General features: G+C 37.1%; 49 protein-coding genes, 1 rRNA gene and 2 riboswitches. Of the genes, 37 read left to right on the top strand and 13 right to left on the bottom strand.

Going from position 1 to position 51444, the window contains the following annotated elements; translation table 11 throughout:
- Positions 1-264 precede the first annotated feature (264 nt).
- The 5 genes from rrf to RCJ93_RS16005 all read left to right on the top strand — a co-directional run bounded on the left by rrf (position 265) and on the right by RCJ93_RS16005 (position 5229).
- Positions 265-380 (top strand): 5S ribosomal RNA (rrf, locus tag RCJ93_RS16025).
- 204 nt (positions 381-584) lie between these two features.
- The gene (locus tag RCJ93_RS16020; protein WP_446739562.1) at positions 585-1262 is read left to right on the top strand and encodes a response regulator transcription factor; all 678 of its coding nucleotides are present in this window, start codon (positions 585-587) and stop codon (positions 1260-1262) included.
- The gene (locus RCJ93_RS16015; RefSeq protein WP_446739561.1) at positions 1259-2632 is read left to right on the top strand and encodes a sensor histidine kinase; all 1374 of its coding nucleotides are present in this window, start codon (positions 1259-1261) and stop codon (positions 2630-2632) included. The genes RCJ93_RS16020 and RCJ93_RS16015 overlap by 4 nt, the downstream gene beginning before the upstream one ends.
- Before the next feature lie 70 nt (positions 2633-2702).
- Positions 2703-3104, top strand: coding sequence for a hypothetical protein (locus RCJ93_RS16010; protein WP_150285653.1), 402 nt, complete (start codon positions 2703-2705; stop codon positions 3102-3104).
- Positions 3105-3108: 4 nt separating this feature from the next.
- Entirely contained in the window at positions 3109-5229 is a 2121-nt protein-coding gene (locus RCJ93_RS16005) for an MMPL family transporter (RefSeq protein WP_446739560.1), read from the top strand.
- 66 nt (positions 5230-5295) lie between these two features.
- Here RCJ93_RS16005 and RCJ93_RS16000 read toward each other — a convergent pair whose 3' ends face one another.
- Both RCJ93_RS16000 and RCJ93_RS15995 read right to left on the bottom strand, forming a co-directional pair.
- Positions 5296-6084: a FixH family protein gene (locus RCJ93_RS16000; protein ID WP_150285651.1), complete on the bottom strand. Its 789-nt coding sequence runs from the start codon at positions 6082-6084 to the stop codon at positions 5296-5298.
- A gap of 64 nt (positions 6085-6148) precedes the next feature.
- Positions 6149-7048, bottom strand: a complete 900-nt coding sequence (locus RCJ93_RS15995) for an EamA family transporter (protein WP_446739559.1) — start codon at positions 7046-7048, stop codon at positions 6149-6151.
- A 122-nt stretch (positions 7049-7170) separates the two neighbouring features.
- On the opposite strand from RCJ93_RS15995, the gene RCJ93_RS15990 reads away from it, so the two are divergent.
- The gene (locus RCJ93_RS15990) at positions 7171-7863 is read left to right on the top strand and encodes a Crp/Fnr family transcriptional regulator (protein ID WP_066791344.1); all 693 of its coding nucleotides are present in this window, start codon (positions 7171-7173) and stop codon (positions 7861-7863) included.
- Positions 7864-7918: 55 nt separating this feature from the next.
- On the opposite strand, the gene RCJ93_RS15985 is transcribed toward RCJ93_RS15990, so the two are convergent.
- The gene (locus RCJ93_RS15985) at positions 7919-8476 is read right to left on the bottom strand and encodes a GNAT family N-acetyltransferase (protein WP_066791348.1); all 558 of its coding nucleotides are present in this window, start codon (positions 8474-8476) and stop codon (positions 7919-7921) included.
- 183 nt (positions 8477-8659) lie between these two features.
- On the opposite strand from RCJ93_RS15985, the gene RCJ93_RS15980 reads away from it, so the two are divergent.
- Together RCJ93_RS15980 and RCJ93_RS15975 are read left to right on the top strand one after the other, a co-directional pair.
- Positions 8660-9619, top strand: a complete 960-nt coding sequence (locus RCJ93_RS15980; RefSeq protein WP_249775152.1) for a carbohydrate kinase family protein — start codon at positions 8660-8662, stop codon at positions 9617-9619.
- Complete coding sequence (locus tag RCJ93_RS15975; protein WP_446739558.1) at positions 9616-10044, top strand: protein-tyrosine phosphatase family protein; 429 nt, start codon at positions 9616-9618, stop codon at positions 10042-10044. Before RCJ93_RS15980 ends, RCJ93_RS15975 begins: the two co-directional genes overlap by 4 nt.
- A gap of 64 nt (positions 10045-10108) precedes the next feature.
- On the opposite strand, the gene RCJ93_RS15970 is transcribed toward RCJ93_RS15975, so the two are convergent.
- Positions 10109-10870: a DUF421 domain-containing protein gene (locus RCJ93_RS15970; RefSeq protein ID WP_223823636.1), complete on the bottom strand. Its 762-nt coding sequence runs from the start codon at positions 10868-10870 to the stop codon at positions 10109-10111.
- Between the two features lie 206 nt (positions 10871-11076).
- Here RCJ93_RS15970 and RCJ93_RS15965 point away from each other — a divergent pair, with 206 nt between their 5' ends.
- The 7 genes from RCJ93_RS15965 (at position 11077) to RCJ93_RS15935 (ending at position 18068) form a co-directional block, all read left to right on the top strand.
- Positions 11077-12285: an MFS transporter gene (locus tag RCJ93_RS15965; protein ID WP_446739557.1), complete on the top strand. Its 1209-nt coding sequence runs from the start codon at positions 11077-11079 to the stop codon at positions 12283-12285.
- Positions 12286-12458: 173 nt separating this feature from the next.
- Positions 12459-13103 carry an SIMPL domain-containing protein gene (locus RCJ93_RS15960; protein ID WP_150285645.1) on the top strand — a complete coding sequence of 215 codons (645 nt, stop codon included), beginning with the start codon at positions 12459-12461 and terminating at the stop codon, positions 13101-13103.
- Between the two features lie 111 nt (positions 13104-13214).
- Positions 13215-14495, top strand: a complete 1281-nt coding sequence (locus tag RCJ93_RS15955; protein ID WP_446739556.1) for a M48 family metallopeptidase — start codon at positions 13215-13217, stop codon at positions 14493-14495.
- 120 nt (positions 14496-14615) lie between these two features.
- The gene (locus tag RCJ93_RS15950; RefSeq protein ID WP_446739555.1) at positions 14616-15236 is read left to right on the top strand and encodes an NAD(P)-dependent oxidoreductase; all 621 of its coding nucleotides are present in this window, start codon (positions 14616-14618) and stop codon (positions 15234-15236) included.
- Positions 15237-15258: 22 nt separating this feature from the next.
- On the top strand, positions 15259-15993 hold the full coding sequence (locus RCJ93_RS15945; RefSeq protein ID WP_446739554.1) for a hypothetical protein: 735 nt from the start codon (positions 15259-15261) through the stop codon (positions 15991-15993).
- Positions 15993-16688 (top strand): hypothetical protein, encoded by a 696-nt coding sequence (locus RCJ93_RS15940; RefSeq protein ID WP_446739553.1) that lies wholly within the window; start codon positions 15993-15995, stop codon positions 16686-16688. The genes RCJ93_RS15945 and RCJ93_RS15940 overlap by 1 nt, the downstream gene beginning before the upstream one ends.
- Before the next feature lie 93 nt (positions 16689-16781).
- Positions 16782-18068, top strand: coding sequence for a hypothetical protein (locus RCJ93_RS15935; protein ID WP_446739552.1), 1287 nt, complete (start codon positions 16782-16784; stop codon positions 18066-18068).
- Positions 18069-18094: 26 nt separating this feature from the next.
- Here the strand turns inward: RCJ93_RS15935 and RCJ93_RS15930 are convergent, their stop codons facing one another.
- Positions 18095-19291, bottom strand: coding sequence for an alanyl-tRNA editing protein (locus RCJ93_RS15930; protein ID WP_446739551.1), 1197 nt, complete (start codon positions 19289-19291; stop codon positions 18095-18097).
- A gap of 80 nt (positions 19292-19371) precedes the next feature.
- On the opposite strand from RCJ93_RS15930, the gene RCJ93_RS15925 reads away from it, so the two are divergent.
- The 3 genes from RCJ93_RS15925 to RCJ93_RS15915 all read left to right on the top strand — a co-directional run bounded on the left by RCJ93_RS15925 (position 19372) and on the right by RCJ93_RS15915 (position 21231).
- The gene (locus RCJ93_RS15925) at positions 19372-19662 is read left to right on the top strand and encodes a DUF6509 family protein (protein ID WP_173668495.1); all 291 of its coding nucleotides are present in this window, start codon (positions 19372-19374) and stop codon (positions 19660-19662) included.
- Between the two features lie 270 nt (positions 19663-19932).
- The gene (locus RCJ93_RS15920; protein WP_150285638.1) at positions 19933-20580 is read left to right on the top strand and encodes a FusB/FusC family EF-G-binding protein; all 648 of its coding nucleotides are present in this window, start codon (positions 19933-19935) and stop codon (positions 20578-20580) included.
- Positions 20581-20616: 36 nt separating this feature from the next.
- Positions 20617-21231, top strand: coding sequence for a PH domain-containing protein (locus RCJ93_RS15915; RefSeq protein ID WP_446739550.1), 615 nt, complete (start codon positions 20617-20619; stop codon positions 21229-21231).
- A 189-nt stretch (positions 21232-21420) separates the two neighbouring features.
- Here RCJ93_RS15915 and RCJ93_RS15910 read toward each other — a convergent pair whose 3' ends face one another.
- Complete coding sequence (locus RCJ93_RS15910) at positions 21421-21903, bottom strand: SepA family multidrug efflux transporter (RefSeq protein ID WP_150285636.1); 483 nt, start codon at positions 21901-21903, stop codon at positions 21421-21423.
- A 414-nt stretch (positions 21904-22317) separates the two neighbouring features.
- Between RCJ93_RS15910 and RCJ93_RS15905 the strand changes: the two genes are divergently transcribed.
- On the top strand, positions 22318-22587 hold the full coding sequence (locus RCJ93_RS15905; RefSeq protein ID WP_446739549.1) for a hypothetical protein: 270 nt from the start codon (positions 22318-22320) through the stop codon (positions 22585-22587).
- 93 nt (positions 22588-22680) lie between these two features.
- Complete coding sequence (locus RCJ93_RS15900) at positions 22681-23259, top strand: biotin transporter BioY (protein ID WP_147198190.1); 579 nt, start codon at positions 22681-22683, stop codon at positions 23257-23259.
- A gap of 42 nt (positions 23260-23301) precedes the next feature.
- On the opposite strand, the gene RCJ93_RS15895 is transcribed toward RCJ93_RS15900, so the two are convergent.
- Positions 23302-24501 carry a class I SAM-dependent rRNA methyltransferase gene (locus RCJ93_RS15895; RefSeq protein WP_150285634.1) on the bottom strand — a complete coding sequence of 400 codons (1200 nt, stop codon included), beginning with the start codon at positions 24499-24501 and terminating at the stop codon, positions 23302-23304.
- 371 nt (positions 24502-24872) lie between these two features.
- Between RCJ93_RS15895 and RCJ93_RS15890 the strand changes: the two genes are divergently transcribed.
- Together RCJ93_RS15890 and RCJ93_RS15885 are read left to right on the top strand one after the other, a co-directional pair.
- Positions 24873-25628 carry a C40 family peptidase gene (locus RCJ93_RS15890; protein WP_190323516.1) on the top strand — a complete coding sequence of 252 codons (756 nt, stop codon included), beginning with the start codon at positions 24873-24875 and terminating at the stop codon, positions 25626-25628.
- A 148-nt stretch (positions 25629-25776) separates the two neighbouring features.
- The gene (locus RCJ93_RS15885; RefSeq protein ID WP_066791383.1) at positions 25777-26643 is read left to right on the top strand and encodes an SDR family oxidoreductase; all 867 of its coding nucleotides are present in this window, start codon (positions 25777-25779) and stop codon (positions 26641-26643) included.
- Positions 26644-26699: 56 nt separating this feature from the next.
- Here the strand turns inward: RCJ93_RS15885 and RCJ93_RS15880 are convergent, their stop codons facing one another.
- Positions 26700-27038 carry a heme oxygenase gene (locus tag RCJ93_RS15880; protein WP_066791385.1) on the bottom strand — a complete coding sequence of 113 codons (339 nt, stop codon included), beginning with the start codon at positions 27036-27038 and terminating at the stop codon, positions 26700-26702.
- Between the two features lie 313 nt (positions 27039-27351).
- On the opposite strand from RCJ93_RS15880, the gene RCJ93_RS15875 reads away from it, so the two are divergent.
- The 7 genes from RCJ93_RS15875 to RCJ93_RS15845 all read left to right on the top strand — a co-directional run bounded on the left by RCJ93_RS15875 (position 27352) and on the right by RCJ93_RS15845 (position 34607).
- Positions 27352-28914 carry a sensor domain-containing diguanylate cyclase gene (locus RCJ93_RS15875; protein WP_446739547.1) on the top strand — a complete coding sequence of 521 codons (1563 nt, stop codon included), beginning with the start codon at positions 27352-27354 and terminating at the stop codon, positions 28912-28914.
- A gap of 179 nt (positions 28915-29093) precedes the next feature.
- Entirely contained in the window at positions 29094-29264 is a 171-nt protein-coding gene (locus RCJ93_RS15870; RefSeq protein WP_066792051.1) for an asparagine synthase, read from the top strand.
- Between the two features lie 69 nt (positions 29265-29333).
- Positions 29334-29657 (top strand): DUF378 domain-containing protein, encoded by a 324-nt coding sequence (locus RCJ93_RS15865; protein WP_251648788.1) that lies wholly within the window; start codon positions 29334-29336, stop codon positions 29655-29657.
- Positions 29658-29801: 144 nt separating this feature from the next.
- Positions 29802-30497, top strand: a complete 696-nt coding sequence (locus RCJ93_RS15860) for an ABC transporter ATP-binding protein (protein WP_147198202.1) — start codon at positions 29802-29804, stop codon at positions 30495-30497.
- A complete protein-coding gene (locus RCJ93_RS15855; RefSeq protein ID WP_150285629.1) occupies positions 30487-31791 on the top strand; it encodes an ABC transporter permease in 1305 nt (434 codons plus the stop codon). The genes RCJ93_RS15860 and RCJ93_RS15855 overlap by 11 nt, the downstream gene beginning before the upstream one ends.
- A 211-nt stretch (positions 31792-32002) precedes the next feature.
- Positions 32003-33421, top strand: coding sequence for a spore germination protein (locus RCJ93_RS15850; RefSeq protein ID WP_446739546.1), 1419 nt, complete (start codon positions 32003-32005; stop codon positions 33419-33421).
- Positions 33422-33515: 94 nt separating this feature from the next.
- Entirely contained in the window at positions 33516-34607 is a 1092-nt protein-coding gene (locus tag RCJ93_RS15845; RefSeq protein ID WP_446739545.1) for a Ger(x)C family spore germination protein, read from the top strand.
- 45 nt (positions 34608-34652) lie between these two features.
- Here the strand turns inward: RCJ93_RS15845 and RCJ93_RS15840 are convergent, their stop codons facing one another.
- Entirely contained in the window at positions 34653-35684 is a 1032-nt protein-coding gene (locus tag RCJ93_RS15840) for an NAD(P)/FAD-dependent oxidoreductase (protein ID WP_446739544.1), read from the bottom strand.
- A 221-nt stretch (positions 35685-35905) separates the two neighbouring features.
- Here RCJ93_RS15840 and RCJ93_RS15835 point away from each other — a divergent pair, with 221 nt between their 5' ends.
- The 4 genes from RCJ93_RS15835 to RCJ93_RS15820 are packed head-to-tail and all read left to right on the top strand — an operon-like array spanning position 35906 to position 39808.
- Positions 35906-36949, top strand: a complete 1044-nt coding sequence (locus RCJ93_RS15835; RefSeq protein ID WP_446739543.1) for an iron-siderophore ABC transporter substrate-binding protein — start codon at positions 35906-35908, stop codon at positions 36947-36949.
- Positions 36950-36951: 2 nt separating this feature from the next.
- Complete coding sequence (locus tag RCJ93_RS15830; protein ID WP_446739542.1) at positions 36952-37986, top strand: FecCD family ABC transporter permease; 1035 nt, start codon at positions 36952-36954, stop codon at positions 37984-37986.
- Complete coding sequence (locus tag RCJ93_RS15825; RefSeq protein WP_150285623.1) at positions 37983-39014, top strand: FecCD family ABC transporter permease; 1032 nt, start codon at positions 37983-37985, stop codon at positions 39012-39014. Before RCJ93_RS15830 ends, RCJ93_RS15825 begins: the two co-directional genes overlap by 4 nt.
- Positions 39014-39808: an ABC transporter ATP-binding protein gene (locus RCJ93_RS15820; protein ID WP_446739541.1), complete on the top strand. Its 795-nt coding sequence runs from the start codon at positions 39014-39016 to the stop codon at positions 39806-39808. The genes RCJ93_RS15825 and RCJ93_RS15820 overlap by 1 nt, the downstream gene beginning before the upstream one ends.
- Before the next feature lie 129 nt (positions 39809-39937).
- On the opposite strand, the gene RCJ93_RS15815 is transcribed toward RCJ93_RS15820, so the two are convergent.
- Together RCJ93_RS15815 and RCJ93_RS15810 are read right to left on the bottom strand one after the other, a co-directional pair.
- Positions 39938-40804 carry an Rgg family transcriptional regulator gene (locus tag RCJ93_RS15815; RefSeq protein ID WP_446739540.1) on the bottom strand — a complete coding sequence of 289 codons (867 nt, stop codon included), beginning with the start codon at positions 40802-40804 and terminating at the stop codon, positions 39938-39940.
- 601 nt (positions 40805-41405) lie between these two features.
- Positions 41406-42890, bottom strand: a complete 1485-nt coding sequence (locus tag RCJ93_RS15810) for a catalase (RefSeq protein WP_150285620.1) — start codon at positions 42888-42890, stop codon at positions 41406-41408.
- A 513-nt stretch (positions 42891-43403) separates the two neighbouring features.
- On the opposite strand from RCJ93_RS15810, the gene RCJ93_RS15805 reads away from it, so the two are divergent.
- The gene (locus tag RCJ93_RS15805; RefSeq protein WP_251648798.1) at positions 43404-44483 is read left to right on the top strand and encodes a nitric oxide synthase oxygenase; all 1080 of its coding nucleotides are present in this window, start codon (positions 43404-43406) and stop codon (positions 44481-44483) included.
- Positions 44484-44533: 50 nt separating this feature from the next.
- On the opposite strand, the gene RCJ93_RS15800 is transcribed toward RCJ93_RS15805, so the two are convergent.
- A complete protein-coding gene (locus RCJ93_RS15800) occupies positions 44534-45748 on the bottom strand; it encodes a CynX/NimT family MFS transporter (protein ID WP_150285618.1) in 1215 nt (404 codons plus the stop codon).
- A gap of 194 nt (positions 45749-45942) precedes the next feature.
- Positions 45943-46122: riboswitch (Lysine riboswitch) on the top strand.
- Between the two features lie 140 nt (positions 46123-46262).
- Here RCJ93_RS15800 and RCJ93_RS15795 point away from each other — a divergent pair.
- The 3 genes from RCJ93_RS15795 to RCJ93_RS15785 all read left to right on the top strand — a co-directional run bounded on the left by RCJ93_RS15795 (position 46263) and on the right by RCJ93_RS15785 (position 50183).
- On the top strand, positions 46263-47774 hold the full coding sequence (locus tag RCJ93_RS15795; protein ID WP_150285617.1) for an amino acid permease: 1512 nt from the start codon (positions 46263-46265) through the stop codon (positions 47772-47774).
- Positions 47775-47978: 204 nt separating this feature from the next.
- A riboswitch (purine riboswitch) is annotated at positions 47979-48080 on the top strand.
- A 149-nt stretch (positions 48081-48229) separates the two neighbouring features.
- Complete coding sequence (locus tag RCJ93_RS15790) at positions 48230-48799, top strand: xanthine phosphoribosyltransferase (protein WP_066791422.1); 570 nt, start codon at positions 48230-48232, stop codon at positions 48797-48799.
- A gap of 13 nt (positions 48800-48812) precedes the next feature.
- Positions 48813-50183, top strand: a complete 1371-nt coding sequence (locus tag RCJ93_RS15785; RefSeq protein ID WP_150285616.1) for a nucleobase:cation symporter-2 family protein — start codon at positions 48813-48815, stop codon at positions 50181-50183.
- A gap of 92 nt (positions 50184-50275) precedes the next feature.
- Here the strand turns inward: RCJ93_RS15785 and RCJ93_RS15780 are convergent, their stop codons facing one another.
- The gene (locus tag RCJ93_RS15780; protein ID WP_147198227.1) at positions 50276-50836 is read right to left on the bottom strand and encodes an SLOG family protein; all 561 of its coding nucleotides are present in this window, start codon (positions 50834-50836) and stop codon (positions 50276-50278) included.
- Positions 50837-51444: the final 608 nt, after the last annotated feature.

Below are 51444 nucleotides of genomic sequence, written 5' to 3'. Positions count from 1 at the left end.
CGATGAGGTAGATAGGTTCGAGGTGGAAGTGTGGCGACACATGGAGCTGACGAATACTAATCGATCGAGGACTTAACCAAATTCTTAAGAACCTTCAATTCACGTTTATCCAGTTTTGAAAGAACAATTGTCTTTCAATAGAGGATTTCAAGACACGAGCAATACAAGGAAATGAACGAATGAACACCGGAGTGTACTTATGTACATGAGGATGTGAATGAGTGAAATTGACGCAGTAGTGCGATGTGTATTGGAAACCGTAAGTCTAGTAATGATGGCAAAGAGGTCACACCCGTTCCCATGCCGAACACGGAAGTTAAGCTCTTTAGCGCCGATGGTAGTTGGGGGCTTCCCCCTGTGAGAGTAGGACGTTGCTAGGCAATCTAAACACAGCTGATTAATCAGTTGTGTTTTTTTGTGTTTGAATAGATTTGAATAGAATAGAGAAATACCCATACTTAGAGATAATACATACATTATATAAATTCTATTAACTTTTCAATGGACAATAAATGAATCAACAGGGTACATCTTTCGATAATTCGCTATAATGGAAGAAAAATGATGAAATGGAGCACGCGAAGTTGGCAAAAATATTAGTTGTAGATGATGATCCATTTATTTTAGATCTTGTAAGCATTCATTTAGCCCAGGCCCACTATACAACTTTAAAAGCGAGCGATGGTGTACAAGCGCTTTCTATATTAGAAAAGGAGGCGCCAGATCTAGTTGTAGCTGATGTCATGATGCCTCAAATGGACGGTTACGAACTGACCAGAATCATAAGAGAACAATGGGATATCCCTGTTCTTTTGCTTACAGCAAAGGGAGAATTGAATGATAAAGAAAATGGCTTTAATGCGGGCTCTGATGATTACTTGGTAAAGCCATTCGAACCAAGAGAATTATTATTTCGGATTGCGGCTATATTGCGCCGTTATGATAAGCCTAATAATTCCATCAATCAATTAGGTTCGTTAATGATTAACCGAAAGAGTTATGAGGTAACAGCAAACCATACCACGCTCCTATTACCATTAAAGGAATTTGAAGTACTTGCGTTACTAGGTTCTCGGCAAAATCAAGTCTTTCAACGCTCAAAGATTATGGAGAAGGTATGGGGGTTTGATTATGAAGGAGATGAACAAACGTTAAATACGCATATTAAGCGCATACGGGAGCGATTAGCCAATATTGCACCAGATGTTCAAATTAAGACGGTGCGGGGGATTGGCTATAAGCTAGAGGTGATTAAAGGATGAAGTCTTTATACAGCAAGTTTTTGCTCGTCACTATACTTACTATGATTGCTAGTTCATTAATTGCCTTTTTGCTTACGAACACATATTATCATCAAGTCACTAAGCCTAAAAATGATACTAAGAATGTTATGATTGCGAAATCTATTGTGAAACCTATTAATGAATCTACTTCCTTTAAGTTAAAGCAATACCTTCAAACAATGGGGAACGTAGGCTATCAAATCTATTTAGTGGATGAAGACTATAAGGAGTCTTTTTTTGGTGGCGAATATCGATTAAAAAACTTATCACACAAACAAGTCGATCAAGTCTTAAATGGAGAAGTGTATCACGGCATGCGGAATCTTCCGCAAGAAACCTTTGTCACTGGCTTCTTTGCGAACGAATTATCAAATACGGTAGGTGTTCCGTTCCATTATCAAGGCAAAGCGTATGCGCTGTTTTTACGGCCAGACATTAAATTGCTATTTAGTGAAGTACATACGATTATGGGTGGCTGGTTTTTATTTATGGTTATCATCAGCTTAATGGCTATGCTATTTTTTGCAAAATTACTCATTAAGCCCATTACTGAATTAACTTTTGCTACAGGCCGTATTGCGGACGAACGATTTGATACTCCTTTATCAATTGAACGGCGTGACGAAATTGGTCAGCTTGCGGCAAGTTTTAATACCATGATGCAGCGTTTAGAAGAAAATAATCAGATGAGGAAAGAGTTTATCAGCAATGTTTCACATGATTTTCAATCACCATTGCTGAATATTCAAGGTTATACAGGATTATTAGAGAATAAGAGCCTATCTCCCGAAGATCAGCAGAAGTATGTTGAAATAATTCAATCTGAAACACATCGTTTATCGAATTTAACAAGGCAGTTACTATTACTTACTTCTTTAGATCAAACAAGCCAAAGGGCCAAGCGCGAAAATTATTTACTTGATCAGCAATTGAAGCGAGTGATTCAGAAATACAGATGGTTGCTTGATGAAAGACAGATTAACCTGTCCATGGCGTTAGAACCTGTTTCTTATAGAGGAGATGAAAGTCTGCTTGAAAATGTATGGGAAAACTTGCTGACAAATGCAATTAAATATAATCAGCCCAGTGGAGAAATTGAGATTTCATTGGATTCTTCTGAAAAAGGAACCACTATTATGATAAAAGATACAGGTATTGGAATGGATACTCAAACAATAAAGAAAGCATTTGACCGTTTTTATCGCGGGAATGAATCTCGCGGAAAGGATGGAACAGGGTTAGGGTTATCTATTGTTGAAAAGATAGTTCATCTTCATAGCGGTCAGATTGAAATAGAGAGCAAATTAGCTAAAGGGACAGCCTTTACGATATTTCTTCCCCATTTGTAATATGGAGTTCATATCCCGTTCATTTACCTCCTTTATAGTAAAGGTAACAAAAAAGTTGGAGGTTATTGGAATGGAAAGAAAATGGGGCATGCGGCTTATACGGATTGCTGCTATATTCGGTTTAATCGGTGCTATCCTAGGTTCGCATATGGCTGGCTCTATGAGCTATCAATTTAAACCAATTCACGCTCATATACTTGTTGTAGGCTGGTTGTCAGTGTTTGCGTGGGGAATATTTTATAGTATATTTACGCTGAAAAAGAAAGCACTAGTCGCAATTCACGGGTGGACAGCAATGATTGGTTCAATCGGACTGACAATTGGAATGTGGTTGAATACATTAAAACCTTTTAATATAAACAGTACGGTTGCTTTACTTATATATATAATCGGTGGTACTGTCCTTTTAGTTAGCTTTGGGTTATTTATTCTCTCTACCTTTATGGTAGAAACAAAAAAGGAGAGAGAATAAAAATATGCATGTTTTAAAAGAGAAAAAAAGATGGTTTACTATTCTGTTGGTGTGGGTGATTGCGGCCGCTCTTTTTACGTCATTCGCGCCTCATGCAAAAGAAGTCACGTCACCTGGAAAAAACTCAGGGCTTCCGGAGACAGACGCATCGATCCAAGCAGAAAAGACGTTGAAAAAGTACTTTCCCTCCTCAAAAGGGGTTCCACTTTTTGTCGTTGTTCACGATAAAAGCGGTTTGAAGGAAAAGGATGTTAACAAAGCCATGAAGAGTATCGAGAATGGCGTCCCAAAAGTCGATAAAGAGTTTACCGTCGTTCCTTTATCTAAGATGCCAAAAAAAGCGAGAGCTTCTTTCTTCTCTGAAGATGAAAAGACATTCTTTATGCCTGTTCTTTTACCGAATGGAATGGAAATTAAAGAAGTTAAGATGGCAATGGATAAATTAAAGAAAGAAATATTAAAAGAACAGCCAAGTAACTTGAAAATACATTTCACTGGCCCTGCTGGTATTGAAGCAGATACCTATGAAATGTTCTCGCGAGCAGATGTAGTATTAATTTTAGGTACGGTTAGTTTAATCTTTGTGCTACTCATCATTATTTACAGATCACCCTTACTAGCGTTTATACCGCTTATTGGCGCAGGTATTGCCTACACGGTGGTAGATGGCTTGCTTGGACTAATGGGCGATGCCAAGTGGTTTGCAATTGACAGCCAATCATTGTCGATTATGATGATTTTACTGTTTGCTGTTATTACAGATTATTCTTTACTTCTTTTCTCTCGTTTCCGCGAAGAGCTTGAGAAGGGACTGGACATAAATGAGGCGATGAGGAATGCTTTACGCTATGTACGGGAACCTATAATATTTAGTGGTGGTACGGTGCTATTAAGTATGCTTACATTATTTGCGGCGGTATTTGAGACATATCGTGCGTTTGCACCTGTCTTTGCAGTGGCAGTAGCAGTGATGTTAATAGCAGGGCTAACCTTAATGCCCGCCTTATTTGCCATTGCTGGTAAAAAATCTTTTTGGCCTTCCAATCCGAGAAAACGAGCTGAAAAAAGGGTAGGCAAAGAAGGCTTTTGGCATAGACTAGGGCGATTTGTTACAGAGAAGCCATGGATTGCGTTGGCACCTATTGTCCTAGTGCTTGTATTCTTTGCATCTATGGTACAAAGAGTGCATTATACGTTTAACTTGCTGGATTCTTTTCCTAAAGAGATGTCATCTATCCAAGGCTATAATGTACTTAATAAGTCTTTTTCTGCTGGGGAAATTGCACCGAGCACAGTGATGGTCAAATCAAAGGATTCACTTACCTATAAGCAATTAACAGATCTGACACAAAAATTGAATCAAAAAAGTAGCATTGACCAAGCAGAAATCCAAGGGAATCCTTTCTCTGAAGGGCATCAAAATGTCGCTAAAATTAATCTAATATTAAAAGAAAATCCATATTCGGAAAAAGCATTTGATGATATTGAAAAGCTACGTGATAATTCTTCTAAGCTTTTAGAGAAAAGCCAAATAAAAGGACAGCTACTAATTGCAGGCGAGTCGGCAAAAAATGCAGATATTCGAAGTGCCAGCAAGGGTGATGAAATCCGGATTATATCGATTATGACCATACTCATAATGATTATGCTAGGCATACAAACGCGTTCATTACTTGCTCCAGTCTATATGATGGCGACTATTTTGTTATCATTCGGAGCAGCATTAGGATTTACGGTGTTCTTCTTCCAAGATGTATTAGGCTACAAGGGAATCAGTTATCGTATACCACTGTACACTTTTGTTTTTCTCGTAGCATTGGGTATTGATTATTCCATTATGTTGATTTCCCGCATTAGGGAAGAGAAAGAGCATATGCCAATAAAAGAGGCCGTCCTCGAAGGAGTAGCTAAAACAGGCGGTGTTATTTCTTCTGCTGGATTAATCCTAGCAGCTACATTTGCTGTACTTATAACTCAGCCAGTTATGGAATTGCGTGTCTTTGGTTTTGCTGTAGCTATTGGTGTATTGATTGATACATTTATCGTAAGGCCAATTGTCATTCCAGCACTTATTGTTATTTTAGGCAAATACAGCTTCTGGCCTAAAAAGTTGAAACATAATTAATTGGTCTCTTATAAGTAACATGTATAAAGAAAACCTGTATGGTCATCGCCGTACAGGTTTTTTGTTTTATTTTACAATAAATCTTTTTGCATCATTAATATGAAGGTCTTCACCATTTCCATTTTCAGCATGAAGCTTTAATAAATAGGGACCAGCTTGTGTGAATGTATGCTTCGCTTCATATGTCCCTGATGATGTTTCCTGTAAATTTATCCAAATCGGTTTACCGCCATTAAACTGGGTAATTACCTGATAACGGACAGAGGCATTTGACAGTGCTTCACCTTTATATTTTAAAGAAACACTTAAATTCACCTTATCATCTTTTTTAAAAGAATTAGGGTTGTTATATATAATTGTTACGTTACCGTGTGTACGCTCATCGTGTTTTGTTACCTGTTTAGCTGATTTGGTAGCTGTGGTATCAGTCGTTTTTTCTTTCTTTTGAGAGTTGTTACCTGTTACAACCATCTCTCTGTTCGGCATCACATGGCTTCCGTCTTCTGCGGTTACATGTGCTTTGATCACATATACTCCTAAATCTTTTATTTTAAGCTTTGCCACATAAACATTATCTTTTAAAGTGGCAATCATCATTTGGTCCGTATTAGCTTCTTCATTCTCTATTTCAAAAGCTACATCCTTTGCCTTTGTATAATTTTTACCGTCTTTAGTGACAGCAACTTTCAGTTCTACCTCATCGCCGATTATTGCTTGTTTAGGAACAGTGAGGGCCGCACTTAAATCGGTAGTTTTCTTTTTTGTTTCTGTTTTTTCCCCTTCTTTGCTATTATTGCAGGCAGCTAGAACGGCTATGGAAACCAAAGCAATAATAAGTAGTCCAAATCTTTTCATATAAAAAACTCCCTTCCATTTGCATTGTAGCAAATCGAGTAAGGGAGTTTCAAAGTATGCATAGCTATTTAGTTTGTAGTCGCGCCTTTTTTTGTAAAAGGGTTGGAATCATCATGCCTGCGAGTACTAATAAAATGCCGCCGACCTGTAAGATAGAAAGTTTTTCATGGATGACTACTACAGAGGCAAGGATTGCTACGGGCAATTCCATCGCACTCAAAATAGATGCTAAACCGCCACCAACTTTTGGCACTGCTATAGTGAAGAGTAAGATCGGCAGAATAATACCAAAGAAACCTAGCAATAAACCGAAGATAAATAATTCACTACCGAAAAGTTTGCCATTTACAAGAACTTCTGGTGCTTGGAAAAGAAGAACAATAATCATAGCAAACAATGACATGATAGTCATACGGCCAATAGTGGAAATTCCTTCAACTGGGCGAGAGTTGAACTGCATAAAGCAAGCAAAGCTAAATGCCGCAGCAAAGCCAAATGCCCAACCACGCCAATCAAGGCCGCTTAAATCCACGTCTAAAATACCAGCTGCCAAAATGGTACCGATCACTAAAAATATGAGTGAGAATAATTCAATACGTGATGGGCGTCTTCGATGGATAATACAATCTAAAAATAAACCAATCCACGTGAATTGGAATAACATAACGACCGCTAAAGAAGCAGGTAAATAATGAACGGCTTTTCCGTAAACTATACCTGTAGTGCCTGTCAGTAAGCCAGAAATCATAATGATTAAGAAACCCTTACCTGTAATCTTTGGCAATGAGCGCTGAGTAGCGACAAAAAGAATGAGGGCAAGCAAAAAGCCGACAACATATTGGCTAGTTACAGCTTCAGACGTCTCAAAACCATGTTGCATTGCAACTTTGATCATGGTTGATAAAATCCCGTAGCAGCTAGAGCCAATAACAATCATTAATGGAAATATTAAATTTTTGTTCATTTTCGACACTCCTGTATATATTCAAACCTATATAGTATAAAGACATTAACTGTTTTTGCTTATAATATCTTATCAAAACAGCTTATAATGAAATAGGACATATGTCTATAAAGGAGGCTTTTATGAAAGTAATACATGATTCCTGTAAGCTTCATGAAAAGATACATCAATATAAGCTTCAAGAAATCTTTCCTACTTTTTCTAGCAAGCCCTTTGCCCTTTACCATTATGCTGCTGGCGAAATATTACTTCATGAGGGAGAAGAAATGACAATGCTCCTTTATTTAGTAGAGGGAAAGATTAAAACGACATCAAGCGTAGGAACAGGAAAGTCATTGCTTTTACGCTTTAGCCAACCGCTATCAATTATTGGAGATTTAGAATTGGTACGTCATGTACCCGTACAATCTCAAATCACATCTGTCACCGAGTGTTTATGTATCGCCCTGCCTTTTGATTATATTAACCAATATGAAAAAGATAATCCGTTATTTTTACAGCATCTCATCAAACATCTTAGTTATAAGCTTCAAACCTGCACGACTGCAGCACGAGTCAATTTGCTGGCTTCTGTAGAGAATCGTTTTGCAAGTTATTTATTAAGCATTACAACACCTGATAATGAATTTGGCGTGGAACTACAAACCCAGAATATAGGTGAAATTGCTGATTTATTAGGTACGACAAGACGCCATTTGGATAGAGTTATTCATAAGTTAAGCGAGCAGGGGATCATCGAGAGAGGAAATAAATTCTTTCGAATATTATCGCATGAATCGCTAGAGGATTTATCGCAAGGCATACGTTATGAATAAGTAATTTTGAAATATAGAAAAACCGGCGAAGCGTAGGTTTCGCCGGTCGTATGCATTAAACTTTTTTAACCATGTGATCAAATTCTTCACCAATGATTATCCAAGGCTCTGCATATACATAGCCCATTTTTTCATACAGTTTTCGAGCGCGCTCTTTTTCCTTTTCAACGCTTAGAGAAAGTTTACTGTAGCCTTTTTCTTTCGCTAGAGTATCCACGTATTCTAAAAGTGCTGTACCAATGCCTTTTCCTCTAAACTTTGGCGAAGTACAAATGGTGTCAATGTAAAACTCATCAGGCCTTGCCTCTACCTCAATAGTCTGGATTTCAGCTCCTTTATCAGATAGCCACTTTTCGAGGTTATGATCTAGCTCCTGTGCTTGATCGCCCCCATAGACCACCATCATCCCCGCAACATTCCCATCAATCTCTGCAACATATGTATTTAGATAGGAATGGCGGTTGTCTTTACGTTTAAATAAAGCCTGCAATTCATTCAAAACAGTTTGAGGTTCTGTTTCTCCTGTTAGCCTATTGGCAATATCACCTATAGCATCTACAATAAGTGGTGCAATATAAGGTGCGTCTGCAATTTGTGCATGTCGTATATTCATTCTATCCCTCCTCTATTTAGTATACCAAAAATGACTAAACTTAATTTTAATAATTCTGTACCTTTAGGATACAATTGTGTTGAAAATAGAATGAGATTTTACCTAATTTTTTTTGTCAAATGCTTTTGTAGTATAAGTCTTCATGGTAGGATAGAAGGAAGATATGTGTGAAGGAGTTTCGAAATGATTGATTCAAAAAAAGAATTAATCCTCGTCTATGGGGATGCATTCGTTGATTTTATAGCAAACGATACGACAAATACATCTTTTACAAAGTATTTAGGTGGTGCAACTGTCAATGTAGCGGCAGGCATAAGCCGAATTGGAGCACCAGCAGCATTAATTACCGTTACAGGCGATGATGAGACATCTCAGTTTGTACGCCAAGAACTAGATCTAGAAGGCGTAATTATGAATTATGCAAAAGTTATTCCAGAAAAACGAGTAAGTGGAGTGCATGTTCATTTAACAGAAGAACATGAACGCATTTTTACAAATTATATAGATGATACACCAGATCTACAAGTGGAGGTACAGCATTTACGTGAGGAAGCATTTGAACGTGCCTCTATATTCAATCTTTGCTCGAATACAATGTTCCACCCTATAGCCCTTGAAACTACGAAGGCTGCTGTAGCATTAGCAAAGAAACATCGTGCACTTGTCGCAATGGACGCGAATATACGTCCACTTCGCTGGGAAAGTCCACAAGTTTGCCAAGAAACGATCTCCGCCTTTTTACAGGAAGCTGATTTATTAAAGCTAGCAGAAGAAGAACTGTTCTTTTTAACTCAAACAAAAACACTTCATGAGGGTGTTGAGGCGCTTAAGGAATATGAAATTCCATTAGTGATGGTTACAGCAGGAGAAAATGGTGCTTATGTAGTGTTTGAAGGTGAAATAAAACACGTCCCATCGATTTCTGTTGAATGTGTAGATACGACTGGTGCAGGTGATGCCTTTATGGCGGGAATTCTCAGACAAGTCCATGTATATGGAATGCCTAAAAGTATAGAAGAAGCTTACCAGTTTGTATACTTTGCGAACCAGTTAGGTGCATACGCAGCTACAAAGCCTGGCGCTATTACTGCATTACCTCATTATGAAGAAATCAAAGAATTACTTGATGAGGATTCTAAATGAAAAAGGAATACAACGAATTAATCGAAAATCAACTCTTTTTTGGTGGAGCAAGGGATGTAGAGGATGCTATTACGAATGAGGGCATTGACTTAGTAGTAGATTTGCGGCAAGAGGAAACCAAAGAAGTGGGTTATACACGAATCCATACACCGATCTCAGATGAACCAAATGAATTAAAGCTATCTATTAGGAATGCAGTAGATAAAGTATTGAACGCTTATCATGATGGGAAAAAGGTTTATTTTCATTGTGGAAGCGGCAGCGGAAAAGCTGGAACGGTAGCGTCAGCTGTCCTACTTGAATTAAATAAAGTGAAGACGATCGACGAAGCAATGCAAAAGACGAAAGAAATCCGTCATCAGGTAGTCATCCAGCCATCACGTCAAAAAGCCTTGCAAGAAATGTTTAATGAGTCAAAAGAGTAGCACATGTGCTACTCTTTTATATTTCCCGGGAAATCTCTTTATTTCTTATACATTCGCCATTATTCTACCCAGTCTTGTCGTTTTTTTGGGCTTTGTCGGGTTTTCGTGTACAAATATATAACGAGCCATTTGGCTGTAGTTGTGCGTAAAATACTTCATTTAAATCAGTTATATTCTTTTTCTTTAGTTTCTTCCTTAAACTTTCTTCGGTTAAATTCAGCTCTTCCATTGTATTCCATACTATTTTTCCATCTACTACAACTTCAGTTGGTATATGTTCAGGAATAGAGACGTCTGCATTTACATCTTGTTTTGTAGCGGATTGTTCTGCTGGTTTTTTAAGGACACTCAGCTGCCCATTGGTTTCTAGAATTGCATAATGAACATCTTGGATAGAATAAACCGATTGTTCCCTGAGCATCATCATTAAATCACTCATATGAAGCTTCACGGACTTTAAGGCTTGCACTGAGATTTCGCCGTTCTTAATAATTACGGTTGGGCTGCCGTCTATTATATTTCGCCACTTTGGAGATTTCATGGCAATGTAACTAGCGAGTAAAGTGAGTACTGACCACCATACAAGCGAGACTAGACCATCTGGAAAGGATGTTTCTTTCTGAGCCGCTATTTCTGCTGCTGTAGAGCCGATGGTAATACCGGTTATATAATGGAAAAACGTCAGTTGGCTAAGCTGTTTTTTTCCAAGCAATCTTGCTAATATGAGCAAAACGACAAAAGAAATAGTCGTTCGAAATAGCATTTCCCATAAATTTGTTTCCCAAAATTTTGATTCCAAGAAATTAGAATCCCAGAAATTCTCCATATATAGTCACTCCTCTATTCATTCGCGCTTAGTATGAACGTAAAAAAATAGGTTATTCTCTTAATAGAAAGAAAAATGGAATTAAATAATTGCTATAATAAGGTGTAACTTCACTCGTACTCAATTGTTGAAAAGAGCAATACTGTTCTTTTAAGTGAAATTAAAAGTGATAAATAAAATGAAGATAGAAAGAAGTGAATAAGTATATGGCTACAACAATGGCGAAATCCGCTTTAGGGAATCCTATCTATCCTATTATGGTTGTGATTGGGATTTGCCATTTGTTTAATGATACATTGCAGGCAGTCATTCCTGCTATGTTCCCTGTATTAGAAAAGGAGATTGGACTGACCTTTACACAATTAGGGTTCATTACTTTTGTGTTGAATATGGTTTCCTCTGTATTACAGCCTGTAGTAGGCTTTTTCAGTGATAAAAAACCGAAGCCGTATGCATTGCCTTTAGGTATGGGATGCACAATGCTTGGTTTAGCCGGCATCGCGTTTTCACCGAATTATTGGATGATTCTGCTCTCTGTTATTTTCTTAGGTCTAGGCTCCGCAGTCTTCCATCCAGAAGGATCGCGCGTTAGCTTCATGGCTGCTGGTTTTAAAAGAGGCCTTTCTCAATCGATTTATCAGGTGGGCGGCAATACTGGACAAGCGCTTGCACCATTAATTAGCGCTTTTGTGCTTGTACCTTTTGGACAAATAGGGGCTGCTTGGTTTTTAATCATTGCTGCTATCGGCATTTTTCTTCTTTCACGTATTTCTGTATGGTATAAAGAGCAGCTTGAGAAAGAACAAAGCCAAAAGAAGAAAAAAACAATCATATCAAATCTGCCTGTATTGACTAAAAAGCAAATTGGTATTGCGTTAGGCTTGCTGATGGCAGTCATTTTTGTTCGCTCATTTTATGTTACAAACATGACTAATTTTTATGTCTTTTATTTGATGGACCGTTATCATCTTACTATTCAAAAAGGCCAGTTATTTATTTTTATTTTCTTAGCAGTAGGGGCAATCGGCACATTTTTTGGAGGACCAATGGCAGACAAGATGGGTCGAAAAAAAGTCATTCTGCTGTCCTTCCTTGTTCCAATACCACTTGCGCTTTTACTTCCATATATACCGTTATGGCTAGTCGTGATTTTTCTTTCATTGATTGGTTTCTTCATTATGCTAAGCTTTTCAGTGACCGTCTTGTATGCACAAGAATTAGTGCCAACCAAAGTGGGGACTATGTCAGGCTTAACAGTCGGGCTTGCATTTGGTATGGGAGCAATCGGCTCAGTTGTTATTGGTATAATGATGGACCATTATGGCGTCTTTGATACGATGATATTTATCTCTATATTGCCTGTTTTAGCACTTGTCGCTTTCTGGTTGCCATCAGACCACAAAATGGCTGAATAGTATGGAGAAGGATTATATAACTATAAAGGCAACTTATCGATACATCGAAGGATAAGTTGCCTTTTTGGTCTTTCAAAATTAATTGAAATATCTAGACATGCAGTGACAAGTTAGCGAAGAAAAAAGCATAAGATGAATTATAATCGGATAAACATGATGAAAGGTGGAATCTCTTGTATTATCAAAATATGTATCATATGCCTACTTCACCACGCTTGATTACAGTAACTGGGTTTGGCGAGGTAGCAGCAGCGCCTAATTATGTGAAACTGCAGGTGGAAGTGATTACAAAAGCGCAGGAAGCAAGAAAAGCCCAAAAAGAAAATGCAGTGCTGATGAATCAAGTGATTCAATCATTGCTGTCTTTAGGCATCCAGCAAGAAGATATGCAAACAGCTTCTTATCGTATCTCTCCCAATTATGATTTTATTGATGGAAATCAGCTATTTAGAGGCTTTGAGGTTTCCAATGCGTTATCTGTAAATGTAAGAGAGATGGAAAAAGTAGCGCTTGTCATTGATACTGCAGTAAAAAATGGAGCAAATAGTGTTTCTGGCATTGTTTTTAAACTAGATGATGCAGAGAAATACAATCATCAAGCCCTACAACTGGCTCTTCTGAATGCTCGGCGAAAGGCAAAAGCCATTGCGGCGACGATGAATGTACATATATCTTCTGAACCTATAGAAATAGAAGAAATACAAGCGTTTGAGCAGCCTCTATATAGTAGAGCAACCTTAGCTAATGAGACAAACACACCGATAGAAGCAGGCCTTATTTCTGTTAGTGCAGCATTGAAAGTCACATTTCATTATTAACATCAGTGGAGGCCAATTCTGATGAATTTCTCCAATTATCTTCAAGATTTTATATGATCAAATCCCGCTTAGGGCGGGGAAACTAACCAAGGTGAGATTGGCGGCGATTAAATGAGGAAGAAATTTTTGTTTTTCACCCTTTTGTTTTATGGCATATATGCAGCTTGTATGTATGTTTATATTTTTCAAATGGGCACTGGCCAAATTCCCGCAAGTTTAAAGGGTTCTGTAGCGGATCCTGCAGTATTTATGTCGAAGCATGAACTTTTACTAAGCGAAGAGTACTCAAAGATTCGAAATTACCTCTTCTTTGTCGTAACACCATTTGAGTGGATTATCTATTTATTTATTTTGATTGCAGGATTATCTCGACTATTCGAAAAGTGGGCTATTTCCAAGGCAAAATCAACTGTTTTTCGAACAGCTATTTATGTATTCTGGCTAAATTTCATTTCGTATGTATTACTTCTGCCTATCCGGTATTATAGCTATCATCTAAGCATGGAATACGGCATTAGCAATCAAAAATTGTTTTCATGGCTTAAAGAAGGTTGGATTGATTTTGGGGTCAACTATATTATGTCTGCGATAGTGATGGCAACCATTTATTGGCTCATGCAAAAAAGCTTAAAAAACTGGTGGCTGTATGCATGGCTGCTCTCTATTCCTTTCACCATTTTCGTTATGTTCGTTCAGCCGGTTGTCATTGATCCGCTATACAATGACTTTTACCCACTTCAAAATAAAGAGCTAGAAACCAAAATATTAACATTAGCCGAGAAAGCAAACATTCCAGCGGACCATGTGTATGAAGTGAACATGGCAGAAAAAACAAATGCGATGAATGCGTATGTGACTGGTATAGGTAATAACTCTCGAATTGTTTTATGGGACACGACATTAAATAATTTAACGGACCGTGAGATCCTCTTCATTATGGCGCATGAAATGGGACATTATGTAGAGAAGCATATCTACTATGGTGTGGCAGGCTATATTCTTTTGATGCTGATTGGGCTCTTTTTAACTGCCAAAATAATGAACTGGTCAGTTAGACATTACGGCTCTGTTTTACGAGTGAAAAAAGTTAGCAATATCAGCTCTATGCCTCTGTTTTTATTGATTACATCCTTCTTGTTATTTGTTTCGAGTCCAGTATCGAATATTGTATCGAGGTATCAAGAAGAAAGAGCAGACCAATATGCGATTGCCTTAACGGGTGACCATGAAGCAGCTGTATCGTCATTCCAGAAACTGACGAAAGCAGGCTTAAGTGAAGTAAATCCTCCTCGCTTAATCAAGTGGTTCCGTTATACGCATCCGCCTATGCTTGAACGAATTTATACTGTATACGACAAAAGCCAAAATTCAAATGAAGGAAATAATAAATAATTCAATGATAAGCTGCAAATTGAGCAAAAACTTCATGCTCATTTGCAGCTTATTTTTGGAAGAATATATAAAAAATCATGTTAGAATAGTGGGAGAATAGAGGAAGGAGAATTCCCCGATATGAAATTAGCAATTTTTGGAGCTACCGGCCGAGTGGGCAGTGAAGTAACAAGGCTTGCACTAAAAGATGGACATGAAGTCATTGCTCTTGTTCGCGAACCGGAGAATATAAAAGAAACAAAGGGTCTAACTGTTATAAAAGGAAATGTATTTGAAAAAGAAGATGTAGAAAAAGTTTTTACACATAAAGTTGATGGAGTTATCAGTGCTCTTGGGACAGACCGTACGACTACCCTTACAGAAGGAATAGCCAATATCATATTGGCGTTGGAAAAGGCGGCTGTAAAAAGGATTGTTACCATCGGGACAGCAGGTATTTTAGATAGCCGGGTGAAGCCTGGACAGTTCCGCTTTCAAACAGGTGAGTCGAGACAAAAAGCCACCTTTGCAGCAGAAGAACATCTGAAGGTGTATCAAATGTTAAAAGAGACATCTCTTGCTTGGACAATCGCTTGTCCCACTTATTTACCAGACGGTATTGCAGCAGCGCATTATCGTGTAGCAAAAAATGTATTGCCGATAGATGGTATGAAGATATCTGTGGGAGATACAGCCCAATTCGCATATGAAGAATGTTTGAACGGACAGTTTATTCAAGCTCGGGTAGGACTTGCTTATTAATTGTATAGAAACGGGGGATTGGATGTTAACTGATGATATAGCACATCGCGGGAAAGTAAAAGAGCTATTTACTATAAAAGTAGAATCACATATCCGTGCTTTCTTTCACCTTATTTTAATTGAGTTGGTATTTATATGTTTAACAATAGGTAATGGAACAATTGCGGATAGCGACTCAGTAGGCAATCTAAATATCACATTTATTTTTTCTATGCCAGTTATTGCTTATGCTTTCAGCTTGTTTTGGATTTTTGCTATTTCTTTAAAGATGCCTACCAATGAAGGAATAAATACATCAGCGAATAGATTTAGTGTTCGTGCCCATTTATTGGCTGACTTTTTATTGCTGTTGGTGATCAGCCTGACAATCGGTCTTACCATGCTGTTGTCCAATTATCTAGAGATCATGCTAGTAGATTTACTTAAACAAGATTCTATTGTTATGGGCTATACCATTTGGAACGCGCCGTCAGTATTTCTTGCTAATTTTCTTACTATGTCAATTGTGGCCTTTTCTGTAGGATGCTTGGGTTACGCTCTTCATGCACTCTATCACGCATCTCTCCCGTTATTCATTCTTTTGGTGGCTGTAGTTCTTTTACCAATCAATTATTATATAGACTCACTTTATGGATTTCTTAGAAACGGCATTTTTTCACAGGAAGCATCCTTATTTAATCTACCCTTTTTAGGCTTATCGCTTCTTTGTATAGGGCTTGTTTATTTGTTGAGAGATAAGCGGGAGGTGAAAGGATAATGGGGCTAATTGTCGCTTGTATCTTCATTCTAATAGGAATTCTGCTTATTATTTTGATGCGTAGGCTAATTAATATTGAAAGCATTCGGAAGATTAAACTGATTATAGCTATATACGCTATTTTATTGCTGGTTGCTACAATTTATGTTGGTGTGTTTAAGCCAGATGTAGTGCCAATGACTAAACAAGAAAAAAATGCAATTGTGAAAGAAAATACTGATTTTCTAGAGCGTGCGGAGAATGGACAATTGAAAGGTAAAGAAGAACCTTTCTTTGTAAAGACATTTACAACTGATGTGCCCAATAATAAACTGTTTATCACATCTAATACAGTTAGTGATATAGGTCAAATCATTATTTATATGAATAAAGTTAATACAGAAAAACGTGTAGTAGAAGGCACAGTCTATCATACAAATGCGTATTATTTATCATTACAATTAAATGAAAGTCAGCCATTTGTAAAAGTGGATGGGAAAACACCAAGTACAATTAAGATTCACGGGGCGAGAGAAATAGATAAGAGATTTAGAGTTGCAACAGATACTATGCCACTCTTCCCATTTAACCCGCCTTATTTCAAAGGTTACAGCAAGAGTTATAGTTTGATTCTTCCAGGGTATACAATAATAGATTTAAAGGTACCTAAAGGAGTAAAAGTAAAAGATTTCAATAAATTAATTGTTCAAAAATGAGTGCTAATCGTAAAAGTACATTTTCCGAAAGCCTATGATAGAATAGGTGTAACATTATTGGCTATTATATGGCTTAAAGGAGTTTGATCGGCAATGAGAGAACTAGATGATAGGCCTTTACCGCTCAACATCTCTCAAGAAGAGATCACAACTGAGAGGATCGAAAATTTAAGAAAACAGTATATAGATGAAGGATACAAGCGTTGGCCGAACCATTTCTCAGCAAATAAGCGCATGCATTTGCAAGCACTTACAAAGGAAGAAATTGAATCAGTTGGATTACCAAAAGAGATCTTTTGGAAAATGGTAGAGTTCAATGTCAGTGCTAAAGGTGGCTTAAGCTTTGAGAGAATTGCAGCTATTGGCGAGCGTATAGACTTTTTGGCATCTGAATATTGTACATATAGAGAACGCATTGCAAGAGATTTTTCGGGTGAGGAAGAAATAAAGCAGTTAGAGAAGCTTGAAGATATTTGGAGCAGGGGATTAGAGCGGCTTATTAATGCTTATACAGAAACAGTGGGAGATTTCTTCGAACGAAATGGAGCAGTGGGCGAAAAAGAATATATGCGCCATTCCATCCTGGTTATCTACCAGCAGAAAGTGGATCAGTATAAGGAGTTTCTAGAACAAAATCCTGATTATGCTCAGCTGAAAGGCTCGCAGGATGCATGGCTTGAAAGAGATTCCTATTTTATGGGAGATTTGCTGCGTCTTCTTTTCACGGGGGTTAAAATGCAAGCGCAATTGACTAATTCAGATGATGGTTACCAAATAATCGACTTAGCTGCGGCAGGAGCCTTTTATCAATCTGCAAAGAAATGGCTGATTAATCAAAAATCCACTGCTGTCAGTGAAGAGCAATTAGGGGTAGAGCTAGGTTTCTTAGCGATGAAGCTAGTGGTGTTGCTTCAAACAGAAGAGCTATCTGCATCCTTAAAGGAGAAACTAAAAGGGGTGTATGATTCATTTGTAGATTATAAAATTGAAGATCTCAATAAGCGGCAAGAAGAGGCAAAACACGACCCTTATTCTATACAAGCGCATAGCTATAGTAAATTAGATGCGGAGAGTGTTCATTATTGGCTAAGGCAAATGCGCACCTCTATTCAACAGGGGAACGTGGAAAAGATTTTTCTAGAAATTATACCGCTTGCATACGAGGAATTCCAAAAGAAAACAGTGGAAAAGAGTGAGCTTGAACGGTACCAGCAGCCAAATGATTGGGACGATTTCTTTTCTGATGCGGAGCATATCACTTATCCAGCAGGTAAGCCGGATGACTTCCATTACAATACTATGATGATAGATTGGAATATATTTATTGAAAAAATCGCCAATCAGCCATCTTTCATGGTGATGAATGACAAAAGACTGTAGAAGATTGTTCTACAGTCTTTTTTGTCTTATTTATTTAAAGCCTCTACCATTTTACTTAGTAACTCATTAGGAGAAAGACCTGTTTTGCCCCCGCCTTGCACAAATGTATCATTGCCTCCGCCATTGCCATCGATTACAGAGAAAACGGCATTGGATACATCTTTCATACTGACTTGTTCCGTATCTTTTCCCTTTGCTGCAACGAATTGGACTTGCTCTCTATCCTTTGAAACAAATAGAATGGTGTTTTCTGGAGCCAGTTTTACAATTGCTCGCGCTAGTTGCTGCAATTCTTGTATAGAACGGTTAACGAATGCCTTAGTGATTATTGGTACTGTAGGATTTTCCATAGCCAATTCTTTTGCTTCGTATGAAAGAAGCTGTTTCTCCGCCTGGGTACACTTTTTCTCTAAAGATTTTTGAGTATCAAGCAACTTCTGTACAGCACCAGCTGTTTCCTTTTCGGGAGCATTGGCCAGTATGGCTGTCTTCGCCAATTCCTTTTTTCTCCATCCTAATTCGTGCACGATGCGCATCCCGCAAACAAAATGGACGCGGGTCTTATTCTTTTGTTTCTCTGTTGAGAGAATTTTGATCGCTTGTACACCGCCAGTTGTGACAGGGTGAGTACCACCGCAGCCATTATAATCAAACTCCGGTATGATGACGAGTCGGATTTCGCCCGTTACCTGAATTGCTTTACGTAAAGGATATTTAGAAAGCTCTTCTTCTGTGATCCACTTTGTCTCAATGGGACGATTATCTAGGATTATGTCATTTGCCCTTTTTTCAACGGCTTGGAGCTCTTCTTCTGTTAATTCTGAGGTATCAAGGTCAATCGTTACAGTCTCTTGTCCAAGATGGAAGCTGACTGTTTGATAATTAAATAACTCTACAAAGGATGCCGTGAGAATGTGTTGGCCCGCATGCTGCTGCATATGATCGAATCGGCGTTCCCAATCTATCTTGCCGTGTACTGTTTTTGTATCTTCCGGCAAGAAAGAAAGAACATAATGCCGAATATCTCCATCTTCTTTTTCTACATCCACCACTTCTACATCATTTAAATAACCTGTATCATGCGGCTGCCCGCCACCTGTAGGGTAGAAAGCAGTATTGTCTAAGACAATATATTTCCTCCCGTCTTCAGCAATTGCTTGTTTAAGTATACTTGCTTCAAATTCCTTCATCATCACATCTTGATAATAAAATAGCTCTTTCATGATGTACGCGCCCCTTTGCTTTACATATTTTCGATTTCCTATATTATAAAATAATGAAAGCTTTAAAAGGAGCGATATGATTGGACATATTAGCATACACAATGGAAGAAATCGTGGACCCTACACACATTATTGAAGGTGAGCGATACGAGTTTTTGCTGGATATAGAGATAGATGAAGAAGACGAACTCTATAGAGAGGGCGGGCTTGAGATACGAGCAATTATCTCCAAAAAAAATGATGAAATCGCCATTGCCAATTACTTCTTAATTGCAAAAGCAGATGCTTCAGTATTAGACTTTGCTTTAGAAGAAGATGAAGAAGCGATGATCCTAGCATTTTGTAAAGAGCGTATTCTTTTAGGTGAATAAGGGATAAACATTCACTCTTCATTACACCAGATTAGCACTCAAGGAATTCTGAGTGCTTTTTTTGTTTGCGTTTGATAGCAAATTGTTTTTCCAAAATGTAGATGTTAGTATAGAGATAACTTGATTTTTAGGAGGCATCCAAAATGTCTGCATTCAACTGTAATGCATGCTCTATACTATTCTTTTGCTAAAGAAATGGAGCACTGTTAATGCAATGAATCATTTCTTTAGGTAGCTCATTTAAAAACCTATTTAATGGAGTGATTTCGAATGGAAAAAACAATAAAATCTTTCTTATCCGTAGCAAATTATCATCTAATTGAGCAGCAACTGAATAAACTATTAAACGCCTATACAACAACAAAAGATAAAAATGTACTTCAAGCTGTAAAAGGACTCGTGGAAAATGAAATTTTCAATGCAATTGATCCATCTGAAGAACAAACAAAGCTGATTGAACCACTATACACAATTACAGAACGCCAACAAGGCGATTCGTTTTTGCAAAGCCTAAAGCCTTATGTCATTCCTTTTTACCAAATCTCAACAGCAGAGCTAAAAAAACTTTTTAGAAAAGAAAAGAAACTAAAGCTACCAAACCTAGAAGATTTGGACTTTCAGCATATTTGCTATTTGAATTGGGATGATACCCAAACGCATCGCAAATATATTGTTATAGAAGATGAAGGTAATCTGAAAGCTTTAAAAGGGACGATGAGCACCAAAGTAATAAAAGGTGTTTGTTCTATCTGCAACCATCATGGCGATGTGAGTCTGTTTACTACCAAAACGAAAGGGCAGACAGCTGAGACGTTCACTAAATATAGCAATTATATTTGTATAAATGGGGAGCAGTGCAACCACAATATATCGGATCACGCTAAATTGATTGAATTTTTTACACGCATTTCAGAGTAGTCTATCTAACGGAATAGAGAATAGGAGGGGTTCATGATGTTCAAAAAACTAGCATCAGATGCATTAGGATTATCAGATATTGGCATGGTGATAGCGAAAGAAGATTTTGATAAAACGGAATCTGATGATTTTGTCATGCATGAAGCTGGAGAAGTTATCTATTATTTAATCAAAACGAAGGCAGATGAGTACTGCTTCACTAATTATAGTTTGATCCATGTAGATGGCGATTCAGCAATCAGCAAAAAACGGCTGTTAAAGAGATATGATTATGAACACTCACATATCTCAAATGTAATGTTAGAAACAGCAGGAACAATAGATTTAGATATAGAGATTAAATTTACTATGAACAACGAGCCATTTTCGATTGATATACACAAGAAGTTCGATACAGAGATTAAAGATCTTTATAAGGCATTACATGCTATTTCCCAAGAAATGATTCATAATCAAAAAAAATATGAAATAGCAGAAAGTAGCTTATCACTGGCAGCACAGGCAATAGGTAAGGTGAACACGCAAGAAGGTACGGCTGCACAGGCCTTTGAACAAATCACACAATTCGCTAATGACTGGATGCTTAAAAGCAAGAAACAATTCGTCAAAAAGGATTATAGCGAAGTCTTTGAAATGTATATAAACAATTAATAAAACAAGCCCTTTTCTTTTGAAAAGGGCTTGTTTTTTGAGAAATAAAAAAAGGGTCAAGGTTTTCACCAAGACCCAAAATTAGGTTTATACTCACATGAAAGTTCAACTCTTCAAAAAAAGAACTGAACTTAAAGGAGCTTATCATACTATTATATATATATCAAGGTTTATTTAAGGAGGAAGTTGCTAGCTATTTACCTTTTTTTCTTTTGGCGTCTCATGATTAAATACACTCGTCACAAGGTAGATGAGAAGAAAGAGAATTAACGAACCCTTCCAGGTAATCTGTACATGTTGAAAGCTAGGTATGATTACCTTTTTAAAAATAGTTAAACTCAACAAGAATTGAATGATTGTACTCATAGTACTAATAGGAAATGCCAGCTTCAGGTTGCTACCGGCTATGATCATTAGACTTATTAAATCTAGAATAATAACCATCGCAATAATCAAAATTAGTAACCATTCAAAGTAAAAGAAATTTTGATAACCTTTTTCGAATAACTCCATGCTTGCCAAGTTAAACTTAGCTAATATATTAAATAAACCAAAAAACCCAAAGTATGGTAGAGTGATGGCCAATAGTAGCAGTACGACCATGATGGCAATTAATAGACATAACGCAGGCCAACCAGAGACATGGATTTTAATTTTCTTATTTCTAAACATAAAAATCCTTTCTTTAACTCAATCATTTCTTTTATAACCTATCTCTATTATAAAACAGTAGTACCTACATTGCACATGAACAGTCTAAGGAATAAAAATTGAAAGAATAAATATTAGCAATAGATAGTAATCATTAGATGGAAGTAAAATTGGATAATTTAGAAAGTAACTACATTTAGAAACTTTATATTTTCTCAAAGGAAAATTTATTCAAGAGATAGAAATCTAGATATAACGGAAAGTATTTTCGTTTCAAAGCACAGCCATTTTATAGAGTAGCGGAAGATGGCGACTCCTGCGGGAATAGCTTGAGCTGAAAGCCCCGCAAGAACGAAGTGATGAGGAGATTGAAGCCAAGCCCGCGGAAAGCGCCATCTGGAGCGGAGCTATAATTGTCAAAAGGAGCTATGACGCATGATAGAAAAATATGAAGTGGAAGTAATACTTGATGTTTATAGAGGTGTTAAAGAGGATCTTGAAAATACCATTGAAGAGATGAAAGCCTATCAAAAAGAATATGAGAATGATTTGGTTACTGTTCTTGAAATAAAAGAGTTACCCGTTATCCAAACGGACAAAAGGCAATATATCATTATTCTTCAGGTAGAAAGGGATACAAATAATTTGGGACGAATATATGAAAGTGAAGAAGAAAAGTTATTTGGTTTTGATGAGGATGATTAAAAAATTGTCGAATTCCTAAAAAAATAGTTTTATTTCTCTTGATTTATGTTAACCTATAAATATATTTGGTTAACAAAGGGGAGAAAGAACAAAATGACAACAAATGTTACTAATGTAAAAGGTAGATTTTCTGCACGGGAGATCGCTTATTGTGGCTTATTTGCAACTTTAATGATGATTGGCGCAAACGTGTCTTCCTTCCTCGTAATAGGAGGCGTACCTATCACCATGCAAACCTTCTTTGCTATTTTAGCAGGTTTAGTATTAGGTAGCCGTTTGGGTACTGTTTCTATGCTGGTTTATACGTTGCTAGGTTTAGTAGGGGCACCAGTGTTTGCAAAGTTTAGTGGTGGCTTTTCGGTTATTTTGAGCCCGACGTTTGGATTTATCGTAACATTTATAATGGTTGCTTACATAATAGGGAAGATGGTAGAACATAGCCGGACAAAGACTATGTATTTGGCAGCTGCTTTAGTAGGACTAGTAATCAATTATGTATTTGGTACAACATGGATGTACTATGCCTACAAATTGTGGGCACAAGCCCCAGAAGGATTTACTTATAAAATGGCATGGCTTTGGATGCTTCCACCGTTGCCAAAGGATATTATCCTTTCCATTTTTGCAGGTCTCTTTGCTTTAAGACTACGCAAAGTCATTAAAATTGATTAATATAAGAAAAAAGCTGCTGTATAAAAAAACAGCAGCCTTTTTTTATTTGCTTAATTTTTTTATAAAGACAACCTTTAAATAATTGAATTCGGGGAATTCACGAGTTGCTCTGAAGTCTTTTGGTAAACCATATTGTTCAACAATCTTATACTTAGTGTTTGTATCTTTAAATGCTTGGTCGATAAATGTTTTAAACTTTTTCATACCGAAACTTGCATTATTTGTGGATGCCACAATAATACCGTTTTTTTCTGTGATTTGGATGGCGTCAGCCAATAATTTGGGATAGTCCTTAGCTGTTGAGAAGGTCATCTTTTTATTACGCGCGAAGCTAGGTGGATCTAGTACTACTAAATCAAACTTTAATTCGTGACGCGCTGCATATTTAAAGTATTGGAAAACATCCATTACCTTCATATCCTGTGCTTCATAATCAATGCCATTTACGCTAAATTGTTCAATAGTTTTTGGTAGGCTACGTTTAGCAAGGTCAACACTTGTTGTTTTCACTGCACCACCTAAAGCAGCCGCCACTGAAAATGCGCCAGTATAAGAGAATGTATTGAGCATATTTGTATCTTGTGCATAATGATCACGTATAGCTTCTCGCACATCTCGTTGATCCAAGAAGATACCCGTCATTGCTCCATCATTCAAATCCACGGCAAAGTTCATGCCATTTTCTTTAATAATAATAGGGAAATCACCTTCAGTCCCCATCACAAAATCGTCTTGTTCCATGTACTGGCCTTTTGTATCAAAGCGTTTTTTCTCGTAAACACCTTTAAAGTCCACTAATTCCTTTAGCGCATTATAGATAGATTCTTTAAATGAATAAATTCCTTCGCTATACCAGCTCGCCATATAGTAGCCATCGTAATAGTCAATCGTTAAGCCACCAATGCCGTCTCCTTCACCATTTACCACGCGGAAAGCTGTTGTATTTGAATCATTGTAAAAGTTTTCGCGTAGTGAAAGTGCTTTTTCTAGTCTTTTTTTGAAGAATTCGTCGTCAATCGTTTCGTGTTCTTTTGTTGTGAATACCCAGCCAATCCCTTTATTCTGGTTGCCATAATAGCCTGTCCCTACATAGCGGTTATGCTGATCAACTAGGCGTATTAAATCGCCTTCAGCTTGTAGTGCATCTTTATTTAGGATTGCGTCTTTTAGAATAAGGGGATAGCCCTTTTTTAAATCATTTACATATTTGGGGTCTACTCGCAATGTTTGTATTGTAGTCATTTCGTCATCCTTCAACATTATTTTATCTCAAGCCAGCGCTATAGTAACAAGCATAAAAAAAGCAGCTGCTTTTACAGTATGAGGTTACACCCATTATCTCATGTTATGCACTAAAAGCGAAATTCTTTATAAAATTGGATGTTAAATAACTCGGTGCCGTTTATGTCAGCGGCTTTTAAAGTATTAAAAAAATATCAAAAAACTCCCCTTTTGTATTATTTGTAATAAAAAGTAATCACCTTGTAACTGGAATGTAGTTGTTTATCCGTTTGAAATTGCCTAATATGGAGAACGTGAGCTAACAAGAAAACAACATGAACCGTTTAAATAGATCAAATAATAATCAAAAGAACGATGGAGGAATAACATACATGAATAAAAAAGTATTTAAAGTGATTACAGCTGGCACATTAACTTTATCATTAGGCATTGGTGCATTATTCGGAACATCCTCTGATGAAATGGCCCAAGCAAAGACTGTTGCAACTAACCACACTTCAGGCATTACAGCTGTTTCAAGTGCTAAAGCTGTTAAAGTTTCTACAACATTCAAAGCAAAAGCTAAACTTAATATGAGAAAAGATACATCTGCAAAAGCAAAAAGAATTATTACATTGAAAAAAGGCGCAGTAGTAAAAGCATCTTATAGAAAAACTGTTAAGAAGAAAAAATGGTATAAAGTAACATACAAAGGCAAAAAAGGCTGGATTGCTGAAACATATATTAAAAAATATACGAAAACTAAAAAGGTATCAAATGCCGTAAAAGGTAATAAACTTATTAGCGTGGGAAGCCAGTATCTTGGTGTTCCGTATGTATGGGGCGGCTCAACACCATCAGGCTTTGATTGCTCAGGTTTTACATCTTATGTATATAAAAAAGCAGGATATGGCAGCTTACCGCATAACACAGGTTCACAACGCGCTGCCACTAAAAAAGTAAGTACCCCAGATGTAGGAGATTTAATCTTCTTTGGTGCAACACCAGGAAGTTCAAAGATTACACATGTCGGTATCTATGCAGGCAATAAACGTGTATTGCATGCTGCAGGAAATAAAGTTCAATATCAAAGTGTAGCAAGCGGAAGCTACTGGGCTCCACGCATCATTGGATACGGATCTTTATAAGAAGAAGATAATAATAATACGGCCAAACACTTCTAGTTTCGAAGTGTTTGGCCGTTTTTATATTGATTGAGTGTATATTTTCGTATGTTTATTTTTATACAGAGATGGCTATGGTTTGAATGTAAAAACGATAAGGAGGAGATATAAAATGAACATTAATGAACAACAAAAAGGCGGACAACCAGGTCAAACACAAGAACATCAACCCGGCGTTGAATCTAAAATGAATCCTCTACCAATTCAACCAATGGATTATGTAGGAAGTGGTAAGTTGAAAGATCGTGTGGCGATTATTACAGGTGGCGATTCAGGAATCGGCCGAGCTGTAGCAGTTGCTTATGCTAAAGAAGGTGCCAATATCGTCATCAATTATTTAGATGAAGATGGTGATGCTGAAGAAACGAAAAAAATGATAGAAGACGAAAATGTAAAATGTCTATTAATCCAAGGTGATATTTCACAAGAGGAAACCTGCAAAAAACTGATCGATGACACGTTAAAAGAGTTTAACAAAATTGATATTGTCGTAAGCAATGCAGCTGTTCAATATCCAGTGGACAGCATTACAGATATCACAACAGAACAATGGAAAAAAACATTTGCTGTCAATATGGATCCATTATTCTATTTGAGCAAATTTGCAGTGCCTCATTTAAAAGAAGGAAGCTCTATTATCGCAACCACTTCTATTAATCCTTACAAAGGCAACAAACAATTAATCGACTATACATCAACTAAGGGTGCAATAGTGGGCTTTGTACGAAGCCTTGCACAAAATGTTGTTGGTCAAGGGATCCGTGTAAATATGGTTGCACCAGGACCAATCTGGACTCCTCTAATTCCATCATCCTTTGATGAAAAAGCAGTAGAGCAATTTGGTACTGAATCACTGATGAAGCGTCCAGGACAACCACGTGAACTTGTTGGTGCATATGTGTTACTTGCATCAGATGATGCTTCCTACATGACAGGCCAATGCATCCATGTAAATGGCGGGGAAATCATGCATTCTTAAGCCTTAATAGAAAAAAGCTCTTGCGAACAGTATTTCTGTACGCAAGAGCTTTTTTATTAAGCTTGTGTTGAAGCTTCAATGCGAGAAACGATTTCCGCTACAACAATTTGGCTTCCAAGCATTGGTGATTCTTTTGGACCTTCATTTGAATCAGCAGCTGGTCGTTTATGTGCTTGTTTAAATGCATCGCTTTCACGCCATTTTTTAAAGCCATCAAGGTTTTCCCAGTACATGTTGACGCTCATTTCATCATAATCTTCAAAGTCTTTGCTAACAGCTACTTCCACTTTTACAAAACCTTCAAATGATTGTAATGCACCAGGGCGAGTAAAGTTCGGCGCCATTTTCTCTGCAAATCCTTTTTTCACTTTAATACGGTTTGTTACTACGTACATCGTTCCATCGCTCCTCTGGATAAAATTTCTTTTCTTTAAAAGCGTATATCACTAGAGGTTCGAATGCAAATAAGAGACTTTATTTATCCTAGTAGGATTAACTCAAAATGTTTCAACAACTATGATGAAGAGCAAATTTCATATATGTAAAAAAAGATTAACAAAACATTTTAGTTCCCAAAATACCTATTTACTGACAGTTGCATTTCCTATTCTTCGTTCTTAATAAGCATATAAAGCATTTCAATATTCATGTATAATCTGCTAATGGTATAACCTTTCAAATTTTTAAAAAAATGAGTGAGTAAATCATATGAGAAAAAAATATTTGAAGCTGCAGCATTTAATTATAGGTGTTGCAATATTAGCATTCGCCTTAACAATCGGCAGCAGCCTTTTTAGTAGCTATCGAATGAATAAACAAACGCTTATGGATAATACGCTAGAAACAAATAGAGTATATGCAGAGAAGTTGGCGACGACTGCTAATAACTACTTAAATGAAACATTACAAACGTTAACATATAATACGAATATTCTCGCAACCTATATAAATGATGAAAAGCGTCTATTAGAAGAGGCGGACCGGCTTAAAATGCAAACCAATACATTTAACTCTGTTTCTATTATTGATAAGAAGGGGGAAATTATTGCCACATCTCCGCAATCTCTCAACTTGAAGGGCAGAATGGCTGATTTACCTGCAGTAGAAAAGGCATTAAAAGAACAAGAGCCAATGGTTTCTGACCCCTTCAAGGGCCTAACCCAAAAGGAACTGATATTTATATCAGCCCCTATATTCTCTAATAACGGAAAATATCTGGGGTTAGTAGGTGGCACTATCTATCTTGAGGAAAGTAATATTCTATATGAATTACTGGGCAATCATTTTTATAACGATGGTTCATATGTATATGTAGTGGACCGAGATGGTCGGATTATTTATCATCAAGATCACTCTCGTATTAATGAAGTTATAAAAAATAATGCAGTCATACAAAAAATTATGAGTCGGGAACCAAATGGAGCGCAACGTGTTATCAATTCAAAGGGTAAAGATATGCTGGCAGGCTATGCAATTGTCGGAAATGCGGGCTGGGGAGTCGTGGCGCAAAGGCCGACGGACATATCCTTGGAACCAGCAGTAACGATGGTTAAACAAATGTTGTACGTCGCATTTCCACTTCTTATTGTGACATTGGTTATTATCATTTGGGCAGCACTCAAAATATCTAAACCACTACAACGCCTAGCAGAGCTAGCAGAGAACAGTATGCAAAAGGATGAGTCTAAGAACTTGTCTGATGTGAAAGCATGGTATTACGAAGTAAGGCAATTAAAGACGGCCTTAATTCAAAGTCTGAGCTTTTTACATCAGCAAGTAACGTTCTTTATGGACCAATCAACGACAGATCCACTGACAGGGCTGACAAATCGCAGAACGCTTGATGTGAAGTTAAAGGAATTTACTACCGAGAAGATTCCATTTTCTCTCGTCATTATGGATATTGACCATTTTAAAGCTGTGAACGATACGCATGGGCACAATGTAGGCGATGAAGTAATACAATTCTTAGCATCTCAAATCCGATCAGCTGCAAGGCCATCAGATATTTGTTGTAGATACGGAGGCGAAGAGTTTATCATGGTTTTGCCATACACCAATACTCAACAAGCCTTTGATATAGCAGAAAACTTGCGCAGAGAATTAGAAGCAACAAATAGTCCAACAGGAGAGCCAATTACCATTTCAGCGGGGATTGCTGAATATAATCAAGCAGACATGTCTCCTTCCATGTTAATTGGAAAAGCAGACAAATGTTTATACCAAGCGAAAAAACAAGGAAGAAATCAGATAGTCATTACTTCAAGTTAAGAATATTACTTATAAAAACTGTATTTGAACTCCATTTATTAGGTGTTCATTTGCAGTTTTTTTATTAGGTTGCACATTGTCTTGTAAAAAAATACTTCTCTTCAGTTGTAGTATTAAATATGTCTGAATGCAAAAGATAACAAGGAATCTTAATCATTTGGGGAGGCGTTTTTATGGCGATGGATCGAGAAGGATTAATTCCTACCGTGCTTGGAACGGCAGTTACGATTACAGGTATGTCACTTCGCAATAATAAAGCTTTAAAGCCGATTTACAGAGGGTCGATCATTGGCTTTGGCCTTGCGCATGTGGTCTTAGGCGCCATAGACTTAGTCGAACATAGACGATAAAGATTCAATGGTGGGGTGGCTTTTGTCATCCCACTCGCTTTTCATTCTACAGCAGGGGAGGTGTTCAGGATGAAGACGATTTTGCGTATTGCCTTAGTACTAACGATTGTCGGTGCTATCAACTGGGGACTTATTGGTTTCTTTAGATTCGATTTGGTTGCTTCCTTATTTGGCGGGCAATTAGCGCCTATTTCCCGAGTAGTTTATGCACTTGTCGGCTTAAGTGGTTTAGCATGTCTTGCGCTCTTATTCATGCCTATCGGTGATGAAGCGGAAGAGACAATGGGAAGCGGACAAAGGAACTTCGACTATTCAACTGAGTTTGGTGAAGAAGAAGACTTTTCTAGATATCGGGATAAAGATGACGACAGAGATAAAGAAAATAAAGAATAACTTCTTTTTAGAAGCCATTTTTATGGCTTCTTTTTTCATACATTCTAAATAATCTTAAGAAAATCTTCATTTTCTTCCTACCTTTTTATTAAGAAAGTGGATATATACTGGAAAATAGAGTGAAAGGATAGGGAGGACGCTATTTTGATTCAATTACAGCATATTAGTCACACTTTTAAAATTGGAAAGAAAGGAAATGAAAGAGGGGTTCCTGTATTAAAGGATATCTCCTTTAATATTAATGATGGAGAGATTATCTCTATTGTGGGCAAAAGTGGCTCAGGAAAATCCACATTATTAAATGTCATAGCAGGTTTTTTAAAACCAGAAACAGGCTCCATTCATATGAATGGAAAGGAAACAACCAACTTTACCGAAGCGGAACACGCAAAATTCCGTATGGTGAATACAGGATTCATCTTTCAAAACTTTCAGTTGATGCCAGGATTGACGGCTAAGGAGAATATAGAGCTTCCACTCAAAATTAAAGGAGTGCCTAAGCAATCAAGAAAGCAACATGTCCAAGAAATTTTACAGAAGGTAGAGCTAGAAAAAGTAGCAGACCACTACCCAAATGAACTTTCAGGTGGTCAACAGCAAAGAGTTTGTATAGCGCGTGCCCTTGTGACAAATCCACCGATTATACTCGCGGACGAACCTACAGGCAGCCTTGACTCAGAGACGGAACAAGAAATTTTACAGCTAATTAAACAATTAAACGTACAAATGGGCATCACCTTTGTCATTATTACTCATGATGAAGAAGTGGCTACGATTGCCAATAGAACATTCCGCATGCACGACGGAGTATTAAAGGAGGTAGAGACCGTTGCTATTTAAAGACCAGATAGATTTTGTTAGGCAGCATGTCAAGAAAAATCGGATGCGCATTTTTACAACAGTGTTAGCAACTACAATGGGCTGTGCATTTTTGATTGTACTCGCTTCGATTGCTTTTGGTTTACAGGGAACCATGAAGGAAGAGATTCTATCCGATAGCGCTGTTACTAAAATTGAAGTGTATTCAAATGATGAAGAAAAGTTAGATGAAAAAGCGATTAGGAACATACCTAATGTACAAGCAATCGTAAATAAATCAAATATCCAAGCCTCTGCATTTCCTACTGTAAAGTTCGAAAAAAGGAGTGGAAGCAGTGAGATTAGTTTTAGCAATTTTGAACAAGCCAAGAAAGCAAAATTAAAATTGTCTCAAGGTACATATCCTTCAAAAAAGAATGAAGTTATTGTGGGGTACAACTTAGGACAAAATTTATTTACAAAACAAGAATTAAAAGAGATGGAAAAAGAAGATGACACTACAAAAGAAAAGAAAAATAATAAAGGGCTACAACAATCACTGTTAGGAAAAGAAATTACAGTTGCATTCCAAACAGAGGATGACAAAAAAACCAAAACACGTAACTATAAAGTAGTAGGTATTGGCGAAAAGCCAGTGAAAGAATGGTTAACGGATTCAACTATCCAAATGGATGAAGCAATGAAGCCAATCGTTCTCCGTGATTATAATAAGGTCGCTGATCAGAAGTTGAAAGAAAAAGACTTCTATTACGTAAGCCATGCAGTCTATGCCACAGATCTTGAAGCAGTAAAAGGTATTCTAAAAAAACTTAAATCTATGCACTTATCTGTTTACTCTGTCACAGAGCAATTAGACCAACTCAACGTGTTTTTCTTAGCATTAAAAATAGGTCTCATTTTTGTAGGAACAATTGCAGTATTGATTGCTTCCATTGGAATATATAATACGATGACAATGGCAGTAACTGAACGTATAAGAGAAATCGGTGTAATGAAAGCTATTGGAGCGGGACCAAGGCTAGTTCAGCGTTTGTTTGTGATGGAAAGCGCCTATATAGGGGTCTTAGGGACGGTGCTTGCCATTTTAATATCTTATATAATTAGTTTTGCCTCCAATCTTCTTTTACCAAAGATTTTAGAAGCTGTTATGCCTGAAAGTGGTATTGGCGAGTTAGGTATTCGCTTTTCAACAATACCATGGGAATTGGTACTAATTGCATCTGCAATTAGCATTGGGGTAGCAATTCTTAGTGGCTGGCGCCCAGCTCGAAAGGCAACTAAAATTGATGTTATTCAAGCACTTCGACAAGATTAAGAGGAGAATTGTATAACAGTAATTCAGAATTTAATAAAAAAAGCTCCCCATAAACGGGAGCTTTTTTTTATTATGCGTTTTCCTACATATTCTAATCCTCAAGATGAGTTATTTGGTTTGAAATATAATTTTATGTTCCATACTGAAAAGAGAAGTATTTGGTAGAGAGTTGTTTTCAAACTCATCAAAAGAATATTTATGGAGGAATGAAATGCTCCAGCTAGAATCGATGGTTGAGAAATTAAAAGCTACTTTTTATAATTCGGTTGATTTTGTAGCAAGAGAGATATCGTTCCCAAAAGATCAATATGCTATTCTTTGCTACTACAGTTCAATGGCCAATGCAAAAGACGTCCAAGACATTGTCAATGTGTTGAAGATGCAAACAATATTTAATGAAAAAGACTGGGATTCAACGACAGCCACCCAAAAAGAAAGCTATGATTTGGAAAAGTTAGTGGAATATGTATGCCAAGGATACGCGGTATTATTACTGCTGAATTCTCAGCAAATGGTTAGCTTTACCATGCCAAATTTACCCCATCGTACTCCGGACGAGCCAACGAATGAAGCTATTTTACGCGGAGCTCATGAGGGGTTCATTGAAGATGTGGACGTGAATTTGGGGCTTGTTCGAAAAAGAATGAGAGTTCCTGATTTAATTGTAAAAAAAATAACCGTTGGAATAGATAACAAAGCAGACATTTATTATTTTTATTTAGCACGTTTTGCAAATCAGGATAACCTTGCAGATTTAGAGCGAAAGCTCCAAGGTATGAAAGATCAAGCAGATGGATTATATTCATCGGGACAATTGAATGACTTCATTGAGGATTCCCCCTATTCACCATTTCCCCAAATTATGAATACAGAAAGGCCAGACAGAGTATTCGCTAACCTGACTGAAGGAAAGATAGTTATTATGACGGATTATTCACCAACTGCTTTTATCACACCCGTCACTTTATTTTCATTTTATCAATCACCGGATGACTACAATAGTCGTGTAATTGTGGGATCCTTTTATAGAATGGTTCGGGTCGTTAGTTTTCTTACAGCTGTTTATTTGCCTGCTTTTTATATAGCAATAGTTAGCTTTCATTATGAAGTTCTTCCAATTGAATTAAGTAAGAAACTAAAGCTAGATATTAGCGAAATCCCTTATATACCGCTAATTGAGGCATTAATTGTTGAAATTATTATTGAGCTCATACGAGAGGCTAGTGTTCGGTTACCAAAGTCTTTAGTCCAGACTATTGGCATTGTCGGCGGTTTAGTTGTTGGAGATGTCATTATTAATGCAGGTTTAGTATCCAATATGGTAGTAATCGTAGTAGCACTAACAGCGATTTCTAGTTATGTTGTACCGTCGGTAGAGTTAAATACATCGGTACGTGTATTGCGTTTTCCATTTATGTTTGCCGCAGCATTTTTTGGCTTCTTTGGTATAGTGATTGGACTATTGCTTTTAAATATACATTTATGTAACTTAAATTCTTTGAAGTCCCCTTACTTTTTTCCGCTTGTTCCCTTCACACCTAATAGAATGGGGCAAATTTTATTTCGAGGAAAACATACGAAGTCAAATGTGCAACCAAGTAGTTTTGATCCTGAAGAAAAGAAGATGTAAATTTTATAATCCATCCTTAATGGATTAACTATTACTCCACTTTTTCTAGTTAAAGTACATTCTACAATATTGTTTTTAATAGGAGGAAAACTAAGTGAAAAAAATAATTGTTTTTCTCCTTATCAGTTCTTTATTTCTTAGCGGGTGTTGGGATCAAAGGATGTATAAAGATCTCTCTGTGATCTCTGTTGTAGGAATAGATGGGCATGTGGGAGATATAAGGGGCCACTACGCATATCCTAGTTCAAATAGTGACCCTACTAAATATATAGTGCTAGAAGGCATTGGCAAAACAATGAGAGAATCAAGAATTGATGCCAATAAGAAAACCGAACAAACAATGGACGTAGCTGAACTGACTACTATATTAGTTAATGAAGAAAGTGCAAAAAAGGATTTATATGCTCTAATGGATGTTTATTATCGATCTGCTCAGAGTCCAATGAATGCTAAAGTTGTTATAACTAAGGGCTCTGCAAAAAAGTTCCTGGAAATAAAAGATACTATGTCTAAAGAAATCGGTGAGTACTATTTTGATTTGATTACTGCTTTCGAGGACGCTACAATATATCCTAAAACAAATTTGGAGATTGCTGCTAACCTTATGTTTAGCGAGGGGAGAGATCTTGGCTTACCTTATTTAAATACTAGTGAAGATAAAGGACTTCCTGAAGGAGAAGGAATGGCTTTATTTAATGGAAAAAAATATACGGGTGAACATCTTACTCTAAGGGAATCTATCTTTGCAACATTACTAGGATATAGGAAAGCAAATTTTGTTGAATTAGCTTATATGTGGGATAAAGATGATAAAAAGGCACAGGTTGCGTTTAATATCATCAATTTTAAGAAAAAAAAGAAGGTGTTAAAGGATGGAAATAACATAAAAATTCAGTATGAAATTGATATGCCAGTCTTCATAACAGAATACCCACCAGACCACTTAGATCGAAAAAATGTAAGACAACAATTAGAAAAGTTTATAAAAGGTAGAGTAGAAAAAGACATAGCTAGGATGTTTAAAAAAAGTCAGGATGCATCTTCCGATGTAGTTGGAATTGGAGAGGATATTAGAGCCTATCATCCACAGTTATGGAGAGAGGGTAAATGGAAGGGTATTTATAAAGATATTAAAATAGAAACAAAGGTAAATGTGAATGTTGTTCGTAGTGGAAGTACGAGATAATTTAAATAAGGAGTTGCCATATTGTAATGGAACTCCTTAAAATTTTTATATATGCATTTCAGCTAATAACTGCTGATTTTTCTCATGGAATTTTTCATTGTGAGAAGAAACCATTGCATAGCTGTTAGCTTCAGGCTCGATATATTTTTTAACGCTATTGACAGCTAGTACCGCATCATTGAACGTACCAACGAGCAAATACACTTTATCGTCGTAGGAAACAATATCGCCCACAGCAAAAATTCCCGGTGTCGTTGTTTTGCATTGACCGATGCTTTCAAAGAGCTGATTATCATTACGTTTTGGAGCAATCTTATTCTCGAAATCGAGTGAAACTTCATGATTATAACCATGGCAAATTAAAATATCATCCATCATGATAGTTTGGATTTCACCATTCTTCATAATATCAACTGTTTCGATGGCAGTCTTTTGTGCATTCGCATTTAATGTTTGAATTTCAGTATTAAGTAAAATATTAACGCCATGATCTTTTAATTTTTTAATCTGTGATTCATGAGCTTTTAAATCGTTACTCCGATAAATAACAGTCAATTTTTTAGCGATGGGGAGTAATTCGCAAGCCCAGTCGATAGCAGCATTTCCTCCACCAGAGATTAATAATTCTTTGTTGCGGAAGCGCTCCATGCCATTGATGGTATAGTGCAGATTAGTCATTTCATATTTTTCGGCACCATCAATCTCTAATTTAATCGGTTGGAATATTCCACCGCCAATCGCAATAATGACTGTTTTTGAATAATGTTCTTCACCTGAGTCTGTCATGATTGTAAAGATGTCATCTTTCTTTTCAATCCATTTCACTTTGGAATTCAGACATATAGTTGGCTCGAACGTCATTGCTTGTTGAATTAAATTTTTTAAGAAGGCCTCACCTTGGATTGGTTGTTGCCCGCCAACATCCCAAAGCATCTTTTCTAAAAAAATATTCACTTTCCCGCCAAGCTGAGGATGGAATTCAATGATTTTCGTTTTTAAATCCCGCATCCCACTATAAAAGGCGCTATATAAACCTGCAGGGCCACCACCGACAATTGTTACATCATATAAATCCATGTTGTACACTCCTACTCGTTTAATCCGTACTTGTATAGTGATAATGATAATCCTTATCATTTATAAAAGCAAAAATAAATTTGCTTATCGGTGATATTTCTTTTATAAAGGGGTTTTTAAAAATGATATTTCCCATTTTTTATTGACAATTTAGAAATTGAAAGTTATATTTTAGTAGTGATAAAGATTCTCATTATCAATTATAAATAGGAGTGTAACGAATGAAAAAAATAACAAAAGTGATGCTATTCGCGTTTATGTCCGTTTTAGTACTTGCATTAGCCGCTTGTTCAGGTGATTCTTCTAAAGATAAGACATCGAGTGATAAAAAGACTGAATCAGCAGGTAGTGGTTATCCGATTAAAATTCAACATGCATTCGGAACGACAACAATTGATAAAAAGCCTAAACGTGTTGCAACGATTGCATGGGCAAACCATGATGTTGCATTAGCATTAGGTGTTGTGCCTGTTGGTTTTTCAGCAGCCAATTACGGTATTAAGGATAACAAAACAGGAATCTTACCTTGGACAAAAGAAAAATTGGACGAGCTAGGTGCTAAGAGCCCGAACGTTTATCAAGATACTGACGGGTTAGATTACGAAGCAATCGCTGATTCTCAACCAGATGTGATTTTAGCTGCATACTCAGGTATTACAAAAGAAGAGTATAATAAACTAAGTGAAATTGCTCCTGTAGTCGCTTATAAAGATCAACCATGGGTAACTTCATGGCGCGATCAAGTGAAATACGATTCAATGGGTATGGGAATGAAAAAAGAAGGCGAACAATTAGTTAAAGATACTGAAAAGTTAATTGCTGATACTGCTGCAAAATATCCGGATATTAAAGGTAAAAAAGCCGCTTTTGGTATGTTCAATACAACTGATTTATCAAAATTCTACATATACACACCATCAGATCCACGTGGTGAGATGTTAGAAGAAGTAGGGATGGAATATCCTGAAGGCTTGAAAAAACAAGTGAAAGACAATAAGAGCTTCTATCTTGAATTAAGTGCTGAAAATGCGGATGTATTGAATGATACAGAATTACTAGTTGTATACGGTAATAGTTCAACATTAAAAACACTTCAAAAAGATCCTATTCTAGGTGAAGTTCCAGCCATTAAAAAAGGTAATGTTGTAGTAATTGAAGATAATACACCTTTAGCAGCAGCTGGCACACCAAGCCCATTATCAATTAAATATACAATTGATGACTATCTATCTAAAATCTCAGAAGTGGCAAAAAATATTAAATAGTAATGGGAAACATTATTGAAAAGGGACATAAGCAAAGGTTACTACCAAAGCATTTAGCAAAGGTAGTAGCTCTTTTGCTTATTTTGCTCATTGTTAGTATTCTAATGTCCCTTGCGTTTGGTTCTCGTACAATCGGTCTAGAAGGGCTTATAGATGGCTTATTTCATCCTTCTGTAGAAGGTCATGAGGCAAGCGTTGTACGACAACGTATCGCAAGGACAATTTTCGGTTTGATTTGTGGGGCAGCTCTCGGTGTATCTGGGGCACTGATGCAATCTGTCACACGTAATCCTATTGCTGATCCAAGTATCTTAGGTGTTAATACAGGTGCATCCTTATTCGTCGTTTGTGGCATTGCTTTTTTTAACATTCAATCACCAAGTGGATACATATGGTTAGCTATTGTCGGTGCAATGTTGACAGCTGTATTTGTCTTTGGCATTGGTTCGATGGGCGCAAGTGGTGCTACACCTTTAAAACTTATATTAGCAGGAGCGGCGACGACAGCTATTTTGTCTTCACTCGTAACGGCTATTTTAATCCCACGTACGAATGTCATGGATCAATTTCGCTTTTGGCAAGTAGGGAGTGTAGGCGCTGCCAATTGGGATTCAGTGCATATCTTTATTCCATTTTTGATTGTCGGTTTGTTGATTGCCATTATAGTAGCCCCTGGCTTGAATGCATTAGCTCTCGGTGACGAAGTAGCGACAGGCTTAGGTGTACGCACTGGGGTTATTCGTATGTTAGCGGCTTTTGCCGGAGTTTTACTTTGTGGGGCAGCGACTGCTTTAGCTGGTCCAATCGGCTTTATTGGTTTACTCGCTACCCATTTGATCCGATTAGTAGTAGGACCGGATGTTCGCTTCCTTATTCCTTTAGCAGCATTAGCTGGAGCCATTATTTTATTGATTTCAGACGTATGTGGGCGTTTCCTTGGCAGTCCAGGCGAATTAGAAGTTGGGATTCTAACGGCCTTTATTGGTGCGCCAATTTTAATATTAATTACAATGAAAGCGAAAATGCGTACAATATGATGAATGAGACACTGAATACAATTATAAAAGCAAGAAGAAAACGTCGAAATCGCTATGTCAGCGTCACAATTATTTTAGCGATTATTACCATTGGTTTGTGCTGTACGATGATGATGCTCGGGAACACCATTTATCCTGTAACAGATGTAATTCACGTTTTACTTGGTGAGACAATACCAGGTGCTTCTTTCGCCATTAATGAAATTCGTTTGCCACGAACTGTAGCAGGTTTATTTGCAGGTTTTGCTTTTGGTGCTGGAGGCTACATTTTCCAAACGATGCTGCGTAATCCATTAGCAAATCCCAATGTTATCGGGATTACTACAGGTTCTAGTGCAGCAGCTGTTTTTTGTATTATCGTGCTACATACAAGTAGTACGGTTGTTTCACTTGCTGCCGTTATCGGAGGTCTCGTAACAGTTGCGATTATTTATGGATTATCGAGAGGAACCTCTTTTGCTATTGGCCGATTAATTTTGATTGGTATCGGTATTCAAGCAATGTTAAATGCAGTAATTTCTTATTTAATGCTGATTGGTAAAACGAATGACTTACCAAATGCTTTGCGTTGGTTAAGCGGGAGTTTAAACGGGGCAGAGTTAGAGATGACATATCCGTTAATTATTGCAGTCATAATTGTGACACCGGTGCTTATTTATTTTGCGAAACAACTTGAAATGCTAGAACTAGGTGAACAAGCAGCGACCTCTTTAGGCGTCAATACAAATAAAACGCGCGTCATTTTAATGATTAGTGCGGTATTAATTATCGCTTTAGCTACAGCCACAACAGGCCCCATTGCGTTCGTCGCCTTTTTAGCAGGGCCTATTGCCCAACGTCTTGTTGGGGTTGGGTTTTCAAATATTCTTCCAGCAGGTTTAATTGGGGTTATTTTAGTCTTAGGCGGAGATCTAATTGGTCAGTTTGCCTTTGAAACCCGTTTTCCAGTAGGTGTTATTACAGGGATTATTGGTGCACCATATTTAATTTACTTGCTAATTCGTATTAATCGAAAGGGAGATATTTAATGACAACTCATACATTTGAAACGAAGAATATTCAATCAGGATATGATAATAAAACCATTTTAAACGACGTCAACTTATCGATTCCGAGTAATCAAATTAGCATCATTATTGGTGCTAACGGGTGTGGGAAATCAACACTCCTAAAAACAATGGCACGTTTAATTAAGCCAACGGGTGGAGATGTGCTATTAGATGGTAAATCCATTCATAAAATGGCACCAAAACAATTAGCGAAAGTATTAGGACTGCTTCCTCAGTCACCAATCGTACCGGAAGGCATTACAGTAGCAGATCTTGTTGGTCGTGGTCGTTTTCCTCATCAAAGCGTCATGAAGGGCTGGTCGAAAAAGGATTATGAAGCTGTAGCAGAAGCGTTAGAAATGATGAACATTACCGAATTTGCTGATCGAAATATCGATGAATTGTCAGGTGGACAAAGACAACGTGTTTGGATAGCGATGGCATTGGCACAGCAAACGGACATTTTATTTTTAGATGAGCCTACGACATATTTGGATATTACATACCAAGTAGAGATATTAGATTTATTAACAGATTTAAATAAAAGGTATGGAACGACGATTGTCATGGTACTGCATGATATTAACTTGTCCGCACGCTATGCAGATTATTTGTTCACAGTAAAAAATGGACAACTCATTGCAGAGGGGGCGCCTACTGAAATTATAACGGCAGATTTAATTAAAGAAACCTTTCAGTTGGATTGCCAAGTTATTAACGATCCAGTATCTAATACGCCACTTATCGTTCCGATTGGTCGTCATCACGCATGAATTTTAGGCTAGAGCCGAATAAATAAGGCACCTCACTTTTGCATTAGTAAAAGCGGGGTGCCTTTTTAATATGTAATGGCCCGATCATAAATACGTTTGGTAAACCAATTCATTAATAGCTGAGGGATTTTATTTAATAATGGCCAATTTTTCCTCTAAGTATAATTCATGATTGTTAGCTAAATTGATATCACCTAAAAAACGCATAGTTTGAATAGCGTTCTGTGCCATTTCGGTACCGATTGTTTGGTTGCCAGTAGCGATGTTGTAGATTCCTTTTAAAAACATTAGCTTTGTTTTTTCAAAGTAAAAATCTGTGCCTTCGGAGATTTTCTCAACATATTGTATGAACTGATGCGTTTCTTTCCCCTTATTTGCTTCTACGCAAAAGACTATAGTGTTTAATAGTACCTTAATAACTTCTTCGTTAAATTTCTTTATATTTTTATAAACTTCCGTTTTTTGGGTTAACTCTTTAGAAAGTGTTATCACTAAATCTTTATTTAATATATGCATTGTATTGCCAAATAGCATGATTTCGTAAAATCCCCAATTATCCACACTAAACAGATAGTCACTTATATTAATTAAATCATCTTTCTGAAAGATGATGGTAGAATCTAAATTATGTGCTAATGCTTTGATCATAATTGAATTGTATAGGTAACTGGTTATATTATACTTTAACCACTTTTCATGCTCTTCTTCTTCTATCTTGAGCAATAACGCTAGGTCATTATTTTCATATGCACGTTTAATGTTATTCAATATGTTTTCCAGATGAGTTGGTTTATAGTCGTTCGAAATAAACATAAATTCTTCTAAAGTTAAATTCAATCTATCGAGCAATAAGGAGAACTTTGATAAAGAGATATCTGAATTTCCACGTTCAAATTTTGATAGAAAAGATACACTGATAATTCCTTTAGATACTTCTTTTAATGAATAGTTTTTGCTTAATCTAATATCCCTGAAAACATATCCTAAGTAATTCATTTTTCTCTCTTGCCCCTTTATATTTTACTATATGACAATTTTAAGTTTTTTGATAAATTAAGTATATAATATCTATGATGAGATAAAAAATAGAGAAAAGGTCTTATTGTATCTAAGTCTATTTACATTTCTTATCAGAAAGAAAATATAAAGGAATAAGGGGGATATAACAATGAAGAAAATGAATTTAAAACACCTATTAAATGTAGGATTAGGTATTCTAATTATCATTGGAGCTGGAAAAGCGAGTTTTCTAGCTGAAACTCTAATTAAATAAAATTGCAATTTTAAAACAATGCGATAAGAAGTTCTTACTTTCTTTTATTTGTTCCCTTAAAGATAGTAGAATCTCATGGTTGTCATATTGCTTTTTATTTTATGGAGTTAATTTGTTAATCAAGTTATCCTTTGTTATTTTCGTCAACCTTATTTATTCTCCATTGGCTGTTTCTTTCCTACATTCACAAATCGTAATAAATAGCAGCCAAAGATTAAAACTTTTTTCTCGAAAGGGATAACTACATATATGAAAGTGTTAAAAAAGCTGTATCACTCAGAGGAGTGATACAGCTTTTTTGGATATGTTGTCGAGTTGTTTAGATTAGTGATATTGGATTTCTTTGTTGACATCAATGTTATTGATATCGATGCCCATTGCTTTCGCAACGCCTGCACCATAAGCAGGGTCTGCTTTATAGCAGTGGATAATGTGGCGTTCTTTAATGAAGTCTTCCACACCTTCCATATTGCGAGCTGTATTTTCAAATAAGCGTTGTTGTTCTTCAGCAGTCATGATATTGAATAATTTTCCTGGTTGTTCGAAGTAGTTAGAGTCATCTTCGCGGAAATCATAAATATCTGCTGGACCTGCTTCTTCAGCTGGGTTTTTGAATTCAGGTTGTTCTTTCCATTCACCATAGCTATTTGGCTCATAGTGAAGTGTACTACCTAAGTTGCCGTCAACGCGCATAGCGCCATCGCGATGGAAGTTATGCACTGGGCATTTTGGTGCGTTTACTGGAATTTGGAAATTGTTCACACCTAGGCGGTAGCGTTGAGCATCTGCATACGAGAATAAACGAGCTTGCAACATGCGGTCTGGTGAGAAGCTAATACCAGGCACTACATTTGATGGTTGGAATGCAGCTTGTTCTACATCCGCAAAGTAGTTTTCCGCATTGCGATTTAATTCAAATTCTCCTACTGGAATTAGTGGATATTCAGATTTATACCATACTTTTGTTAAATCGAATGGATTGTCACGGTGGTTACGCGCTTGTTCATCTGTCATCACTTGAATAGACATTTTCCATTTCGGGAATTCGCCGCGTTCGATTGCTTCATATAAATCACGTTGTGAAGACTCACGGTCATTTGCAACTACTTCTGCTGCTTCTTGGTCAGTGTAGTTTTTGATTCCTTGTTGTGTTTCAAAGTGGAATTTAACATACACGCGCTCATTATTAGCATTAATCATTGAATACGTATGAGAACCAAAACCATGCATATGGCGGTAGTCAGTAGGAATTCCACGGTCGCCCATTACATATGTGATTTGGTGTAATGCTTCAGGAAGATTTGTCCAGAAGTCCCAGTTGTTATTCGCGGAACGCATATTTGTACGAGGGTCGCGTTTAACAGCATGGTTTAAATCAGGGAAATGCATGGCATCACGGAAGAAGAATACAGGTGTATTATTTCCGACTAAGTCCCAGTTACCTTGTTCGGTATAGAATTTTAATGCAAAACCACGGATATCGCGTTCTGCATCAGCAGCACCACGTTCACCGGCTACTGTTGAGAATCGAGCGAACATGTCTGTTTTCTTGCCAACTTCAGAGAAGATAGCTGCTTTTGTATATTTTGTAATATCGTGCGTTACAGTAAATGTTCCGAATGCACCTGATCCTTTTGCGTGCATACGGCGTTCAGGAATCACTTCACGGTTAAAGTTTGCTAGTTTTTCAATTAAATAAACATCTTGCAATAGAACTGGACCACGTTTGCCTGCTGTCATTGAATTTGTATTGCTTACGACAGGTGCACCAGCCGCAGTTGTTAATTTTTTATTTTGGTCGTTTGCCATTCATAATTCCCCCTTAAATCTATAGAATTATCTCTTCGAAAATAACTATAACAGAGTCATAGCTAAATGTAAATTATAATAATTATTTTTAAGGAATTTGTATCTTAAAGAATAGAATATAAATAATACGATGTTTGTCAATTAATTTGCTTCCTTAAATTGTGAAAAATAAAAGTTGATATTCAACGTTAAACGTTGCCAACAATACGGTTTGGATGTAATTTAAATGGTTTGAAAAACATATCTTATATGACTTCTTTAATTATGTTAACTGTATTAACAACTTCTTTATAATAATTACTATTATCATTGGGAGGCTGTGGATAGGTATAAATGAAAATATATATCTATTACTATACGCTATGAATACATTGCCAAATCTATTCCCTTTATCAACATTGAATATGTTAATGCTATTTCTCCAATTCTTTATAAATGAATATATAATCTACATATTTTTTCGCTGATTTTTTTGATTTATCATAGGGGTAATGACAGGTCGAGGAGGACATAATGGCCATAATAGATGAAGCAGTCGCTTTTTTGACTTTATATTATAAAGAGAATCATTTGCCGGATGAACAATTAGATCATCGTTTGAAAGAGGTACGTCAAGAAATTGAGGAAAATGGAAGTTATAATCATACTCCTGAAGAATTGAGCTACGGTGCTCAGGTTGCTTGGAGGAACAGCAATAAGTGTATAGGCAGGTTGTTTTGGAAAACCCTTCAGGTGAAGGATGAACGGGGCGTATTAGAAGAAGAAACTATTTTTCAAAAATTGATAAGTCATATTGAATATGCCTTTAATAATGGGAAGATCAAGCCTTGTATCACAATTTTTGAGCCCGGCCGTGTCCGTATTTGGAATCATCAATTGATACGCTATGCGGGTTATGAATGTGAAGATCAAACCATTGTAGGTGATGCGGATTCGGTTGCTTTTACAAATGAGTGCTTAAAACTTGGATGGAAAGGGAAGAGAAGGCAATTTGACGTGTTGCCTTTAGTTATTCAAGTTGATAATCGGCCACCTAAGTTCTTTGAGATTCCTTCTATATACATAAATGAAGTGGAAATCAGGCATCCAGAATATAGCTGGTTTTCTGAGTTGCATTTAAAGTGGTATGCAGTTCCTATCATTTCAAGTATGCCTCTTGAGATAGGGGGAGTCGTCTATACTGCCGCTCCTTTTAACGGTTGGTATATGGGAACGGAAATTGGTGCAAGAAATCTTGCAGACGAAAATCGTTATAATCAGCTTCCTTTAATTGCGAAGAAGATGGGCTTAGATATGCGATCAAACACAAACTTATGGCAAGATCGTGCACTAATAGAATTAAATGAAGCCGTTTTGTATTCTTTCCGGGAAGATGGTGTCAGTATTGTGGATCATCACACTGCAGCACAGCAATTTAAACGTTTTGAAATGAACGAAGAAGCGGAAAATAGAGATGTAACAGGCAATTGGACTTGGCTTATTCCGCCTCTATCACCGGCTTTAACGCATATTTTTCATAAACCGTATAAAAATAAAAAGAACTCGCCAGCGTATTCTTATCGGTCGTCACCTTTTAAGATATTGGAAGACTAGAGAATACAAATGAAAAAGCGCTCATTAGCTACAGGCTAATGGCGCTTTTGTTATTGTTCTTTCGTTACAAATCGGTCTTTAGCAGAAATGAATGCAAAGACGAACAAAAGGACTGTGACAATAAGATATAAGCTGTTAGCGGCATGCCAACTATGGAAGCTGTCATGGATAAAGCCATATAGTACAGGTCCTATCGCAGCTAGCAAATAACCGATGGATTGTGCAGTGCCTGAAAGCTCAGCTGCTTCTTGTGCGTTGCGAGAACGAAGGGAGAAAAGCATCATAGAAAGACTAAAGGATGCCCCTCCGGCGAATCCAATCATTAACATCCATAACAATGTAAGCTCTGTCCAATTCATAAATATACCTGCAAAGCCTGCAAAGTAAAACAGTGACAATAATGCAACGAGCGGCCTTTGGTCAGCTTTTTTACCTGCAAGAATCGGGGTTAAAAAAGTCATTGGCAATTGTGCTATCTGTAGAATAGAAAACATCCATCCCGCTTTGCTCGGGCTCATGCCTTGGGTTTCAAGCAGTCCTGGAATCCAAGTAGCCGTCGTATAAAACAACAGGGATTGTAGCCCCATCGTGAAGGTAATAGCCCATGTAAGAGGATACTTCCACATAGGTTTATTACGTTGAGAAGGTTCATTGCTGTTTATTACCTTCACATGATTCCGCAATTGTGGTAGCCATACTATGATAGCGAGAATGGCCAGAATACCCCAACAGGCAAGAGCTCCTTTCCATCCGATTGTTGTTTCTGCTATTGGATTGCTCACGCCTGCTGCTATACTGGCGGATAGGTTCATGGAAACAGAATAAAGTGCTGTTAACAATCCTACTTGAAGAGGAAACTTTAATTTAATAAGAGCAGGCAAGAGGACATTGCCAAATGAAATAGCAACTCCGATGATAATCGTTCCAAAGAATAAGAAAAAGACACTGCCCGCTGAACGCATTAAGATACCAATAGCCAAAAGTATTAAGGCTGATAACAATGTTCTTTCAAATCCAAAACGTCGTGAAATTTTAGGGACAAATGGTGAGACAACTGCAAATGCAAGCAAGGGGATAGTTGTAATCAATCCCGCCCACACATTTGATATAGTGAGCTCTTCTTTAATATCTGCAATAATAGGGCCAACAGCAGTGAGAGGGGATCGCAATGTTGTGGCGATAAAGATAATACCGAGCACTAAAAGCCATGTTTTTTTGTCCCATGACAGCTTCTTGTTTCGGTTCGTAGCTTGTTCTGAAGCCAAAGGAAATCCTCCTTTTGAATTTATAATAGATAATAAAAACGTACAGGAATCATTTTGCTTTATCAATATTTGTTTTACAAAACATGTCCACTTCTTTCTAAAATATAGTAATTTTCTATTTACCCTTGTAGTTATGTGCTTAATATATTACAATGTAGGTAACTTAAAACTATATATTGCATGCCTCATCCAATAGATGAGGTAGAGGTCGCGGTATTCATGAGTATAATCGACGAGGCGAGAAAGCGTTTAGGACTCGATTAAAAAGGGAATATTGCCGAAGTACAAGCAAGCTTTTTATTGCTAGTGCTGGGGCTGCTATCGAAAGGTGCAGAACTGTCACGCCAAAGTCGGCGTGTTGAGCTATCTTGATCAAGGTTGATGGGGAATTCGGACGCCATCTCAGTTATATATGTGATGGCTTTTTTATTTAAATTTTAGCTGTAATAGACAGCGGCGAAGAATACCTTCAGCTCGACCTTTTCTTGCAATGAAAAACGGAAAGAGGAGAGTTATGAATAGAGTAGAAACACATACAAATGCAGGAATACGAACAAACATTAAACATGATTCTCATTCAAATACACAACAGAAACTGAAACGCAGCTTAAAAAGTCGCCATATTTCCATGATTTCACTTGGCGGTACAATCGGTACAGGCCTACTTTTAGCAAGCGGCAACTCAGTTGCAGAAGCGGGTCCCGGAGGAGCACTGTTAGCTTATGGACTAATTGGTGTAATGGTATTTTTCCTTATGACAAGTTTAGGGGAAATGGCCGCTTATATGCCTGTATCAGGATCATTCAGCACATATGCTTCCAAATTTGTTGATCCTTCATTAGGATTCGCGCTTGGTTGGAATTATTGGTACAACTGGGCAGTAACGATTGCAGCTGAAATTTCAGCTGTAGCGATTGTTATGAAATATTGGTTCCCACACACACCTTCATTTATTTGGAGCGCTGCATTTCTTATAATTATCTTTACTTTAAACTTTTTGTCAGTAAAAAGTTTTGGTGAAAGCGAATATTGGTTTGCGCTTATCAAAGTAGCAACAATTATTATATTTATTATCATTAGTTTCTTAATGATTTTTGGTATTCTCGGCGGACATGCTCCTGTTGGATTTACTAATTTCTTTAAAGGCGACGCGCCTTTCCATGGTGGATTTTTTGCTACATTAGGCATTTTCTTAGCTGCAGGCTTCTCCTTCCAAGGGACAGAATTGCTTGGGATTACAGCTGGTGAAACGGAAAATCCAGAAAAAACAATCCCACAGGCTGTACGCTCGGTCTTTTGGCGAATTCTATTGTTTTATGTTTTAGCTATCTTAGCGATCGGCTTATTAATTCCTTATACGGATGCACGTTTAGCAAATAGCGATGACGTGGCAGTAAGTCCTTTTACATTAATATTTGAAAATGCAGGCATTGCCTTTGCTGCTTCTGTGATGAACGCAGTTATCCTTACAGCGATTCTTTCAGCCGGCAACTCAGGGTTATATGCAGCATCTCGTACATTACGTGAATTAGCAATGGAAGGTAATGCACCGAAGATTTTCAAAAAACTAAACAACCGCGGTGTTCCTGTTGCAGCACTTGTTTTAACAGTAGCAGTGGCTTGTTTATCCTTTTTGGCATCACTTTTTGGATCTGGTACAGTGTATATCTGGCTCTTAAATGCTTCTGGTATGTGCGGTTTCATTGCATGGCTTGGTATAGCGACCAGTCATTATCGTTTCCGAAAAGCATTTGTGGCACAGGGTCGTGATCTCTCAGAGTTGCCGTATCGCTCTAAATTTTTCCCATTTGGCCCGATTTTTGCCTTTGTCCTTTGTGCGATCGTTATCTTAGGGCAAAACTACACAGCGTTTACAGGCGACCATATTGATTGGTATGGCATCCTAGTATCCTATATTGGCTTGCCAATCTTCCTTATTATCTGGTTTGGCCATAAACTGAAATGTAAAACAAAGGTTGTACGTCTAGAAGAAGCAGATCTGACAACGAAACGCCAAGTACAATAATTTAAATCTTGAAAGCTAATCTATCAACGTTGGTAGATTAGCTTTTTTATTGTGAATTGAGCCAATTCGTTTAATATAATGTTCGCTTTTTAAATGTTTCTATCATAATAAATAATCTATTTATTCGGATTTGGGTTATTTACCAACACTTACAAAGAGAATTTATATTGAATTTTACGTTTTACATGCTATAATAAAGATAATCAAAATTACATAACATTCACTCATATAATAGCAGGAATATGGCCTGCAAGTTTCTACCAGATTACCGTAAATGATCTGACTATGAGAAGCAATCTAGTAAATAGTTTGTTCATTACTTTCTATTTGCTATTACTTTCGACAATAAGTCGAAGGACTTTGCTCCACTCGTAGATGATTGGATGTATTAGTTCTTCGGCTTTTTTGTACGCAAAAAAGCTGAGGTGCTAACGAAAAGAAGGGAGTTCCTCGTGTTGAAAGCACTTCAGGATAAAATCGTAAACGAAGGTAAAGTAATATCAGAGGGAGTTTTAAAAGTAGATTCTTTCTTAAATCATCAGATTGATCCACAATTGATGAAAAAAATTGGTCAAGAATTCGCGGAGCTTTATAAAAATGAAGGAATTACAAAAATATTAACAATCGAATCATCCGGCATAGCACCAGCTGTGATGGCTGGCCTTCTTTTAGAAGTGCCTGTAGTCTTTGCACGTAAAAGCAAATCGGTGACGTTGATTGATAACCTATATACAACTGAAGTATATTCATTCACTAAGAAAGTAACTAGCACGCTGACAGTTTCAAAAGATTACTTAACAGAAGATGATGTAGTACTTGTCATTGATGATTTCTTAGCTAATGGCGAAGCAGCTAAAGGCTTAATTCATCTTATCGAACAAGCAGGGGCAACTATTAGCGGTATCGGTATTGTTATCGAAAAAGGATTCCAACAAGGTGGTCAAGTTTTACGCGATAAAGGATATCGAGTGGATTCACTGGCGATTGTTTCATCATTAGAAAACAAAGAAATCCAATTTTCTTAGGAGGCGGCAAAGAATGAACAAAGCAAAACTTGCAACACTGGGCATTCAACACTTATTGGCGATGTATGCAGGTGCTATATTAGTGCCGCTTATAATTGGTGGGGCGTTAAAGTTTAATACAACACAACTAACGTACTTAGTTTCGATTGATATCATGATGTGTGGGATTGCTACATTATTGCAAGTTGCACGAGGCAAAGTATTTGGTATTGGCCTTCCTTTAGTGCTCGGGTGTACGTTTACAGCCGTTACACCTATTATTGGCATTGGCGACAAATATGGCCTTGGTTCAATTTATGGTGCGGTCATCACTTCAGGCTTAATTATTGTTTTGATTTCAGGTTTCTTTGGTAAACTGGTTAAATTCTTCCCGCCAGTTGTGACAGGTAGTGTTGTGACAATCATCGGGATTACATTAATTCCAGTAGCTATCAACAATGCGGGTGGTGGACAAGGAGCAGCTGATTTCGGATCTGCTTCTAACATTACACTTGCGTTTGGCACGCTTCTTGCGATTATCTTGTTATACCGATTCACAAATGGATTCTTTCGTTCGATTGCAATACTGATCGGGCTAGTACTTGGCACAATTGTGGCAGGTTTTATGGGTAAAGTTGACTTTACTCCTGTAAAAGAAGCAGCATGGGGCCAAATCGTAACGCCATTTTACTTCGCAACACCAGAGTTTCACGTTGTACCTATTATTACTATGACGCTGGTGGCTCTAGTATCTTTGGTTGAATCAACAGGTTCTTATTTTGCATTAAGTGATATGACTAATACGCCAATTGATGATAAAGCACTTGCAAGAGGATATCGTTCAGAGGGCTTAGCTTCTATTATCGGTGGAATCTTTAACTCATTCCCATATACTGCTTTTTCACAAAATGTAGGTCTTATGCAGTTGACTGGTGTTAAAAATCGCGCAGTCATCTTTATTACTGGTATTTTCCTTGTAACATTAGGATTCTTACCTAAAATTGCGGCATTAACGACAGTTATTCCAACTGCTGTGCTTGGTGGGGCTATGATTGCTATGTTTGGCATGGTGGTTTCACAAGGGATTAAAATGTTAGGCTCTGTTATTGGTGAAACAGAAGGTAACCCTATGATCGTGGCATGTGCGGTAGGAATGGGGCTTGGCGTGACTGTAGTTCCTCAAATTTTCGACATCTTACCAGAAAGTGTACGTATATTAACAAGTAATGGCATAGTGGCAGGAAGTGTAACAGCAATTGCAATGAATATAGTCTTTAATATGCTTCCTTGGGGCCGTAGTGAAAAGGTAAAATCAAGTTCTTTGGATAGTTCAATGAAAAGAGAAGCCGTTTCAACTAAAGGCAAAGAGCTTCCGAAAAATAAGAGTTATGGTCAGGTTCATTAGTACAAATCAGTTTCCTTCTATTAATGAAGGAGGAATTTATAGAATAAAACGGTGCCCTTCTTCAACATCTAGAAAGTGTTGAGGAGGGGCATTTACATTTCCCACTTTTTCATTTGTTCTTCCTCAGCAATTAATTGCAGGTCATACGCATTTATTAAAAGAATTTCATAGTCAAACTTGTCGGCATACTGCGCGGCAAGTTTTTTTATATACTTTGGCGAGCCTTCATTTTCCTCATCGTATACTATTAAAATGCCATCCGAATGCTGAATAAGAAATTTATTGCTCTCAACAAACTGCCAAGGTGCTTCATAAGGACGATTCGTTAGACTTGTGGTGTAATCAGCGAGAGAGAGTATCATTTCATATTTTTCTTGCTTTGCTTCATTCCATCTCTTCTCTTGATCCAAAAAAGGTGTCATAATGGCATATTTCAATTCAGGATATTCTAATTGAAGGTCCATCACAATTTCCGCTGCCCATGTTTCTACTCCTAGCGCACCGGTCATTATTATCCACTCAAGACCTTCTTCAATTAATGGTACCAACCTCTCTTTGATAGCTTGCTTGATTATAGGAATCCCAGCATGCTTATCGTCAAAGATGCCAAGTTCGTGCGCCTTGTAACCAGTAATGACGAGTCTTTTTATCATTAGAACACTCCTTTGGTGAGAAATATAAAAACCGATTTCCCATTAGCCTAAAAGAAACCGGTTGACTGATATAAATATAGAAATAGTTTATAGGTTAAGCAGAACTGTGCTACAAAACCTACATTTAATTTTACAATAGTTGGCTTTTGATGGCAACGAGGGTGTATGAGGATCTAATTAGTTCTTATTATAGAAGGAACTCTTATTAACTACTCAAAGGTGTAGCATCTGTTATTACGTCTTCATTGATATTGGAAGAGAAATTAGTGCGTGTGATGAGGCGATTATAATAGAAGCAGTTTTGTATAAAACAATAATTGAATTATGTGTTGACATACCTTCTAGAAGTTGTTATTATATAAAAGTTGCTGATAGCGACTTACCAAGTTAGCAAACTTCAAATAAAAAAACTTTTGAAAGTTGTTGACAAGTCGATACAGAAATGATATTATATAAAAGTTCGCTAAAACAAACGAACGACATGAACCTTGAAAACTGAACAAGCAAGATGTTAATCATTTAAACTTACTAACAATTGTTAGTTTTAAAGTCATCATCGTAAAGATGATGCGCTAGTGAAATTTTGAGCAATCAAACACTTTTATGGA

Source organism: Rummeliibacillus sp. BSL5 (assembly GCF_052928305.1).
This window is presented reverse-complemented; position numbering and strand designations above follow the sequence as displayed.

Bases quoted from the DNA above. Each gene is read 5' to 3' on its own strand.
- RCJ93_RS15825 (WP_150285623.1), top strand. From the start codon at position 37,983: ATGATGAATGAGACACTGAATACAATTATAAAAGCAAGAAGAAAACGT.
- RCJ93_RS15785 (WP_150285616.1), top strand. From the start codon at position 48,813: ATGAACAAAGCAAAACTTGCAACACTGGGCATTCAACACTTATTGGCG.
- RCJ93_RS15955 (WP_446739556.1), top strand. From the start codon at position 13,215: ATGAGGAAGAAATTTTTGTTTTTCACCCTTTTGTTTTATGGCATATAT.
- RCJ93_RS15835 (WP_446739543.1), top strand. From the start codon at position 35,906: ATGAAAAAAATAACAAAAGTGATGCTATTCGCGTTTATGTCCGTTTTA.
- RCJ93_RS15815 (WP_446739540.1), bottom strand. From the start codon at position 40,804: ATGAATTACTTAGGATATGTTTTCAGGGATATTAGATTAAGCAAAAAC.
- RCJ93_RS15890 (WP_190323516.1), top strand. From the start codon at position 24,873: ATGAATAAAAAAGTATTTAAAGTGATTACAGCTGGCACATTAACTTTA.
- RCJ93_RS15880 (WP_066791385.1), bottom strand. From the start codon at position 27,038: ATGTACGTAGTAACAAACCGTATTAAAGTGAAAAAAGGATTTGCAGAG.
- RCJ93_RS15910 (WP_150285636.1), bottom strand. From the start codon at position 21,903: ATGTTTAGAAATAAGAAAATTAAAATCCATGTCTCTGGTTGGCCTGCG.
- RCJ93_RS15995 (WP_446739559.1), bottom strand. From the start codon at position 7,048: ATGAACAAAAATTTAATATTTCCATTAATGATTGTTATTGGCTCTAGC.
- RCJ93_RS15795 (WP_150285617.1), top strand. From the start codon at position 46,263: ATGAATAGAGTAGAAACACATACAAATGCAGGAATACGAACAAACATT.
- RCJ93_RS15865 (WP_251648788.1), top strand. From the start codon at position 29,334: ATGAAGACGATTTTGCGTATTGCCTTAGTACTAACGATTGTCGGTGCT.
- RCJ93_RS15870 (WP_066792051.1), top strand. From the start codon at position 29,094: ATGGATCGAGAAGGATTAATTCCTACCGTGCTTGGAACGGCAGTTACG.
- RCJ93_RS16010 (WP_150285653.1), top strand. From the start codon at position 2,703: ATGGAAAGAAAATGGGGCATGCGGCTTATACGGATTGCTGCTATATTC.
- RCJ93_RS15875 (WP_446739547.1), top strand. From the start codon at position 27,352: ATGAGAAAAAAATATTTGAAGCTGCAGCATTTAATTATAGGTGTTGCA.
- RCJ93_RS16005 (WP_446739560.1), top strand. From the start codon at position 3,109: ATGCATGTTTTAAAAGAGAAAAAAAGATGGTTTACTATTCTGTTGGTG.
- RCJ93_RS15810 (WP_150285620.1), bottom strand. From the start codon at position 42,890: ATGGCAAACGACCAAAATAAAAAATTAACAACTGCGGCTGGTGCACCT.
- RCJ93_RS15950 (WP_446739555.1), top strand. From the start codon at position 14,616: ATGAAATTAGCAATTTTTGGAGCTACCGGCCGAGTGGGCAGTGAAGTA.
- RCJ93_RS15965 (WP_446739557.1), top strand. From the start codon at position 11,077: ATGGCTACAACAATGGCGAAATCCGCTTTAGGGAATCCTATCTATCCT.
- RCJ93_RS15930 (WP_446739551.1), bottom strand. From the start codon at position 19,291: ATGAAAGAGCTATTTTATTATCAAGATGTGATGATGAAGGAATTTGAA.
- RCJ93_RS15945 (WP_446739554.1), top strand. From the start codon at position 15,259: ATGTTAACTGATGATATAGCACATCGCGGGAAAGTAAAAGAGCTATTT.
- RCJ93_RS15970 (WP_223823636.1), bottom strand. From the start codon at position 10,870: ATGGAGAATTTCTGGGATTCTAATTTCTTGGAATCAAAATTTTGGGAA.
- RCJ93_RS15820 (WP_446739541.1), top strand. From the start codon at position 39,014: ATGACAACTCATACATTTGAAACGAAGAATATTCAATCAGGATATGAT.
- RCJ93_RS15915 (WP_446739550.1), top strand. From the start codon at position 20,617: ATGTTCAAAAAACTAGCATCAGATGCATTAGGATTATCAGATATTGGC.
- RCJ93_RS15885 (WP_066791383.1), top strand. From the start codon at position 25,777: ATGAACATTAATGAACAACAAAAAGGCGGACAACCAGGTCAAACACAA.
- RCJ93_RS15940 (WP_446739553.1), top strand. From the start codon at position 15,993: ATGGGGCTAATTGTCGCTTGTATCTTCATTCTAATAGGAATTCTGCTT.
- RCJ93_RS16000 (WP_150285651.1), bottom strand. From the start codon at position 6,084: ATGAAAAGATTTGGACTACTTATTATTGCTTTGGTTTCCATAGCCGTT.
- RCJ93_RS15975 (WP_446739558.1), top strand. From the start codon at position 9,616: ATGAAAAAGGAATACAACGAATTAATCGAAAATCAACTCTTTTTTGGT.
- RCJ93_RS15780 (WP_147198227.1), bottom strand. From the start codon at position 50,836: ATGATAAAAAGACTCGTCATTACTGGTTACAAGGCGCACGAACTTGGC.
- RCJ93_RS15980 (WP_249775152.1), top strand. From the start codon at position 8,660: ATGATTGATTCAAAAAAAGAATTAATCCTCGTCTATGGGGATGCATTC.
- RCJ93_RS15895 (WP_150285634.1), bottom strand. From the start codon at position 24,501: ATGACTACAATACAAACATTGCGAGTAGACCCCAAATATGTAAATGAT.
- RCJ93_RS16015 (WP_446739561.1), top strand. From the start codon at position 1,259: ATGAAGTCTTTATACAGCAAGTTTTTGCTCGTCACTATACTTACTATG.
- RCJ93_RS15985 (WP_066791348.1), bottom strand. From the start codon at position 8,476: ATGAATATACGACATGCACAAATTGCAGACGCACCTTATATTGCACCA.
- RCJ93_RS15935 (WP_446739552.1), top strand. From the start codon at position 16,782: ATGAGAGAACTAGATGATAGGCCTTTACCGCTCAACATCTCTCAAGAA.
- RCJ93_RS15920 (WP_150285638.1), top strand. From the start codon at position 19,933: ATGGAAAAAACAATAAAATCTTTCTTATCCGTAGCAAATTATCATCTA.
- RCJ93_RS15840 (WP_446739544.1), bottom strand. From the start codon at position 35,684: ATGGATTTATATGATGTAACAATTGTCGGTGGTGGCCCTGCAGGTTTA.
- RCJ93_RS15805 (WP_251648798.1), top strand. From the start codon at position 43,404: ATGGCCATAATAGATGAAGCAGTCGCTTTTTTGACTTTATATTATAAA.
- RCJ93_RS15850 (WP_446739546.1), top strand. From the start codon at position 32,003: ATGCTCCAGCTAGAATCGATGGTTGAGAAATTAAAAGCTACTTTTTAT.
- RCJ93_RS15830 (WP_446739542.1), top strand. From the start codon at position 36,952: ATGGGAAACATTATTGAAAAGGGACATAAGCAAAGGTTACTACCAAAG.
- RCJ93_RS15990 (WP_066791344.1), top strand. From the start codon at position 7,171: ATGAAAGTAATACATGATTCCTGTAAGCTTCATGAAAAGATACATCAA.
- RCJ93_RS15905 (WP_446739549.1), top strand. From the start codon at position 22,318: ATGATAGAAAAATATGAAGTGGAAGTAATACTTGATGTTTATAGAGGT.
- RCJ93_RS15900 (WP_147198190.1), top strand. From the start codon at position 22,681: ATGACAACAAATGTTACTAATGTAAAAGGTAGATTTTCTGCACGGGAG.